Genomic DNA, 55,940 nt, shown 5'->3' with positions numbered 1-55,940 from the left:
ATCCCGTCGGCCGGATCCCGCCCCTACGGCCCACGTAGCTTGCGCACATGGACCCAGACATGGAGGCACTGCTGGCGAAGCAGCTCAAGCTCACGGGGATCATGATTGCCGTGGGCGTACACCCGATCAAGGTGGTGCACAGCCTCGCCACAAGCCTGAAGGAGCACTGTCAGCGCGGCTCCATGTCACTTGAGGAGATGACCCACGTGGTCGCCGTCCTGGCGAAGTGGACCGACGAGTACGCCGACGGATGGGCCAGGGGGTACGCCGAGGGCTGGGCCGCGGCCGTCCTGCGGATCCTGGAGCAGCGCGACGTCCCCATCTCCGACGAAATCCACGGCTACATCAGCTCCCGTACCGATCTGAAGGCCCTGGCCGACTGGCTGGACCTGGCCCCCACGGTCAGCCATGCGAAGGAGCTTGTCCCCACCAATCCACGCGATGTCGGATAGCGATTCACGTGGGCCGAGGTGTGTCGCAAAAGGGCCCGGAACCTGGGAGTGGTTCCGGGCCCTTCCTGGATGGACGAGGATCAGCCGGCCGAAGCCGACGCGCTCGGCTGCGTGTCCGTGCTGTCGTGCGTCTCGTCCGGAGCGACGCCCATCGTCAGGTGGGCCAGCACCCCCTTGGCGATGTGCTTCTTGTTGTACTTGAGGTACAGGAGGCCGCCCTCGTGCCCGTTGTCCGGGTAGATGGTGTCCTCGTCCAGCGTGGTGCGGGTGGTCGTGTTGGTGGAGTAGGGCTCCACCTCCGCCGAGGCCAGCACCGACTTCTCGTCGAAGAACAGCTGGCCCGTGTGGCAGGTGTGTCCGCCCTCGTAGCCCGCGTCGGTCCAGGTGCCGTCCACGTGGACCTTCACGTGGATGTGCACGCAGCGGCCCTGGTACCAGCCCGGGAAGATCGTCTTGAAGGTGACGTACCCGTGCTTGTCGGTCTTCCAGGTGCCGCGCAGATACCGCTCGTCGTCGGTCGGCTCGGAGTGGCCGCCGCCCGTGCCGCCGGAGGGCGCGCCGGTCGGCGTGCCCGAGGGGGTGCCGGACGGGGCGTCCGTGGGCGCGCCGGACGGAGCGCCGCCGCCACCCCCACCGCCGCTGCCCATCGCTTCGTAGCCGGAGTACACGCCGAGCGCCGTGCAGTGCCAGATGTCGACCGCCGCGTTCTGGACGGGCTTGCAGGTCTCCGCGTCGATCACCTTGAGCTTGAGGGTCATGGGGATGCCCTCTTGGTCCTCGGTGATGTCCTGGCGGATCTTGTCCGCGTCGATGTAGTACGGTCCCTCGGTGGTCTCCGTGGTGAGCTTGTAACACGTCTCGGCGCTCGACGACGATGACGAGGTGTCGGTGGTCGTCTCGCCCGCGAACGCGTTCACGGCGATGCCGCCGCCCACGCCCACGGCCGCGACGGCCGCTCCACCCGCGACGACGACCTTGCGTCGCGTCATCTTCCGTTTGTGCGCCGGTCCTTGGGTCTCAGTCATGCGCCGGACGCTAGGGACGGAACCTGTCAATGACGTGGGTAAGGACTGTGGTTTCCCGTACGCACGCAAAAGTGGCTCGGAACCGGTTCGGTTCCGAGCCACCCCTCACACGAAGAACTACTTCGGCTGCGGCTTCCGTACGGAGAGGTGCAGCTCCCGCAGACGCGTCTCGTCCAGCTCCGTCGGCGCGCCCATCATCAGGTCCTGCGCGTTGCCGTTGAGCGGGAACGCGATCGTCTCGCGGATGTTCGGCTCGTCCGCGAGCAGCATGACGATGCGGTCGACGCCCGGCGCGATGCCGCCGTGCGGCGGGGCGCCGAAGCGGAAGGCGCGCAGCATGCCCGCGAACTGCTCCTCGACGGTCTCGCGCTCGTAGCCCGCGATCTCGAAGGCCTTGAGCATGATCTCGGGCTCGTGGTTCCGGATCGCGCCGGAGGACAGCTCGACGCCGTTGCAGACGATGTCGTACTGCCAGCCCAGGATGTCCAGCGGGTCCTGGGTCTCCAGGGCCTCCAGGCCACCCTGCGGCATCGAGAACGGGTTGTGCGAGAAGTCGATCTTGCCGTCGTCGTCCTTCTCGTACATCGGGAAGTCGACGACCCAGCAGAACCGGAAGACGTTCTCCTCGAAGTGGCCGGCACGCTTCGCGGCTTCCACCCGCACCGCGCCCATGATCTTCGAGACCTCTTCGAAGTCGCCCGCGCCGAAGAAGACCGCGTGGCCGGCCGACAGCGACAGGCGCTTCGTCAGCTCCGCCACGTTCTCCTCGGTCAGGAACTTCGCGATCGGGCCCGTCAGGGAGCCGTCCTCGGCGACACGGACCCACGCCAGGCCCTTCGCGCCGAGCGAGACCGCGAAGTCACCGAGCTGGTCGAAGAACTTCCGGGGCTGCGCGGACACGTCCGGCACCGGCAGGGCGCGTACGTGCTTGCCCGCGAAGGCCTTGAACTCCGAGCCCTCGAAGATGTCGGTGATGTCGACGAGCTCCAGCAGGGCCCGCAGGTCCGGCTTGTCGGAGCCGTACTTCAGCATCGCCTCGCGGAACGGGATCCGCGGGAAGGGGGAGGTGACGTGACGGCCGTTGCCGAACTCCTCGAACAGCTCCGTCATGAGCTTCTCGATGGGCTGGAAGACGTCTTCCTGCTCGACGAAGCTCATCTCGACGTCGAGCTGGTAGAACTCGCCCGGCGAGCGGTCCGCGCGCGCGTCCTCGTCGCGGAAGCAGGGCGCGATCTGGAAGTAGCGGTCGAAGCCGGAGATCATCAGCAGCTGCTTGAACTGCTGCGGGGCCTGGGGGAGGGCATAGAACTTGCCCGGGTTCAGGCGGGAGGGGACGACGAAGTCGCGGGCGCCCTCGGGAGAGGTCGCGGACAGGATCGGCGTCGCCATCTCGTTGAAGCCCAGCGCCGTCATCTTGTGACGGATCGCCGAGATCACGGCCGTACGCAGCAGGATGTTGCGGTGCATGCGCTCGCGGCGCAGGTCGAGGAAGCGGTACTCCAGGCGCCGCTCCTCGTTGACCCCGTCCTCCGCGTTGATCGTGAACGGGAGCGGGGCGGCGGCGCCGAGCAGCTCGACCTCGGTGACCTCGACCTCGATCTCGCCGGTGGGCAGGTCCGTGTTCACGTTCTCCGTGCCGCGCGAGACGACCTTGCCGTCGATGCGGACCGTCGACTCCTTGGAGAGCTTGTCGAGGGCCTCGTAGGCGGGCGTGCCGGGGCGGGCGACGAGCTGCGTGATGCCGTAGTGGTCGCGCAGATCGATGAAGAGGATGCCACCCAGGTCTCGGCGATTGTGCAGCCAGCCGCTCAGCCGGACGTCGCTTTCGACGTCAGAGGCGCGGAGCTCGCCGCAGGTGTGGGACCTGTACCGATGCATCGTCGTTCATCCAGTCTTCGCGGATTGGGGGCTGGTGATCCGGATCTGCTCACCCGGGTCTGTTTCACGTGAAACGTCGGGGCCGAGGCCCGGACCTCCCAAGGGTACCGGGCACCCCAAGATCGCCCACCCCAATACTCTCGGTGGCAGGTATCGATCACCTCTTCATACAGTGGGGCAATGCGCACTGGTGAGCCCCTGCCCGCCATGGGGGACGTCCTGGCCGCCCTCGCGACCGGCCTGTGGCGCTGGGACAACGCCGCGGGGCTGGTCACCTTCGACGCCGAAGCCGCCCGGCTCCTCGGTCTGCCCGCGGAGCCGACGACGCTCACCGAGGCGGGCACGCGCTCCCGTTTCCATCCCGTCGACTGGAACGAGATCGACGGAATCGTGCAGCTCGCCGTCGCCGAGGGCACCCTCGCCGAGGCCCGGCTGCGGATCATGGACGGGCACGGCCGGGTGATCCGCACCGTACGCAGCCGCTCCAAGCCGATCGTCGACCCGACGACCGGGGAGTACGAGCTGATCGGCACCCTCCAGGAAGTCACCGAGCCGTCGCCGGGCGCCGCCGCGCGCACCCCTGTCACCGGCGACTGGCGCCGCTCGCGCGAGGCGTTCCTGCTGGACGCGGGGCGGGCGCTGGCCGAGGCGCGGTCCACGGCGGAGGTGCTGCGGGTCGCGGCCGGCCTGTCGATGCCCGGATTCTCGCCGGACGGGCTGGCCGTCTTCGGCGCGGAGGGCGACCGGCTGACCGTCATCGGGCACCACGGACAGCAGCCCGGTGACGAGAGACCCTTCACCCATATGCCTCTGGCCACGGACTACCCGGCCGCCGAGGTCGTCCGTACCGGCCGAGCGGTGTATCTCTCCTCTCCGGAGGACTACAAGGACCGCTATCCCGTCTCCTGGCCGCTCGCCCAGCACTTCGGCCGCCAGTCCTGGGCGTTCCTGCCGCTCACCGTCGCGGGCCGCACCATGGGCGCGTGGATGGCGGCCTTCACGTACCCCGTCTCCTTCACGCCCGACGAGCGCTCGGTCCTCACGACCGTCGCCCGCATGCTCGCGCAGGCCCTCTCTCGCGCCGGAGCCGCCGAGACCGAGCGCGAGCTGACCGACGGCCTCCAGCGCTCGATGATGCCCACGCTGGGCCCCGAGATACCGGGCATGAACGTCGCCGCCCGCTATGTCCCCACCGGCGGCGGCCTCCAGGTCGGCGGCGACTGGTACGACATGATCCCGCTCCCGACCGGCCGCTTCGCCCTGGTCATCGGCGACGTCCAGGGCCACGACGTCCGCGCGGCCGGCCTGATGGGCCAGCTCCGCATCGCCCTGCGCGCCTACGCCTCCGAGGGCCACCGCCCGGACGCGGTGCTCTCCCGGGCCTCACGCTTCCTGTACGGAGTCACCGACTCGGTGACGTACGGGTCGAGCGGCGGCGCGGGCGACGGCGACGGAGACCCCGGCGATCTGCGCTTCGCGACCTGTCTGTACGTCGAGGTCGACCCGGCGACCGGGACGCTCGACATCGCCCGCGCCGGACACCCGGACCCCGCGATACGCATGGCCGACGGCACGGTGCTGATGCGACCCACCGCCGGCGGCCTGCCCCTCGGCGTCGACCCGGACGCCGACTACCCGACGACCCGGCTCGTCCTGGAGCCCGGCGAGACCATGCTGATCTGCACCGACGGGCTCATCGAGACCGGGGGCCACGACCTCGACACCGGCTGGCGTCGCATCCGCCGGACCCTCGAATCGCACGACGGCGACATGGAGTCCCTCGCCGACGCCCTGGTCCAGGCCGTGCACGGGCCCTCCTCGCACCACACCACCGGGCCGCTGGTCGACCGGCGCGAGGACGACATCGCCGTCCTGCTGCTGTGTCGGCTGGGGCCGGGCTGCGGCTGCGGCGACCCGGACAAGGCCGCACTGCCGCCGGTGCGGCGCACGATGCTGACGGTCGCGCAGGCCGAGCCCGAGCGGATCGCGGGCGCGCGCCAGCAGCTGCGGGAGCTGCTGCACGACTGGGCGTCCGAGGACCAGCTCGACTCCGCGGTCCTCCTCGTCTCCGAGATACTCACCAACGTCCTCGTGCACACCGACGCCGACGCGCTGCTCATCGCCGAGGTGACCGGCGATCGGGGCAAGCGGCGGATGCGGGTGGAGGTCACCGACGCCAGCGACGACCTGCCGCACCGGCGCCATCCGGGCGAACTGGCGTCCTCCGGGCGGGGATTGGTGCTCGTGGAGCTCCTCGCGGAGTCGTGGGGCGTGGACCCGCGGGGCGAGGGCAAGAGCATCTGGTTCGAGTTCTACGAGTCGGACGGTTCCGGCACGTCCGGCGCTCCAGGTGCTCCAGGCGAACCGGGCGATCCAGGTGCTCCGGGCTCTCCTGATGCTCCCGGCGGGTAGCGCGTACGCAGCTCGGAGACCACCCCGAACGCGGCGGCCGTCAGCGGGACGGCGAGCAGCATGCCCAGGATCCCCGCGACGGACGCGCCCGCCGTGAGCGCCAGCAGCACCACCGCCGGATACATCTGGACGGTCCGGCTCTGGATCATCGGCTGCAGCACATGCCCGTCCAGGACCTGCACGGCGACGACGACCCCGAGCACCCACAGCGCGATGACGAACCCCCGGTCGGCGAGCGCGACCAGCACCGCCACCGCGCCGGAGATGAACGCACCGAGATACGGGATGTACGCCCCCACGAAGACCAGCGCGCCGAGCCCCACCGCCCCCGGCACCCGCAGGATCAGCAGCCCAACCGTGATCAAGAGGGCGTCGATGAGGGCGATGACCGTCGTCCCGCGCATGAACCCCTCGACGGCCTTGTAGGCGCGCCGGGCCATGGCCTCGACCGTGTCGGCGGTCCCCCGCGGCGCGAGCGACCGGAGCACGCCCGCCGCCCGGTGCGAGTCCCGCAGGAAGAAGAAGACGAGCAGCAGGGCCAGTACGGCCATGGCGATGCTCTCGCCGACGACGCTCACGCCACTGATGACGTTGGAGGCGGCGGTCCCGCCGAACTTGGTCAGCAGGTCCTTGGAATTGGAGGCGACGTCGTCGAGGGAGGTACCCGCCGCCCCGAAGTACTCGGCGAGCGACTTCGCCGCCTGCTTGAGCGAGGCGACGATCTGGTCGCCGGTGTCGATGAGCGCGGCGACGACGATGTACACGGCGCCGCCGACGACCACGACCACGGCGACACAGGTGAGCCCGGCGGCGAGCGACCGGCTGACCCCCACCTTCACCAGCCGCCGGTGCAGCGGCCCGAGCAGCGCGGTTCCAAGGAGCGCGAGCAGCACCGGCACCACCGCCGTACGGAACTCCCCGCACAGCCGGATCCCGACCCACGCCACACCGGCGATGAGCAGGATCACGACACACCAGGCGGCCAACCGCCGGGCGCCTTCGGGGAGTAGCTGCACGCTTCCACCCGAACACGCGCCGGGCGGGCCGTCCTGTGGAGAGGCCCGCCCGGGTGACGCGGTGTCAGCGCATCGCGTTGCGCAGCCCGGTTCAGGGCGTGGCGCTCGTGATGACGGCGAACGGCGCCCCGAACGGGTCGAGGAGCATGGCCAGGCGTCCGACACCCTCGGCGTCGACGGCGGGGATGATGACCGTCGCGCCCAGCTCCTGGGCCCGGGCCACCACGGTGTCGCAGTCCTCGACCTCGAAGTACGGGTGCCATTCGGAGGTCGAGCCGCGCTGCATGTGCTCCGCCGGGAGCTGCATGATGCCGCCGTGCATGGTCGACTCCCCGCCGCCCGCGGGCCCGGCGATGGTGTAGACGATGTCGGGGCCCATGGGCATGTCGCGCATGTCCCACGACAGGACCGAGCGGTAGAAGTCCTTCGCCGCCGCGGCGTCCGTGGTGTAGAGCTCGATCCAGCTGAGGGTGCGGGGCTCGTTGACGACCTCCAGGCCGTCCGTGTCCTGGGGTTCCCACACGGCGAACTCGGCGCCCGTCGGGTCGGTGAAGCCGGCCATCCGCCCGGCGGTGAAGACCTGCATGGGCGGGAGGCGGACCGTGCCGCCGGCCTGCTCCACCGCCTTGGCGGTGGCGTCGGCGTCCAGGGTGCGGAAGTAGACCGTCCAGGCGGACGACGCCCCCTCCTCGGTCAGCGGGCCGAGGGCGGCCAGGGTCTTGCCGTCCTTCTGCAGGAAGCCGTAGCCGCCGGCCTCCGGTCCCGCGGACCGGAACTGCCAGCCGAACGTGCCCTCGTAGAAAGCCACGGCCGCGTCGATGTCCGGTGTCCCCAGGTCGAGCCAGTTCGGCCCGCCCGGTACGTTCGTCGAGGTGAGCATGAGGCGCTCCTAGCAGGTGAGTTGCGGTGGCCCAAAGAGCCGGGATTCAGTGACCCCGCCCACATGTCTGCCCGACAAGCTACCCGCCGAGCCCCGCCCAGGCATGCCGAGCAGCACACGCGCACGGGAAAGCCCCGTCCGTTCTGCCGGACCCTGTTGATCCGTTCTCCCGGACGGGGCTTTCCCGTACTCAGTCACCCAGCGAAGCCGGCTGTGTTCACAGTCCGCCCTCGGACATCCCGTGCACGGCGGGGATCGTGCCGAGCCGGCCCTTCTGGAAGTCCTCGAAGGCCTGCTGGAGCTCATCGCGGGTGTTCATCACGAAGGGGCCGTAGTGGGCCATGGGCTCACGGATCGGCTGCCCGCCGAGGAGGACGACCTCCAGGTCCGGGGTGTTCGCGTCCTGCTTCTCGTCCGCGCGGACGGTCAGCGAGCTGCCGGCACCGAACACGGCGGTCTGGCCGGTGTGGACCGGACGGCGCTCCGTGCCGACGCTGCCGCGCCCGGCGAGGACGTACGCGAGGCCGTTGAAGTCCTCGCGCCACGGGAGCGTGATCTCGGCACCGGGCGCCAGGGTCGCGTGGACCATGGTGATCGGCGTGTGCGTGACGCCCGGGCCCTGGTGACCGTCGAGCTCTCCGGCGATGACGCGCAGCAGCGCGCCGCCGTCCGGGGTGCTCAGCAGCTGGACCGAGCCACCGCGGATGTCCTGGTACCTCGGGGCCATCATCTTGTCCTTGGCCGGGAGGTTCACCCACAGCTGGAGCCCGTGGAAGAGGCCGCCGGACATGACGAGCGACTCCGGCGGGGCCTCTATGTGCAGGAGGCCCGAGCCCGCGGTCATCCACTGGGTGTCACCGTTGGTGATGGTGCCGCCGCCACCGTTGGAGTCCTGGTGGTCGAAGATCCCGTCGATGATGTAGGTGACGGTCTCGAAGCCGCGGTGCGGGTGCCAGGGGGTGCCCTTGGGCTCGCCCGGCGCGTACTCCACCTCTCCCATCTGGTCCATCATGATGAACGGGTCGAGGTGGCGGTAGTTGATCCCGGCGAACGCGCGACGGACCGGGAAGCCCTCGCCCTCGAAGCCACTGGGCGCGGTCGTCACCGTGAGCACGGGACGAGACACGGCGTCGGTCGGCGCAACCACACGGGGCAGGGTCAGCGGGTTCTCGACGGTCACTGCAGGCATGTCGGTACCTCCTTGTGCTTCGAGTTTAGTTGAGCATTGAACTTTCTGCCACCCCTAACGAAAGACGCCCGGAGGGCATTCCCTCCGGGCGTCCCGGGATGTCGTACGAGAGCGGGGCCTGACCGCGCGTGCGGGGCCGACCGCCGCGCGTGCGGCACCTGGCCGCGTGCGCGCGCGTCAGCCGTACATGTGGCGCGTCAGCTCAGCCATACATGCGGCACATCAGCCGTACATACGGCGCATCGCGAAGTCCACCATCTGCTCCACGGCCTTGGCGTCGAAGACCATGCGGTGCTCGCCCTCCATGTCGAGCACGAAGCCGTAGCCGGTCGGCAGCAGGTCGATCACCTCGGCGCCGGTGATCACGAAGTACTTGGACTCCTTGCCGGCGTACCGGCGCAGCTCCTTGAGCGAGGTGAACATGGGGATGACCGGCTGCTGGGTGTTGTGCAGCGCGAGGAAGCCGGGGTTGTCGCCGCGCGGGCAGTACACCTTCGACGTCGCGAAGACCTGCTGGAAGTCCTCGGCGGACATCGACCCCGTGGTGAAGGCGCGGACCGCGTCCGCGAGGGACGGTGGAGACGGCTCCGGGTACAGCGGCGGCTGCTGGCCGTACCCGCCGGGCATCTGCCCGCCCGGCATCTGCCCGGGCATCTGCTGCTGCGGCGGGACGTACCCCTGCTGGGCGCCTGCGCTCTGGTCGTAGCCGTACATGCGTCAAAGAGTAGTGGGCCACATATGGACCATCAGGGGTTGATTCTTATTACTGACGGGTAGCATCATCGTAGCTACTTGTTGGTACGTGAACTACGCGAGGAGTCAGTGCCTCGCCGATCCCTTAACGGAGCCGTCGCCATGGGGCACTACAAGTCGAATCTCCGCGACATCGAGTTCAACCTCTTCGAGGTGCTCGGGCGCGACAAGCTGTACGGCACCGGCCCGTTCGCGGAGATGGACACGGACACCGCCAAGAGCATCCTGGAGGAGCTGACGCGCCTTTCGGAGAACGAGCTCGCCGAGTCCTTCGCGGACGCCGACCGCAACCCGCCGGTCTTCGACCCGGAGACCAACACCGCGCCCGTACCCGCGACCTTCAAGAAGTCGTACAAGGCCTTCATGGACTCCGAGTACTGGCGTCTGGGCCTGCCCGAGGAGATCGGCGGCACGACTGCCCCGCCGTCCCTGATCTGGGCGTACGCGGAGCTGATCCTCGGCTCGAACCCGGCGGTCTGGATGTACTCGTCCGGCCCGGCCTTCGCCGGCATCCTCTTCGACGAGGGCAACGAGGTCCAGAAGAAGATCGCCCAGATCGCGGTCGAGAAGACCTGGGGTTCGACCATGGTCCTCACCGAGCCCGACGCGGGCTCGGACGTGGGCGCCGGCCGCACCAAGGCGATCCAGCAGGAGGACGGCTCCTGGCACATCGAGGGCGTGAAGCGGTTCATCACGTCCGGTGAGCACGACATGGAGGAGAACATCCTCCACTACGTCCTCGCCCGCCCCGAGGGCCACGGCCCCGGCACCAAGGGCCTGTCCCTCTTCCTCGTCCCGAAGTACCTCTTCGACTTCGAGACCGGCGAGCTGGGCGAGCGCAACGGCGTGTACGCGACGAACGTCGAGCACAAGATGGGCCTCAAGGCCTCCAACACCTGCGAGATGACCTTCGGCGACCGTCACCCCGCCAAGGGCTGGCTGATCGGCGACAAGCACGACGGCATCCGCCAGATGTTCCGCATCATCGAGTTCGCCCGCATGATGGTCGGCACGAAGGCGATCTCCACGCTCTCGACGGGCTACCTGAACGCCCTCGAGTACGCCAAGGAGCGCGTCCAGGGCCCGGACCTCGCGAACTTCATGGACAAGACCGCGCCCAAGGTCACCATCACGCACCACCCGGACGTGCGCCGCTCGCTCATGACGCAGAAGGCGTACGCGGAGGGCATGCGCGCGCTGGTGCTGCACACCGCGGCCGTCCAGGACGAGATCGCGCTCAAGGAAGCGGCCGGTGAGGACACCGCCGCCCTGGAGGCGCTCAACGACCTGCTCCTGCCGATCGTGAAGGGCTACGGCTCCGAGAAGGGCTACGAGCAGCTCGCCCAGTCGCTGCAGACCTTCGGCGGCTCCGGCTTCCTGCAGGAGTACCCGATCGAGCAGTACATCCGCGACGCCAAGATCGACACCCTGTACGAGGGCACCACCGCGATCCAGGGCCAGGACTACTTCTTCCGGAAGATCGTCCGCAACCAGGGCGCCGCGCTGAACTCCCTCGCCGAGGACATCAAGAAGTTCCTGGCGCTCGGCACCGGCGGCGAGGAGCTCTCCACCGCCCGTGAGCAGCTCGCCAAGGCGGCCGTCGAGCTGGAGGCCATCGTCGGCCTGATGCTCACCGACCTCGCGGCCACCGAGCAGGACGTCAAGAACATCTACAAGGTGGGCCTGAACACCACCCGCCTGCTCATGGCCTCCGGTGACGTGGTCGTCGGCTATCTGCTGCTGCGCGGTGCCGCCGTCGCCGCCGAGAAGCTGGAGACCGCCTCCGCCAAGGACAAGCCCTTCTACACCGGCAAGATCGCCGCCGCGAAGTTCTTCGCCGCGAACGTCCTGCCGGGCGTCACCGGCGCCCGCAAGCTCGCCGAGGGCGTGGACCTGGACCTGATGGAACTGGACGAGGCGGCGTTCTGACCACCCGCCCTAGCTGCGTGCAGGCATGCCGCAAGGGGCGGCACGGGTGGGCGCTTGGGGTACCCCCACGTCGTTAAGGCGGTGGGGGAGGCACCCTGCAAGCGCCGGTAAGCGCACCACCCCGACGGTCACCCTCGCGCCGGGTACCGGGTACGCCCGGATCACCCCACCCCGGTCCGGGTTGGGCGGCGATCGGACCCTGTCCGTCCGGTCAGCCGCCCAACCCTCCACATCCCCCTTACGAGGGCCCGCTCCCAACCTTGGGAAGCGGGCCTTTGTGCGTCGTTAAGGTGAACCCATGAGAGCACCCTCCCGCTTCGATCGCGGCCACACTGACGACCTGATGTCCTTCCTGGCGGCGAGCCCGACGCCGTACCACGCGGTGGCGAACGCCGCCGAGCGGCTGGAGAAGGCCGGATTCCGTCAGGTGGCCGAGACCGACGCGTGGGAGGGCACCAGCGGCGGCAAGTACGTGCTGCGCGGCGGCGCGATCGTCGCCTGGTACGTCCCGGAGGGCGCCGAGCCGCACACCCCGTTCCGGATCGTGGGCGCGCACACCGACTCCCCGAACCTGCGGGTGAAGCCGCTGCCGGACAGCGGCGCGCACGGCTGGCGGCAGGTGGCCGTGGAGATCTACGGCGGACCGCTGCTGAACTCCTGGCTGGACCGCGACCTGGGCCTCGCGGGACGCCTGTCGCTGCGCGACGGCTCGACACGCCTGGTCAACATCGACCGCGCCCTGCTGCGCGTGCCCCAACTCGCCGTCCACCTGGACCGTTCCGTCACCACCGACGGGCTCAAGCTCGACAAGCAGCGGCATCTGCAGCCCATCTGGGGGCTCGGCGAGCCCGGCGAGGGCGACCTGATCGCCTTCCTGGAGGAGGAGCTGGGGCTGGCCGCGGGCGAGGTCACCGGGTGGGACCTGATGACCCACTCCATCGAGCGGCCCTCGTACCTGGGCCGCGACAATGAGCTGGTGGCGGGCCCGCGCATGGACAACCTGCTCTCCCTGCACGCGGGCACGGCCGCGCTGGTCGCGGTGGCGGCGAGCGACTCCGGCCTCCCGCACATTCCCGTGCTCGCGGGCTTCGACCACGAGGAGAACGGCTCGCAGAGCGACACCGGTGCCGACGGGCCGCTGCTCGGCAGCGTGCTGGAGCGCTCGGTGTTCGCGCGCGGCGGCTCGTACGAGGACCGGGCGCGCGCCTTCGCGGCCACGGTCTGTCTGTCCTCCGACACCGGCCACGCCGTCCACCCCAACTACGCCGAACGGCACGACCCGACGCACCACCCGCGCGCCAACGGCGGCCCCATCCTCAAAGTGAACGTCAACAACCGCTACGCCACGGACGGTTCGGGCCGGGCCGTCTTCGCCGCCGCCTGCGAGAAGGCCGACGTCCCCTTCCAGTCCTTCGTCTCGAACAACTCGATGCCCTGCGGCACCACCATCGGCCCCATCACCGCGGCCCGCCACGGCATCAAGACCGTCGACATCGGCGTGGCCATCCTCTCCATGCACAGCGCCCGCGAACTCTGCGGCGCCGACGACCCGTTCCTGCTGGCCAATGCGCTGGTGGCGTTCCTGGAGGGATAGTCCGCCGCATGGTTCGCCGGGGCACGGGTACCCGGCACCGGCCCGGAACACCTGAGCCGGGCAGGGAGGCGAGACTCATGGGCCTGGGCGGATGCATCATCCTGATCGCCGCGGGAGCGATCCTCACGTTCGCGACCGACTGGAACATGCAGGGAGTCAACCTCGACCTCGTCGGGGTCATCTTCATGATCGTCGGGCTGATCGGCGTGTCGACGTTCAGCAGCATCGCCCGGCGCAGGCGGGTGATCGTGCCGCCGACCACCTCGGTGGTCGAGGAGGATCGACACCACCGGGGCGGCTACAGCGACGGGTACGGCGCGTAGACCCTCAACGCCGGCCGTACGTCACTCGTCCATGCCCGCCAGGACGAGCGGCAGTCGGTCCGCGCCGCCCTCGGTGAGGCGGACCGGTACGCCCCAGTCCTGCTGGTGGACATGGCAGGCCGGGTACTCGTTGGCGGGATCGTCATCGCAGGACGCGGCCATCGCGGAGACGTGCAGGACTCCCTCCGTGACGGCCGGGTTCAGCTCCAGGGCACGAGAGAGATCGGTTCCCGCGCCTTCGCCCTTGAGCAGCAGCTCGGGCGGGGTCGAGGAGACGAGGAGCCGGGTGGAGGGGCCGTAGCGGGTGTCCAGCTTCTGGCCCGCCGGAGCCTGGAAGATGACGTCCAACCGCAGGCCGCCCGGGGCGACTTCGGTGGCCGCGCGCTGCGTACGGTGGGCGACCGACTCGACCCGTACGGCCTCCTCGGGGAGGCGCAGTCGGGTCAGCCGATGCCGGGCGGATTCCACCACCACGATGTCGTCGCCGACGAGGACCGCGTCGCTCGGCTCCCGCACGTCCGTGGCCAGCGTGGTCACTTCACCGGTCGCCGGGTCGTAGCGGCGCAGGGCGTGGTTGTACGTGTCGCTGACCGCGACCGAGCCGTCGGGAAGGGCCGTGACGCCCAACGGGTGCTGGAGCAGCGCCTGTTCGGCCGCACCGTCGCGGTGCCCGAAGTCGAAGAGTCCAGTGCCGACGGCGGTGTGCACGGCGCCGTCGAGGTCCACCCAGCGCAGCGCGGACGTCTCGGAGTCGGCCAGCCAGAGCCGGTCGGCGGTGGCGGCGAGCCCGGACGGCTGCGCGAACCACGCCTCGGCGCCGGGCCCGTCGACGAGCCCCTCGTTCGTCGTCCCGGCGGCGACCCCGACGGTCCCCTCCGCCGGGTCGTACGCCCACAGCTGGTGCACCCCGGCCATGGCGATCCACACACCCCCGTTGAACACCGCCACATCCCACGGCGAGGACAGGTCGACCTCGCGCGCGGGCCCGGACGTCGGCGAGCCCTGCCACCACTGGCGGCCCGTCCCCGCGAGGGTCGTGACCTCGCCGGTCGCGAGATCGAGGCGGCGCAGGGCGTGGTTCACGGTGTCCGCGACGACGACCGAGCCGTCGTCGAGCAGGGCGAGCCCCTGCGGCTCACTGAACGCGGCCGCCTCGGCCGCGCCGTCCGCGAAGCCCCGTACGCCGGATCCGATCCGCCGTACGACCGACTCCCCGTCGGCCTCCAGCTCCACCAGCTGATGCCGGGTCGTGTCGCTGACCAGCAGGTTCCCGTTCGGCAGAGCGAGCGCCTTGCCCGGGAAGCGGAGCACGGTCGGCTCGGGCTCGGGCGCCACGTACGGACCGTCGCCGCGCCGCAGGGTCCCCTTCTCCGCGTGCTCGGCCTCCAGCTCCTCCACCAGCCGGGCGATCGCGTGCGCGTGCCCCTCGCCGGCGTGCTGGGCGACGACGTACCCCTCGGGGTCGATCACGACGAGCGTCGGCCAGGCACGTACGGCGTACTGCTTCCAGGTCGCGAGCTCGGGGTCGTCCAGGACCGGGTGCTCGACCTCGTACCGCTCGACGGCGTCGACGACCGCCTGGTGCTCGGCCTCGTGCACGAACTTCGGCGAGTGCACCCCGATGATCACCACCGTGTCCCGGTGCTTCTCCTCCAGCTCCCGCAGCTCGTCCAGGACGTGCAGACAGTTGATGCAGCAAAACGTCCAGAAATCGAGGATGACGATACGTCCTCGCAGGTCGGCGAGGGTGTACTGCTCATCTCCCGTGTTCAGCCAGCCGCCCTTGCCGATCAGCTCGGGGGCGCGGACACGGGCGCGGCGGGGTGCGGGGGCCGGGGCGGAATCGTTCATGGAACAAGGGTGCCACCGCGGGCCGCGTCCCCCGCCACGGAGCAGCACTCAGCACGGTCACTCTGCGTACTCCTACCGGATGCGCACAGTCCGTGGCGGAGAGATGCTCTACGCACGCAGGGGGGCCACTGCGAAGGAGCAGTTTCCATGGCACGCAAGCCCAAGAATCCCGGGATGCGCGACTCCGAAGTGCGCGACACCGGCATGCCCGAGTCCCAGATGCGCGACTCCGGCATGAGCGACGCCGACATGCGGGACCGCGGCAGCAAGCGGATGCGGGACGACGACCGGACAGAGCGGCGCGGACCGGGCTCCGGCATGCGGGACGACGACATGCGCGACTCGGACATGCATGACCCCGACCGGCGCCACCGGGCCGTCGGCGACGACTACGCCGCCGAGGACGAGGACGAGATGCGGGACCGCTTCTAGGAGCGGGCGCCGCGGATCGCGTCGAGTCCCCCGCGGCTGTGGCCGCGGGGGACTCGACCACGTCGGCCCTCGCCCGCCCTCAGGCCAGCGCGTGCCCCGTCGTCGCGTCCACGTGGTGCGGGACCTCGTCGTGGCGGTCGCCGACCGTGAGGGTGCCGGTGGGTTCGAACATCAGGATCGAGGCGCCGTTCGGGGCGTATGGCTTGTGCTCGGTGCCGCGCGGGACGGTGAAGACCGAGCCCCTGGGAAGGATGACGGTGCGCTCGCTGTCCGTCTCCCGGAGTGCGATGGTCAACTCGCCCTCCAGGACCAGGAAGAACTCGTCCGTGTGGTCGTGGACGTGCCAGACGTGCTCGCCCTCGACCTTGGCGATCCGTACGTCGTAGTCGTTGACGGCGGTGACGATGCGGGGGCTCCACAGGTCGGTGAAGGAGGCCAGGGCGGTGGAGAGGGAGACGGGTTCGCTGCGCGGGGTGGATTCGCTGCGCGGGGTGGATTCGCTGCTCATACGGCGATCCTCGGCGGTGGCCGGGCGACCCCGCGAGTGCTAGAAATCGCACATGCCGCAAGGATCCTCTCAGCTGCCGTCCAGAGGTGCCGCTCAGCCGACGCGCAGAGGTGCCGCTCAGCCGCCGTTCAAAAGTGCCGCGCATCGCGTCGTCCTCGTCGTCGACGAGAACTCGAACCCCTTCGAGATGAGCTGCGCCATGGAGATCTTCGGGCTGCGCAGGCCCGAACTCGGCCGGGAGCTGTACGACTTCCGACTGTGCGCCGCGACCCCACGGACCCGGATGCGGGACGGGTTCTTCACGCTCACCGGTGTCGCCGGTCTCGACGCGGCGGACAGCGCGGACACACTGATCGTGCCGAACCGGCCCGACACCGACGCCCCGCGCTCCCCGCAGGTCCTGGACGCCGTACGCCGGGCGCACGAGCGGGGCGCCCGGCTCATCGGCTTCTGCTCCGGCGCGTTCACGATCGCGGAAGCCGGGCTGCTGGACGGGAGGCGGGCGGCTTGCCACTGGATGTGGGCGGAGTCGTTCCGGACGAGGTTCCCGCAGGTGCGCCTCGAACCGGACGTCCTCTTCGTCGATGACGGGGACATCCTCACCGCGTCCGGCAGCGCGTCCGCGCTCGACCTCGGGTTGTACGTCGTCCGGCGCGACCACGGCGCGGAGATCGCCAACGCGGTGTCCCGCCGACTGGTCTTCGCCGCGCACCGGGACGGCGGTCAGCGCCAGTTCGTGGAGCGGCCCGTGCCCGACGTACCGGACGAGTCCCTCGCACCGCTGCTGGCCTGGGCGCAGCAGCGGCTCGGCGAACCGCTGACCGTCGCGGACCTGGCGGCGCGCGCGGCGGTCAGCCCGGCGACGCTGCACCGGCGTTTCCGCGCCCAGCTGGGCACCACCCCCCTCGCATGGCTCACGGGGGAGCGGGTCGCGCTCGCCTGCCGGCTCATCGAGCGCGGGGAGGAGCGGCTGGAGGTGGTGGCGGAACGCAGCGGTCTGGGAACCGCCGCGAACCTGCGCGCGCGACTGCGCGCGGTGACCGGACTCAGCCCGTCGGCCTACCGTCGGCGTTTCGGACCGCCCACCGGGGAACCGGTGATGGCATGAAACGCCTCGAAACGGGCGATGGCATGAGACACCTCGAAGCGGTGATGGCATGAGATACCTCGTACGCGACCGGCTCCTCGGCTTCGGCGACGACTACTGGATCGAGGACGACCGTGGCAACAAGGTCTTCTTCGTCGACGGCAAGGCCATGCGACTGCGGGACACCTTCGAGCTGAAGGACACCCAGGGCCGGGTCCTGATCGACATCCACCAGAAGATGTTGGCCCTGCGCGACACGATGATCATCGAGCGGGACGGCGACCCGCTGGCGACCATCAAGCGCAAACGCCTGTCCCTACTTCGCAACCACTACCGCGTGTCCCTCGTCGACGGCACCGAACTCGACGTCAGCGGCAAGATCCTCGACCGCGAGTTCGCCGTCGACTACGACAACGAACTCCTCGCCCAGATCTCCCGCCGCTGGCTCCACATCCGCGACACCTACGGCGTCGACGTCGTCCGCGACGACGCCGACCCAGCACTCCTGATCGCGGTGGCGGTGTGCGTGATCCACTTGGCGGAGAAAGAAAGGGCTGAGGAATGAAGCCGTTCCAGCTGCGGGCAATCGTGCCTCCCCCACTGCCTTGACGGCGTGGGGGGACCCCCACGCGGCACGGGTGGCGCTGGGGGTACCCCCTACTCGAAGAGCTTGGGGGAGGCACCCTGTCAGCGCAGGCAAGCGCGCCCACCCCGAGCTCAGCCCCCGCCCCGGGTGACCAATCAGCGGCGGCGAGGCACCGCGAGCCCCAGCACCCGGTCCTTCAGCGCCGGGAACTGCTCACGCGTAGCCGCCACCTTCGCGGGATCGAACTCCACGGTGAGCACCTCCTCACCGGCCCCCGCCTCCGCGAGAACCTCCCCCCACGGGTCGACCACGATCGAGTGCCCGGCCTGGGGAACTCCCGCATGCGTACCAGCCGTTCCACACGCGAGCACGAACGCCTGGTTCTCCACAGCCCGAGCCTGCGCCAGCAGCGTCCAGTGCGACCGCCTCCGCTCGGGCCACCCGGCGGGGATCACCAGCGTCTCCGCCCCCGCGTCGACGAGCCCCCGGAAGAGCTCGGGAAAGCGGAGGTCGTAGCAGGTGGCCACGCCGATCACGGTCTCCGGCAACCGCACCGTCACCAGCTCCGCCCCGGCCCCCATCAACACGGCCTCGCCCTTGTCGAAGCCGAAGCGATGGATCTTCCGGTAGGCGGCGGCGAGTTCACCGGAGGGAGAGAAGACGAGCGAGGTGTTGTACAGCGGCCCCTCGCCCGCGGCGGAGCCGCTGTCGGATGCAGCCCGCTCGGGAATCGAGCCCGCGTGCAGCCACACCCCCGCATCGCTCGCCGCCTTGGCCATCACCTCGTACGTGGGCCCCTCCAGCGGCTCGGCCTCCGCCCCGAACCTCTCGTACGCGAACGCACCGGTCGTCCACAGCTCGGGCAGCACCACGAGATCGGCACCGGCTTGTTCTCGTACGAGAGCCGCCACACGCTGCCGGCGCGAATCGACCGATTCGGTGTCGTTTACGTCGATCTGGAGCAGAGAGGCGCGCACACTACCACCGTCCTGGCATTCGAGCCGTCCATACGGGCCTACGATCGTCACACGAAAGCACTGCCGGGGTGCCTCACAGCAGCGTAACTTAGCGTCCCAAGACACCCGCTGCCTGTGCACTGCCCGCGTCCAACCGCCCGAGGGGTCCCGTTCCGTGAGTCTGCATCCCAGCCTTCAGTCCTACGCCGACGCCTGGACCCACTCGATCGACGCGATAGCCGAGCTGGTGCAGCCCCTTGTGGAAGGCGAGTGGAATCGGCGGACACCGTGCCCGGGCTGGTCCGTGCGCGACGTCGTCTCGCATGTCATCGGCCTCGACTGCGAGATGCTCGGCGACCCGCGGCCGATCCACACGCTCCCCCGCGACCTGTACCACGTGACGAACGAGCATCAGCGGTACATGGAGATGCAGGTCGACGTACGCCGCCACCACACCGCTCCGGAGATGACCTCCGAGCTGGAGTACACGATCATCCGCCGCAACCGGCAGCTGCGGAACGAGTCCCGGCAGCCCGACACCAAGGTGCGCGGCCCGCTCGGTACCGAGGTCACCCTCGAACAGGCCATGCGGAACCACGCGTTCGACGTCTGGGTGCACGAGCAGGACCTGCGCGCCGCCCTCGGCCGGCCGGGCAACCTCGACTCCCCGGGCGCGTACGTCGCCCGTGACGTCCTCCTCGCCGCCCTCCCGAAGGTCGTCGCCAAGGACGCGGGCGCCCCGGCGAACTCGGCGGTCGTCTTCGACGTCCACGGGCCCGTCGAGTTCCTCCGCACGGTCCGCGTCGACGCCGACGGGCACGGCTCGATAGACGGCGCCCCCTCCCTGGGCCCGGCCGCCACTCTCGCCCTCGACTGGGAAACCTTCGTCCGCCTGGCCTGCGGCCGCGTCCACCCCGACACCGTGGCAGACCGCATCAAGACAGAGGGCGACCCGGACCTGACGGCAGCGATCCTGCGACACCTCGCGGTGACGCCGTAGAAGTCTTCAGCCCCGGCCACCAAGCCCCAGCCCGTCCACCGCTCGAGGGCGAGCCGCCGCCAAGACCGCATCCCACCCACGCCGCCACACCCCTGCCCCCGCCGCACCCCTGCCCCCGCCGCACCCTCCACCCCGGTCGGCACCATCCAGCCCGTCCGGCGTTTGAGGACGAGGCCGTTCAGGCCGAAGCGGGGGTCTGGGGGGCGGCAGCCCCCCAGGTACGGGACGGGTAGGGGCGGAGGGGGCGAAAAACTACAAACCGCCCCACGCACCGCTACGCAGGCACGTGCACCGTCTCCACCCGGCTCGCCACCAACCGCTCGCGCTCCCTGCGAGCCGCCTGCTTCCGCAACCGGAAGATCTGGCTCAGGCCCACCGCCTGGAGCACGAACACGGCGGCGAAGGCGACACGGTAGTTGTCGCCGGTCGCGTCGAGGAGCACGCCGATCGCCAGCAGCGTCGTCATGGAGGCGACGAAACCACCCATGTTGGTGATGCCGGACGCGGTGCCCTGACGCTCGGGCGGGTTGGCGGGCCGGGCGAAGTCGAAGCCGATCATCGAGGCCGGGCCGCACGCCCCCAGCACCACGCACAGCAGCACCAACAGCCACATGGGGTCGTGCTCGGCGGGGTACGCCAGCGCCGCCGCCCAGACGACCGCGGTCGCCGTCACCGTACCGAGCGCCAGCGGAAGCCGCGCCGCGTGATGCCGGGCTACGATCTGCCCGTACACCAGGCCGACCACCATGTTGGAGAGGACGACGAGCGTCAGCAGCTCACCGGCCGCCGCCCGGCTGAGCCCCTGCGCCTCGACCAGGAACGGCAGGCCCCACAACAGCAGGAACACCATCGCCGGGAACTGCGTCGTGAAGTGCACCCACAGACCGAGCCGAGTGCCGGGCTCCCGCCAGGACGCCACGATCTGACGGCGGACGTACGCCGCCCCCTGGTGCGGGAACGGCTCCGGCTCGTGCCCCTCGGGGTGGTCCTTCAGGAACAGCAGCAGGAGTACGAGGACCACGACACCGGCGAACGCGCTGCCGGCGAACGCCGTCGTCCAGCCCACCCCGTGCAGCAGCCGCGCGATGACGAGGGTCGAGACCAGGTTGCCCGCCATGCCGGCCAGCCCGGCGAGCTGCGCGACCAGCGGACCGCGCCGGGCCGGGAACCACCGGGTGCCGAGCCGCAGCACGCTGATGAACGTCATCGCGTCGCCACAGCCCAGCAGCGCCCGCGAGGCGAGCGCCATGCCGTACGAGGGGGAGAACGCGAAGCCCAGCTGCCCCGCCGTGAACAGCACGACGCCGATGGTCAGCACCTTCTTGGTGCCGAGCCGGTCGACCAGCAGGCCGACGGGTATCTGCATGCCCGCGTAGACGAGGAGTTGGAGGATGGAGAAGGTGGACAGCGCGGAGGCGCCCACGTGGAAGCGGTCGGCGGCGTCGAGTCCGGCCACCCCCAGCGACGTACGGAAGATGACGGCGACGAAGTAGACCGAGACGCCTATGCCCCACACGGCGATGGCGCGCCGTCCGCCGGGCGGATCCCCGGGAAGCGTGGCCGAGGAGTTCATCGGACCTCGCCCCGCGCCAGGTTGGAGAACCAGCTGACGTGCCCGTGGATGAGCCCGACGACCGCCTCCGCGTCGCCGGAGCGCAGCGCTTCGAGGATCTGCTCGTGCTCGGTGAGCGTCTTGGTGATCCGGTCGGGGTGGGCATGCATCACGGCGACTCCCATCCTCAACTGACGGTCGCGGAGCTGGTCGTAGAGCCGGGAGAGGATCTCGTTGCCGCCGCTGCGCACGATCTCGGCGTGGAAGCAGCGGTCGGTGACGGCGGCTGCCGCCAGATCTCCGGCGGCGGCCTGCTCCTTCTGCTGGGCCAGCAACTCCTCCAGGCGTGCGATGAGCTGCGGTGAAGCCGGTACTGCCTTGCGCGCGGCGTGCTCTTCGACGAGCTGCCGGGTCTCGACCACGTCCGCGATCTCCTGCGCGGAGACGGGCAGGACGAGCGCGCCCTTCTTCGGGTAGAGCTTGATCAGCCCCTCGACCTCGAGCCGGAGCAGCGCCTCGCGCACCGGCGTGCGCGAGACCCCCACGGCCTCGGCGAGCTCGCCCTCGGTGAGCAGCGTCCCGCCCTCGTAGCGGCGTTCCAGGACACCCTGCTTGACGTGCGCGTAGACGCGGTCGGCGGCGGGGGGTTGCTTCATGGGCTGCTTCAGTGACGGGTTCGCGGGCACGGGTGGGGCTGAGGGCATGCGCACATCATAGATACAACACGTACGCATGGCCGCTCCCATTTCAGCATGCAGACCCCGGGCATCTCTCCACGTAACCCGTGTCACATATTTCTCACCCCTTCGCCGTACATCCCTTTGCGCGTCTCAAGAGTCCGTACGTGAGACGGCACTCCCATGTGTCGTTCTCCCAGGGGCATTTCGCGCATTCGGAGCGTTCATTTTGAATATCGGCATCAAGGGCACGCGTTTCCGCAGGGCCGCCGCTGTGACCTTCACGACCGGCGCCGTACTGGCGGCCGCAGCCTTCGGCGCGGCACCCGCGGGTGCCGTGACCACGCCCACAATCGCCGCCGCGGGCGGCTACGTGATGAACAGCGGCACCGGCACGACCCTCTACAAGAAGGCCGCGGACACCCGCCGTTCCACCGGCTCCACCACCAAGATCATGACCGCCAAGGTGGTGCTGGCCCAGTCGAACCTCAACCTGGACGCCACGGTCACCATCCGGTCGGCGTACAGCGACTACATCGTCGACAACAACTACGCCTCCTCGGCACACCTCATCGTGGGCGACAAGGTCACCGTCCGTCAGCTTCTGTACGGGCTGATGCTGCCGTCCGGCTGCGACGCCGCGTACGCGCTCGCCGACAAGTTCGGTTCGGGCACGACGCGCGCCGAGCGCGTGAAGTCGTTCATCGGCAAGATGAACACCACCGCGCAGAGCCTCGGCCTGACGAACACGCACTTCGACTCGTTCGACGGTATCGGCCACGGCGCCAACTACTCGACGCCGCGCGACCTGACGAAGCTCGCCCGCAGCGCGATGAACAACTCCACCTTCAAGTCGATCGTGAAGACGGTCAAAACGACGCAGAAGGTCACCACCCAGAGCGGCGGCTACCGCTACTACACCTGGGAGAACACCAACAAGCCGCTGCTGACCGGCTACACCGGCACGATCGGCGTCAAGACCGGCTCCGGCCCCGAGGCCAAGTACTGCCTCGTCTTCGCCGCCACCCGCGACGGCAAGACGGTCATCGGCACGGTCCTCGCCTCCACGTCGATCGACGCCCGCACGGCGGACGCGAAGAAGCTGCTGAACTACGGCTTCGCCTTGTAGGGCACACACACGGCGAAGGGGGCCTGCCGCGCACCGCGCGGCAGGCCCCCTTACGTGCCTCTGCGAGGATCAGCCGTGCATGAGCGGCGAGCCGTACAGCTCCTTGGTGATCGCGCCCTTGCCGTCACCCTCGATGTCGTACACGACCGTCGAGTCCGAGGACCAGTACAGGTCCTTGTTGTACGTCACCGACGGCGCGGTGCAGGTGCTCGCGGGGCCGGGCTCACCGGGGCCCGAGTAGTTGGCGTTGAACAGGGTCGTCCAGTCACACGTCTTCGAGGCCACGATCTTGTCGTCGCCACCCGAGTCGGTACGCGACTCGACACGTGTCGTGATCTTGAACGAGGTGAATCTCTTGCTGTTGTCGATCACCTGGTCGTCGACGATGTTCCAGGTGACGTTGCTCGACGCGGTCACCTTCCCCGAGGTGACGTCGGCGCAGTTCTCTATGTAGTACGTCGTCTCGGGCTTCTGGCCCGGGAAAATGATGTTGAACTGGTGCGCGAACGAGTCCGAACACGAGCTGACCGCAGCCGCCGGAGAGGCGAACGCGATACCGCCGGCGAGCGCGCCGCCCACGAGAGCGAACGTGGCGAGGGACTTGCCCACCGTCAAGGACTTGCCCACCGTCAAGGACTTTCCAACCGTCAAGGGATTTCCTTTCGAGAAGGGCCCACGTCCGAAAAAGTGGGCCCGCCGAACCACTTCCGAGTCGGCGGGCTCGTGCGCTGTTTCCCCCCGCCAGCTGCCGAATGGCTGGTCGAACCACCCGACGGTGGTGATCTTAGGCAGGCAAAGATCAAGGACAGCCGGTAATTCGAAACTTGGCTTGTTCCATTCGCTCAGAACACTCGGGGCCCCATGCAAAGGGCGCCCCCTCTCGAACGAGAAGAGGCGCCCACTGACGGAGTGCGGGCTTATGCCCAGGTGATCAACCGCTTCGGCTGCTCCAGGATCGCCGCCACATCGGCGAGCACCTTGGAGCCCAACTCGCCGTCGACCAGGCGGTGGTCGAAGGACAGCGCCAGCGTGGTGACCTGACGGGGCTTGACCTTGCCCTTGTGGACCCAGGGCTGCAGCTTGATCGCGCCGACCGCGAGGATGGCGGACTCGCCCGGGTTGAGGATCGGCGTGCCCGTGTCGATGCCGAAGACGCCGACGTTCGTGATGGTGACCGTGCCGCCCTGCATCGCGGCGGGCGAGGTCTTGCCCTCACGCGCCGTGGCCACCAACTCGCCGAGCGACTCGGCCAGTTGGGGCAGGGTCTTGGCGTGGGCGTCCTTGATGTTCGGCACGATCAGACCACGGGGTGTGGCGGCGGCGATGCCCAGGTTCACATAGTGCTTCTGGACGATCTCCTGGTTGGCCTCGTCCCAGGACGCGTTGACCTCGGGGTTGCGCTTGATCGCGACCAGCAGGGCCTTGGCGATGAGCAGCAGCGGGTTCACCCTCAGCCCCTGCATCTCCTTGTCCTGCTTCAGCTCCTCGACGAGCCTCATCGTGCGCGTCACGTCGACCGTCACGAACTCGGTGACATGCGGCGCGGTGAACGCCGAGCCGACCATCGCGGCGGCCGTGGCCTTGCGGACACCCTTGACCGGGATACGGGTCTCGCGCGCCGAGTCGTAGGTGACGACCGGGGCGGGTGCCTGGACGCGGGCGGGAGCCGGGGCCTCCTGAACGGCAGGGGGCGCGGCGGATGCCGGAGTCGCCGCCGCGTGCACGTCCTCGCGCGTGATGATGCCGTCCGGGCCCGACGGCGTGATCGTCGTCAGGTCGACGCCGAGGTCCTTGGCGAGCTTGCGGACCGGTGGCTTGGCGAGGGGGCGCTGCTTGGCGTGTCCGTGGCCGTTGAGCTCGCCCTGGATCGCGGTGGCCGCGTAGTACGTGCCCGGGGCCTCGGACTGCTGGGCCGGGGCCTCGACGCCCTTGCGGGGGCGCCGCTTGGTGGAGGACTCGGCGACGCCGTACCCGACGAGGACCGGCTTGCGGCCCTCGGACTTGGGCTCCTCGGCGGCGGGAGCGGCAGGAGCGGGGGCGGGTGCCGCGGCGGCCTGGGGCTCGGCGGGGGCCTCCTCGGCGGGAGCACCACCGGCCACGTCCACCGCGATGATCACCTGGCCGACGTCCACCGTCGTCCCCTCGGGGAAGCGGAGTTCGCGCACCACACCGTCGTACGGGATGGGCAGCTCCACCGCGGCCTTGGCCGTCTCGACCTCGCAGACGACCTGGCCGTCGGTGACGTGGTCACCAATCTGGACGTACCACTTGAGGATCTCCGCCTCGGTGAGTCCCTCGCCCACGTCGGGCATCTTGAACTCGCGGAGCCCCGACGCGTTCTCAGTCATCGTCGTCACGACCCTCTCCTCAGTACGCCAGCGAGCGGTCGACGGCGTCGAGCACCCGGTCCAGGCCCGGAAGGTACTCCTCCTCCAGGCGCGCCGGCGGGTACGGGGCGTGGTAGCCGCCGACCCGCAGGACGGGTGCCTCCAGGTGGTAGAAGCACCGCTCCGTGATGCGGGCGGCGATCTCCGCGCCCGTACCGAGGAACACCGGGGCCTCGTGCACCACGACCAGGCGGCGGGTCTTCTCGACCGAGGCCTGGAGGGAGTCGAAGTCGATGGGGGACATCGAGCGCAGGTCCAGGACCTCGACCGACTTGCCCTCCTCCTGGGCGGCCGCGGCGGCCTCCAGGCAGACCTTCACCATGGGGCCGTACGCGGCGAGCGTCAGGTCGCCGCCCTCGCGCACCACGCGTGCCTTGTGCAGGGGTGAGGGGATCGCGTCCGTGTTGACCTCGGACTTGTCCCAGTAGCGCCGCTTCGGCTCGAAGAAGATCACCGGGTCGTCGCTCTGGATGGCCTGCTGCATCATCCAGTAGGCATCGCTCGCGTTCGACGGGGAGACCACCTTCAGGCCCGCCACATGCGCGAAGAGCGCCTCGGGGGACTCGGAGTGGTGCTCGACGGCGCCGATGCCGCCGCCGTACGGAATGCGGATGACGACGGGGAGCTTGATCTTGCCGAGCGCCCGCGCGTGCATCTTCGCGAGCTGCGTGACGATCTGGTCGTACGCCGGGAAGACGAAACCGTCGAACTGGATCTCCACCACCGGGCGGTAGCCGCGCAGGGCGAGGCCGATCGCCGTGCCGACGATGCCCGACTCGGCGAGCGGGGTGTCGATGACCCGCTCCTCGCCGAAGTCCTTCTGGAGCCCGTCGGTGACCCGGAAGACACCGCCGAGCTTGCCGACGTCCTCGCCCATGATGAGGACCTTGGGGTCGGCGTCGAGGGCCGTGCGCAGCGACTCGTTGATCGCCTTGGCCAGCGCCATCTTTTCCGCAGCCATCGCTACTTGCCCTCCCCTTCATCCGCGAACGACGCCTGGTAGGCGGCGAACTGGGCCCGCTCCTCGTCGACGAGCGCGTGCCCGTCCGCGTACACGTTCTCGAAGATGGCGAAGTGGTCCGGGTCCGGCATGGCCCGTACGACTTCGCGTACTCGTTTGCCCAACGCCTCGCTCTCGGCTTCGAGTTCCGCGAAGAATCCCTCGTCCGCGTGGTTTGAGGCCTCCAGGTACGTGCGCAGGCGCAGGATCGGGTCCTTCGCCTCCCAGGACTCGCGCTCCTCGTCGGCCCGGTACTTGGTCGGGTCGTCGGAGGTGGTGTGCGCGCCCATGCGGTAGGTGTACGCCTCGACGAGCGTGGGGCCCTCGCCGCGGCGGGCCCGCTCCAGCGCCCACTTGGTGACGGCCAGGCAGGCGAGAACGTCATTGCCGTCGACGCGGACGCCCGGGAAGCCGAAGCCCTGCGCGCGCTGGTAGAGCGGGACGCGGGTCTGCTTCTCGGTCGGCTCGGAGATGGCCCACTGGTTGTTCTGGCAGAAGAACACGACGGGGGCGTTGTAGACCGCGGAGAAGGTGAAGGACTCGGCGACGTCGCCCTGGCTGGAGGCGCCGTCTCCGAAGTACGCGATCACGGCCGAGTCGGCGCCGTCCTTGGCGACGCCCATGGCGTAGCCGGTGGCGTGCAGCGTCTGCGAGCCGATGACGATCGTGTACAGGTGGAAGTTGTTGCTGTTCGGGTCCCAGCCGCCGTTGTTCACGCCACGGAACATGCCGAGCAGGTTCGTCGGGTCGACCCCGCGGCACCAGGCGACGCCGTGCTCGCGGTAGGTCGGGAAGACGTAGTCGTCCTCGCGGGTGGCCCGTCCCGAGCCGATCTGGGCGGCCTCCTGGCCGAGCAGCGAGGCCCACAGGCCCAGCTCGCCCTGGCGCTGCAGGGAGGTGGCCTCGGCGTCGAAGCGACGGGTCAGCACCATGTCCCGGTACAGACCGCGCAGCTCGTCGGGGGTGATGTCGGCGACGTACGGGTCGTACGTGGCGTCCTTGACCCGCTTGCCTTCCGGGGTCAGCAGCTGAACGAGCTCGGGCCCGTCGCCCGTCGTACCCTTCTTGGCGGCCGCGCTGGTGCGCTTGCTCGCGGCGCTTTTCGTACCGGTCGTACTGGCGCTGCTCTTCGCACCGGTCGTCCCGGCGCTGCGTCGCGGCTTGCGCGCGGCAGTGCTCTCCACGGTCACGTGTGCTCCTCCGTCGGTCCGGCCCCCGGGGTTGCCGGGTAGCCAGTGCGGCTCGCCTATTCCAGGTACCCGTGCACGGGGTGGGTGCCACTCGGTCGGGAACAGGCGTGACAGGTGCCCCGGCGAGCGCCCTGCAACTGCCACGTTACCCAGTGCTTCACAATTCTGTGAAACCCCTCCTGACCTGCGATTTTGATAGGAAATCCAAGTACTTTCAAACGTGGATTTCCTACTAAATCAAGTCGGTCGGGAACAGCCGCTGGTCACAGCACTGGTTACAGCCTTGCAGGGGGCCGGAACACCGGCACGTTATCCCGGTGACCCCGGGCACGGGAAGAGTTCACCTGGGGCAATGCCCATGATCGCGCGTGACACCGACAGTATGCGCGAAAACGGGAAAATCACCGTATTTCTCATCGACAATCACGAAGTGCTGCCCCGCGGTGGCCTGGAACGGCAGTTCCAGCACGTCCTGTGACTGCCCCGTGATCAAAGACGACTGTCTGTGACAAACGCGAGGTCAGGGCATCAGCTCGTGCCCTAGCATCTGGCGCGTGCCGCGCTCATCTGTACCACCCCCTGTGTCTCACGCGCCCCCTCTGGGCGCCCTCCTCCGCCAGTACGCCGCCGGGTCCGCGCTGACCTGCGAACCCGTCGACCAGGGGCTGCTCAACCGCGGCTACCGGCTGTGCACCACCCGCGGCCGGTACTTCCTCAAGCACCACTTCGACCCGGAGACCGCCGACCCCGCCGCCATCGCCCGCCAGCACCGGGCGACCCAGCGCCTCGCGGACCTCGGCGTCCCGGTCGCCCCACCGCTGACCGGCACCGACGGGCGCACGGTCGCCGTCATCGGGGGCCACGCGTACGCGCTGCACCCCTGGATCGACGGACGCCACCGGCACGGCGGCCAGCTCACCACGGAGCAGTGCACGCGCCTGGGGGCGCTCCTGGGCGTCGTACACGCGAGCCTGGAACGCGTCATGCCGCCGGAGGGGCGGACGGTGGCGAATCCGGCCGACGGCTCCGGGGCGGCCAACGCCGAGTCCACGGAAGACGCCGAGGCGGCCAACGCCGAGCCCCCAGAAAGCGCCGCGCCCGCCGACGCCGAGTCCCCGGAAGGCGCCGATCCCGCCCGAGGCGCCGACCCCTCCGACACCTTCGCGCTCATCGACCGCCTGCTCGCCCAGGTGCGCCGCCACCGCCCCACCGACGCCTTCGACGAACTGGCCCGGCACCGGCTCCTGGAGCGGCGCGCCCTGCTGGAGCGGCACGCCGACCGGCGGCCTCCGCAGGGCGGCTCGGTGGGCTGGGTGCACGGCGACTTCCACCCGTTCAACCTGCTCTACCGCGACGGCGAGCCGGCCGCGATCGTCGACTGGGACCGGCTGGGCGTCCAGCCGCGCGCCGAGGAGGCCGTCCGCGCCGCGGTGATCTTCTTCGTACGGCCCGTCGGCACGCTCGACCTGACGAAAGTGCGGGCCTACGCGCGCGCGTACCGGCGTACGGCGGGCGCCACCCCCTCCGAACTCACGGCCGCCGTGCACCGCGTGTGGTGGGAGCGCCTGAACGACTTCTGGATACTGCGCTGGCACTACGAGCGCGGCGACACCCGCGCCGATCCGCAGTTCCCGGCCGCCTCGGCGCTGGCGGTGTGGTGGACGCGGGAGTACGAGTCGGTGTGCGAGGCTTTCGTGGGGTGAGCGTCGGCCCGGTGGCAGTCACAGCGACCTGATCGTCGGCCCAGTGGCCGTCACCAACGGCACGCGCGCGTGGAGCCCGTTTTCGGGCCGCACGCGCGCGTGGAGGGTGTTTTGATCAGCGGGCCAGTGGCCCGGCGCGGGTCAGGGGCCCTCGCCACCGCCCGCCACCGTGCCGGCGTCGGTACCGCCGTCCGCCGGATCCGTCGGCGTAGTCGGCTCCACCGTGGGAGTCGTCGGCTCGTCCGTCGGCTCCGCGGTGGTCGGCGTCGTCTCGGTCGGCTCCTCGGTCGGCTCGTCGGTCGGCTGACTGGTGTCGCTCGGGGAGGGGGTGTACGACGGCGTGTAGTCCTGGCCGCCGCCCGTGCTGGTCGAGTCGTCCGTGGTCTCGTCCGTGGGCTCGCCGGTCGCCTCGTCGCTCGGCGTCTCGCTGGACTGGTCGTCCGTGCGGGAGTGGGTGGCCGTCGGTGACTGCGTCGTACCGGTGTCGTCGCCCGTGCTGCTCCCGGTGTTGTGGAGCGCGAGCGCGACACCCGCCGCGATCGCGATCACCGCGAGGACGGCGAGGATCCACAGCTTGCCGCGGCCGCTGCCCTTGTTGCCGTGCCCTTCGAAGCCGCCGTCGTCCCCGCCCCCATAGCCGCCGCCGTACCCGCTGGGCAGGATCGGCTGCGGGATCTGCGTGGTGCCGGAGTCACCGGGGTGCGGCAGCGCGGTCGTGCCCGCGAAACCGCCCGCAGGGGTGTGCACACCCTCGTGCATGGTGACCGGGCCGGTGTTCCAGGTGCCGGTGTGGCTGCCCTGGTCGTACAGCATCTGCAGCCCGTACTGGACGAGCCCGCGCATCTCCTCGGCGGTCTGGAACCGGTCGTCCGGCTCCTTCGCGAGCGAGCGCATGACGAGCCCGTCCAGCTCCGGCGGCGCCGCGTCCGAGGCCTCGGACGGGGGCACCGGAATGTCCTGAACGTGTTGGTAGACCACCGACAGCGGCGTCTCACCGGTGAACGGGGGCCGCAGCGCGAGGAGTTCGTAGAGCAGGCAGCCGGTCGCGTACAGGTCGGAGCGGTGGTCGACGGCCTTGCCGAGCGCCTGCTCCGGGGAGAGGTACTGCGGTGTGCCCATGACCATGCCGGTCTGCGTCATCGTCGACTGCGCGCCGTGCAGGGCGCGCGCGATGCCGAAGTCCATCACCTTGACCGCGCCGGTCTGCGTGATGATCACGTTCGCCGGCTTGATGTCGCGGTGCACGATGCCGTGCTGGTGCGAGTAGGCGAGCGCCTCCAGGACACCGGAGACGATGATCAGCGCCTGCTCGGGCCCGGGGGCCTCGGCGTTGATCAGGAGATCGCGGATCGTGCGGCCCTCGACGAGCTCCATCACGATGTACGGGACGACGCCGTGGCCGACCACGTCCTCGCCGGAGTCGTACACGGCGACGACGGCGTGGTGGTTGAGCCCGGCGACCGACTGGGCCTCGCGCGTGAAGCGGGCCTTGGACACGGGGTCCTCGGCCAGGTCGGAACGGAGCAGCTTGACCGCGACCGTGCGTCCGAGGCGTACGTCCTCGGCCGCGAACACCTCGGCCATGCCGCCCCGGCCGAGTCTGCGGGTCAGCCGATATCGGCCGTCGCCGACCAGCCCGCCGTTACCCCACATCTCCGGCGCATCTGACATACCGCCGCCAGTCGCCTCGGGGTCGGACGGGCCCTGAGCGCGCTGCTGCTGTGCCATCAGTCCTCGCCGTCGTTTCTGCCCGCGGTCTGCGCGGTGGTTGTTACGGTCTCCGTCGGGCCACGCTACAGGCTCGGCGCAAGGCGCCGAGCCGAGATGGACGTGAGATGGACCGGCCATCAAACCCGCCACAGGGGCCCGCGTGCAAATTCTGTGTACCGGCCGCACGGCACCTGTAACGCTTCCGCGACGCTTCTTTCGCAGACGGTCACGGAACGGGCACCGAGCTTGACGTGTCAGTGCCCTGGGGCAGACTTGGCCGGGAATAAGCCAATGGATCACCGAAGACCGGCCGCGCACCGCAGAGTTGCGCGCCGCACAATAGATCACGGACCGCGGGAGCAACCAGCCGCTGCCGCCGCGCCGATGGGGGACGCAGAACATGAGCCAGGACGGCGCACAGGGCCGGTACGCGGGGCGTGCGGTCGCCGGCGGCCGCTACCAGCTGCGCGATCTGCTCGGCGAGGGCGGCATGGCCTCGGTGCATCTCGCGTACGACTCGGTGCTCGACCGCCAGGTGGCGATCAAGACGCTGCACACCGAGCTCGGCCGTGAGCAGGCGTTCCGCGAGCGGTTCCGCCGCGAGGCCCAGTCGGTGGCGAAGCTCACGCACACGAACATCGTCTCGGTCTTCGACACCGGCGAGGACGACCTCGACGGCATGACCACTCCGTACATCGTCATGGAGTACGTCGAGGGCCGCCCGCTCGGCTCCGTGCTCGACCAGGACATCGCGCAGTACGGCGCCATGCCCGCCGACAAGGCTCTCAAGATCACCGCGGATGTGCTGGCGGCCCTGGAGATCAGCCACGAGATGGGCCTGGTCCACCGCGACATCAAGCCGGGCAACGTGATGATGACGAAGCGCAACGTCGTCAAGGTGATGGACTTCGGCATCGCCCGCGCCATGCAGTCCGGTGTCACCTCGATGACGCAGACCGGCATGGTCGTCGGCACCCCGCAGTACCTCTCCCCCGAGCAGGCGCTCGGCAGAGGCGTGGACGCGAGATCCGACCTGTACTCGGTCGGCATCATGCTGTTCCAACTGGTCACCGGGCGGCTGCCGTTCGAGGCGGACTCCCCGCTGGCCATCGCCTACGCGCATGTCCAGGAGGAGCCGGTCGCGCCCTCCTCGATCAACCGCTCACTGCCCCCGGCCGTGGACGCGCTGGTCGCCCGCGCGCTGAAGAAGAACCCGAACGAGCGTTTCCCCAGCGCCGAGACCATGCGCGACGAGTGCCTGCGCGTGGCCCAGTCGTTCCAGGCCGCCGCGCCGAGCATCGTGCCGGGCGCCCAGACGTCGAGCGGCGCGGGCGTCGGCTCCGCCGTCTTCCCGCCCGTCGAACAGGGCACTCCGGCACCGGGCCCCGTACAGACGCCGTACCAGCCGGGCCCGTACGGCACGCCGGCCCCGGCGCCGTCCCCCGCCCCTTCCCCGGCGTACGGCTATCCGCAGCACGGCGGCTACCAGACTCCGCCGCAGACCGCGGCGTACTCCCCGCAGCAGGCATCGTCCACTCCGCCGCCGTACAACATCACGCCCCAGCCCATGACGCCCGTCTCGGGCGGTTCGGGGGGTCGCAAGACCAACAAGGGCGTCATCGTCGGGTCGATCGTGGTCGCGCTCGTCGCGATCGGCGGCCTGATCACGGCGCTCACGCTGAACGGCGGCAGCGACGACGACAAGAAGGGCGGCGACGCCAGCAAGTCGCCGACCGTGGTGGCGGGGCACAAGGACCCGGACACCTCGAAGACGATCGAGACGGAGAAGTGCACGGATCCGGTCGAGTCGTACGACGACCCGGACAAGATCCAGGTCCCGGACTTCTCCTTCAAGAACCTCACCTCGGTGAAGTCCTGCTTCCAGGCCGCCGGCTGGCAGATGAAGGTCTCCCGCGTCGACGAGAACACGTACGGCGAGGACACGATCATGGACCAGTTCCCCTCCGCGGGAACGGACGTCAACCCCAAGGACATGCCCGAGATCGAGCTCAAGGTCTCGACGGGCGACCCGTCCTGAGACATGGGCATGAGAACGGGCCCGGCACTTTGGTGCCGGGCCCGTTTCGTCCGGGGTGAGCTGAAGTCGTCCGGGGTGCCCCGGGGCTACAGGTACGGTCCGCCCGAGCGGCCGGCCGAGCGGTGGTCGTCGTCGCCGTCCGGGCCGCCGACGCCCGGCGGAAGGGCGCGGCGCATCTGCTCCAGCTGCGCCCTGGCCGCCATCTGCTGGGCGAACAGGGTCGTCTGGATACCGTGGAAGAGTCCCTCGAGCCAACCGACCAACTGAGCCTGCGCGATCCGCAGTTCGGCGTCACTGGGCGTCGCCTCGTCCGTGAAGGGCAGGGAGAGCCGCTCCAGTTCCTCGACGAGCTCGGGGGCCAGGCCGTCCTCCAGCTCCTTCACGGAGCTCGCGTGGATCTCCTTGAGCCGGACGCGGCTGGCTTCGTCCAGAGGCGCGGCGCGCACTTCCTCCAGCAGCTGTTTGATCATGCTGCCGATGCGCATCACCTTGGCGGGCTGTTCCACCATCTCCGTCACCGGGACCTCGCGGGAGTCCTCGTCTCCGGTGCCGCCAAGAGCCATTCCGTCCTGGCCTACGACCAGGATCTGAGGGTTCTCCGGCGACCTTTCGTTCCTCGGCATCTCCATGCCGCCCATTCTCTCGCACCCGTACACCACACCACGGTGGTGCCCCCGGTACTGGGTGATCCACCACGTACGCGGGCACCGTTTACGCCGGCGCGCACGAGGTGACGGTCACGCTCCGTCGAGATGCCGGATGCGCAGCGTCATGTGAGTCTGGTGATGTGACTCGACGGCTTCGCGCACTGCGAGCGACCGGACTGCTGCTGGTCCTACTGACCGGCGGCGGCGGACCCGCGTACGCCATTGGCCATTCCGCGTACGCCGCCGAGCCCGCCCCCAGCGCCGACGCCTCCCGCGCGGGGAGCCTCGCGGGCGAGGGCCGCATGCGGCCGGGGCGCCAGGACCCGGTGCCCGACCCCGAGGACAACGGGGACACGGAGCCCGACCCCGACCGCTCGGAGGCGGGCGACGCCCCCGAGCCGTCGCGCAATGACGCCGTGCCCGTCGAGCAGGGTGTCGTACGCCCCGGTCCCGCCCCCGAGCCCGTACTCGAAATCCTGCCGCTCGGCAGCGGCCTGATCCTCATCGGCCTGGGGCTGGGGCTGGCGTTCCTGGCACTGCGGGTACGGCGCGGCTGAACACCGCGGCGCCGGAACGCTCGCCGGGAAAAACCTAAGGAGCGCCGGGAAACCTAAGGAGCGACGAGCAGCACCTTTCCGATGTGGCCGCTCTCCTCCAGCACCCGGTGTGCCGCCCCCGCGTCGCTCATCGGCAGCTCGCGGTCGATGATCGGGCGTACATGGCCGGAGTCGATCAGCGGCCACACGTGCTCGCGTACGGCCGCGACGATCGCCGCCTTCTCGCCGAGCGGGCGGGCGCGCAGCGAGGTCGCGCTGATGGCGGCGCGCTTGTTGAGAAGGGCGGCGATGTTCAGCTCGCCCTTGATTCCGCCCTGCATACCGATGATCGCGAGCCGTCCGTTGACGGCGAGGGCCCGCACATTCGGGTCCAGATACTTGGCGCCCATGTTGTCGAGGATGACGTCGGCACCCCCGCCGTCCGTGGCCTGCTTGATCTCCTCGACGAAGTCCTGCTCGCGATAGTTGATCAGGATGTCCGCGCCCAGCTCGGCGCAGAAGTCGAGCTTCTCCTTGGTGCCCGCCGTCACCGCGACCTTCGCGCCGACGGCCTTCGCGAGCTGGATCGCCATGGTGCCGATGCCGCTGGAGCCTCCGTGCACGAGCAGGGTCTCGCCGGGGCGCAGGTGGGCCACCATGAAGACGTTCGACCAGACGGTGCAGGTCACCTCGGGCAGGGCGGCCGCCTGCCTGACGTCCAGGCCCGTGGGCACGGGCAGCAGCTGCCCGGCCGGAACGGCGACCTTCTGGGCGTATCCGCCGCCCGCGAGCAGCGCGCACACCTCGTCGCCGACCGCCCACCCCGAGACACCGGGTCCGATCTCGACGATCCGCCCCGAGCATTCGAGACCGGGGTACGGGGACGCGCCGGGCGGCGGGTTGTACAGGCCCTGCCGCTGCAGCAGGTCGGCGCGGTTGACGGCGCTGGCCACCACCTCGACCAGCACTTCGCCCTCGGCGGGCACCGGATCCGGGACCTCGTCCCACACCAGCGCCTCGGGCCCACCAGGTTCTGGAATCGTGATCGCGTACATGAGGGGGACGCTACTCCTGAGGCGCGCGGCCCCCTTCTGTGGGTGACCGTGTCATCGCCCTCAGCCGTTCTGCCAAAGGAGCAACCCCCGGTCCGGAGTTCGGGCGGAGGTGGGATCGACTCGCCGTCGGCCTGGGCGTCGCCGCGCGCAGGAGAAAGTTCACCCGAGGGACGACCCGATTCCGGCCATCACCCAGGGCAGATCGAGGAGTTCGAGTTCTTGGCCCGGGCGGGCCCCGCCGGGAGGTACGACCGCGAGGGCGTCGGACGCCGCGATGCCCCGCAGCATCGCCGGACCGTTGTAGTGCAGCGGCACGGCGAGGTCCGCGCGCAGTGCGACGGGGATGAGCCGGGTGTCGTACGGGTGGCCGTGCACGGCGTCCTTGAGGGGCAGCGTGTACGGCTCCGGGGCCGCGCGTCCGGCGAGGGTGCGCAGGAGGGGCTCGGCGAGCGTGAGCAGGCCGGAGACGGCGGCCAGGGGGTTGCCGGGCAGGCCGACGAGGTGCTGGTTCTCCTTGGTGCGGGCCAGCAGCATCGGGTGCCCGGGGCGCACCTTCACGCCGTCCACGAGGAGTTCGGCCCCGATGCGGGCCAGCGTGGGGTGGACATGGTCGACGGGGCCCGCCGCGGTACCGCCGGTGGTGACGATCAGGTCGGCGTCGGAACCGGTGATCGCCTTGTGCAGCGCCTTGGCGTCGTCGCCGAGCCTGCGCATCGCGACGACCTCGGCGCCAAGCGCACGCAGCCACGGCGGCAGCATCGGACCGAGCGCGTCCCGGATGAGCCCCTCCTGGGGCAGCCCCTCGGTGAGCAACTCATCACCGAGCACGAGGACTTCGACGCGCGGGCGCGGAACGGCGGCGAGCGTGTCGTACCCGGCGGCCGCGGCGAGACCCAGCACGGCGGGGGTGACCAGCACGCCGACCGGCAGCAGCTGATCGCCGCTGCGGCACTCCTGGCCGCGCGGGCGGATGTCCTGCCCGTGCACGACCTCCCTGGTCGCGTGCAGCCGCCCCTTGTCGTCGATCCGCCCGTGCTCGCTGCGCAGTACGGCGGTGACGTCCTGCGGGATGCGCGCCCCGGTGGCGATCCGCACCGCCTCGCCGTCGGTGAGCGCTTCCGGCTCCGCGTGCCCGGCGAGCACCCCTTCCTCCCGTACCTCCCAGGGCCCGGGTCCCGCGACCGCCCAGCCGTCCATCGCGGAGGTGTCGAAGGAGGGGAGATCCGTGAGCGCGGTGAGGGGGGCGGCGAGGACGAGGCCGAGGGAGGCGTCGAGGGGTACGGAGACGGGGGACCGGCGGGGCACGGAGCGGGCGGCTCGCTCGGCGACGACGCGGGCCTCGGGCCAGGGGGTGGCCTTGTGACGGGCGTGCGCGGCCCGCCGTCCGTGCTGCTCGGCCTCGGGGGCGGGCGCGGGCACCGAACGGCCCTCGGGGGCGGACGTGCCGTCTTCCTTCACCAAGGCGAGCGCCTCCTCGACGTCGAAGTCCTCGGCGTCCTGACTGTCCCAGGTGGAGCGGGCGGGGGTCATCCGGCGTCCGGCTTGGCTTCGGGGGTGGCGGTGGTGTCCGGCTTGGCCTCGGAGGTGGCTCCGGCGTCCGGCCTGGCGTCGGAGGCGGCGTCGGTGTCCGGCCTGGCCTCGGCGGTGGCTCCGGCGTCCGGCTTCGCGTCGGAGGCGTCCTCGTCGGCCCAGCGGAGCGCCAGCGCCGCGGCCTTGCGGGCGGCCTCGGCGACGGCTTCCGGGCCGCCGCCGGCCCGCGCGGCCGCGTACCCGACGAGGAACGTGGTCAGCGGCGCGGCAGGCCGGGCGACCCCGTGCGCGGCGTCACGGGCCAGGTCGAGCAGGACGCCGGTGTCGACGTCGAGGTCGATGCCCAGCTCGTCCTTGACTGCGGAAATCCATTCATCCAACACGTGCCCATGCTCCCTGATACGTGCCCGGGCGGCGGCGATGTCGTCCCAGGTGTCGCAGTCGAAGGACGCGACGGGGTCGGAGATGCGGGTGAGGTCGAGCGCGGCGGTGAGCCGGCGCAGCGGCAGCCCGGTGAGTTCGCCGTGGGCGGCGGCGAGCGCGGCCAGCTCGCGGCGCAGGGCCCCCGCCCGGTAGGCGGCGACCAGGGGTTGGTCGCGGCCGCTGGGGTCGGTGAGCAGCACACCGTCGGGTTTCGCCGGTCCCTCCGGGGCGCGGCTCTCCTGAAGGGGGGCCAGCAGGCGCCGTACCGTCCCTTCGTCCAGGAACGGCAGATCGGCCGAGAGTACGACGACGTACTGCGCGGTGGTGTGCCGCAGCCCGGCGTCGAGCGCGGCGAGCGGTCCCCCGCCGGGCGGGTCCTCGCGGGCCCACTCCACGGGGCGTGCGGTCGCCCTGGGCTCGGCCACGACGACCGTGTGGACGGCATCGGCGCAGGCGGCCAGCACCCGGTCGAGCAGCGCCCGGCCGCCCACGCGCACGCCGGGCTTGTCCACGCCGCCCAGCCGCCGCGCGGCGCCGCCCGCGAGCACGACGGCGTCGTACGGGACTTCCGCGCCGGGAGTGCGCGGGGGCTCGGGGCTGCCCGAGGGCTCGGGCGCGCCCGGTGGCTCGGGTGTACCTGGCGACTCGGGCATACCCGGTGGCTCGGGTGTACCCGGTGGCTCGTACGCGGTCATCCCCCGAGTATGGGCGCCCGAAGGATCATTGCCACCCCCGTGCACAGCATGTGGACGGGGGTGGCGCTGCCGGGGCTACAGCGTGCGCAGCAGCACCGCCGGATGTTCCACGCAGTCCGCCACATACCGAAGGAAGCCACCCGCCGTGCCGCCGTCGCACACCCGGTGGTCGAAGGTGAGCGAGAGCTGGACGACCTGCCGCACCGCCAGCTCGCCCTCGTGCACCCAGGGCTTGGGGACGATGCGGCCGACGCCGAGCATGGCCGCCTCGGGGTGGTTGATGATCGGCGTGGAGCCGTCGACGCCGAACACTCCGTAGTTGTTCAACGTGAAGGTGCCGCCCGTGAGTTCCGCGGGCGTCAGCGTCCCGGTCCGCGCCGCCTCGGTCAGCCGGGCGAACTCCGCGCTCAACCCCTCGGCGTCGCGCGCGTGCGCGTCCCGTACGACCGGTACGACGAGCCCCCGCTTCGTCTGCGCCGCGAAGCCCAGGTGCACCTGGTCGAGCTGGACGACCTCGCGGGCCTCCATGTCGACCGTCGAGTTGAGCTCGGGGAAGCGCGCCAGCGCGGCGGTGCAGATCCGGGCCAGCAGCGCGAGGAGGGAGATCTTCGGGCCGCCGGTGGAGTTCATCGCCACGCGCGCCTGCATGAGCTCCGTCGCGTCCGCGTCCACCCAGCAGGTCGCGTCGGGTATCTCGCGCCGGCTGCGGGAGAGCTTGTCGGCGACGGCACCGCGGACGCCCCGGAGGGGGACCCGCATGCCGTGCGCCGGAGCCCCCGTGAGCCCGGGTGCGGCGGGCGCTCCCGCACCGTGGGCGACGGGCTGCGCCTGGGGCGGCGCCGCCGAAGCCGGCGTCGGCATGGGTGCGGGCGCGGGTGTCCGCACCTGCCGGGCCGCCGCACGCAACGCGTACTCGACGTCCGCCCGCAGGATCAGACCGTCGGGCCCTGAGCCCTCCAACTCCCGCAGATCCACTCCGTTTTCCCGGGCGAGCCTGCGCACCAGCGGGGAAATGACGGGTACAGGGCCGTCGGCATGCGTCCGCGTGGAGTTCCTGGCGCCGTCGCCGGGCACGGCGGCGCGCTGCCCGGACTGCCCCGAATCGTGCGCCGCGGGCACGGTGGCCGCGTGACGGTCCGCGCCCGCGGGCGGATCCGCCGGCCGTCGTACCGGAACCGCCCCGGTGGACGGCCGGACCCGCCTGCGCCGCGCCGGAGGCGCCCCCGTGCCGTACCCCACCAGCACGTTGCCGGAGCCCTCGTCGCCCGCGTCGCCCTCGACGGAGGACGTCGGCGCGCCCACCGCGACGGTCAGCAGCGGGGCGCCCACGGGCAGTTCCGTGCCCTCCTCGCCGAAGCGGGCGGTGACCACGCCCCCGTAGGGGCAGGGGACCTCGACCATCGCCTTGGCGGTCTCGACCTCGACGACGGGCTGGTCGATGGCGACGACGTCACCGACCTCCACCAGCCAGCGGACGATCTCCGCCTCGGTGAGCCCCTCCCCGAGGTCGGGGAGCTTGAACTCCAACACCTGGGCCATCAGCTGTCCGCCTCCCACTGCAGACGCCCCACGGCGTCCAGGATCCGGTCGACACCGGGCAGATGGTGCCGCTCAAGCATCGGCGGCGGATACGGGATGTCGAACCCGGCCACGCGCAGCACCGGCGCCTCCAGGTAGTGGAAGCAGCGCTCGGTGACGCGGGCCGCGATCTCCCCGCCCGGGCCGCCGAATCCGCCCGACTCATGCACGACGACCGCACGCCCGGTCCGCCGCACCGACGCCGACACCGTCTCGTCGTCGAACGGCACCAGGGAGCGCAGGTCGACGACTTCGAGGTCCCAGCCCTCGGCCCGCGCCGCCTCGGCGGCTTCGAGGCAGACGGGCACGGACGGCCCGTACGTGATGAGCGTGGCGCTCCGGCCGGAGCGCCGCACCACCGCGCGGCCTATCGGTTCAACGGCCGGCGGCTCGTCCGGGTTCCAGGAATCCTTCGACCAGTACAGCCGCTTGGGCTCCAGGAAGACGACCGGGTCGTCGGAGGCGATGGCGGCGCGCAGCAGCCCGTAGGCGTCGGCGACCGTCGCGGGCGTGACGACATGGAGCCCCGGAGTCGCCATGTAGTACGCCTCGGAGGAGTCGCTGTGGTGCTCGACGCCGCCGATGCCGCCGCCGTACGGGACACGGATGGTGATCGGCAGCGGCATGGCGCCGCGCGTGCGGTTGCGCATGCGGGCGACGTGGGAGATCAGTTGCTCGAAGGCCGGGTAGGCGAAGGCGTCGAACTGCATCTCCACGACCGGCCTGAGGCCGTACATGGCCATGCCGACGGCCGTCCCGAGGATGCCCGCCTCGGCGAGCGGCGTGTCCGTGCAACGGTCCTCGCCGAACTCCTTGGCGAGCCCGTCGGTGACCCGGAAGACGCCGCCGAGGGTGCCGACGTCCTCGCCCATGACGTGGACGGTCGGGTCGGCGGCCATGGCGTCGCGCATCGCGCGCGTGAGGGCCTGCGCCATGGTGGCGGGCTTGAGGGCAACGGTGGTCATCGCCCGGCTCCTTCCGAACCATGGTGATGCGGGCCGTCCGCCTCGGCGTCCAACTCCGCCCTCAACTGGGTCTCCTGCTCCAGCAGTTGAGTGGTGGGCTGGTCATACACATGGGCGAACAGGTCCATGGGGTCGAGCACCGGGTCCTGGTTCATGCGCTCGCGCAGATCCGCGGCCATCGTCTCGGCGTCCTCGCGCGCGGCCCGTATGACTTCGTCGTCGAGCAGCCCGCGCTCGGTCAACTCGTGCTCCAGGAGCGCGATCGGGTCGTGCGCGCGCCAGGTCTCGACCTCGGCGTCGCCCCGGTAGCGGGTGGCGTCGTCGGCGTTGGTGTGGGCGTCGATGCGGTACGTGACGGCTTCGACGAGCGTCGGACCGCCTCCCGCGCGCGCGTGGGCGATGGCCTCGCTGAGCACCTCGTGCACGGCGGCGGCGTCGTTGCCGTCCACCAGGCGCCCGGGCATGCCGTAGCCGACGGCCTTGTGGGCCAGCGACGGGGCGGCGGTCTGCTTGGCGAGCGGGACGGAGATGGCGAAGCCGTTGTTCTGGACGAGGAAGACGACCGGGGCCTGCCATACGGCGGCGAAGTTCAGTGCCTCGTGGAAGTCGCCCTCGCTGGTGCCGCCGTCGCCGACCAGGGCGAGCGCGACCACGTCGTCGCCCTTGAGGCGGGCGGCGTGCGCGAGGCCCACGGCGTGCGGGAGCTGGGTCGCGAGGGGCGTGCACAGCGGCGCGATGCGGTGCTCACGGGGGTCGTACCCGGTGTGCCAGTCGCCGCGCAGCAGGGTGAGCGCCTGGACGGGGTCGAGGCCGCGGGCGACGGCCGCGAGGGTGTCGCGGTAGCTGGGAAAGAGCCAGTCGCGCTCCTGCAGGACCAGCGCGGCGGCGACCTCGCAGGCCTCCTGGCCGGTGCTGGAGGGATAGACGGCGAGACGGCCCTGCTTGGTGAGGGCCGTGGCCTGCGCGTTGTAGCGCCGGCCGCGCACCAGCTCCGCGTACAGACGACGCAGCAGACCCGGGTCGACCTGCGCGGCTGCCTCGGTGCCGAGGACGCGGTACGGCAGCGCGTCGGGGAGCAGCGGCGCGGGGTCGGTGCGGGGCTGCCAGGCGGGCGGCGGCGTTGGCCGGTAAGCGCCTCGCTGCTCCATGACCGTCATGACGGCACCTCCTCGTGGGAGCGGCTTCGGGCACGACACGGGTGTGAGGCGCCTCACCTACCGATTGTTCGGTCGTCGGCACATTTTGGCTACAGGCACCACCAGGCTGTGGACAAACGGTTCTGCACAGCTTGAAATGAACGCAGTACGTCCATGGTAGAGAGGCGGGGGGACATGGCACCTGAACAAATGGCCGAGCCAACGGAGGCCGGCCCCGTGCTTCCGCCCGCCCGCCCCCTCGACGCCATAGATCAAGACATCCTGCAGATGCTCCAGGCGGACGGCCGCGCCTCGATCCGCTCCGTGGCCGAACGCGTCCATGTGTCGCGGGCCAACGCCTACGCGCGGATCAACCGTCTCATCGAGGACGGAGTGATCCGCGGCTTCGGGGCGCGCGTCGACCACGAGCGCGCCGGGCAGGGCACCTCGGCGTACATCACCCTCAAGATCGTGCAGAACTCCTGGCGCACGGTGCGCGAGCAGCTGAGGGTGCTCCCAGGGGCCTCCCACATCGCGCTGGTGGGCGGCGACTTCGACGTACTGCTCCTGGTGCACACGCCGGACAACAGGGCACTGCGCGAGCTGGTGCTCACGCGTCTCCAGGCCATCCCCGAAGTACTCAGCACGCGGACGCTGCTGGTGTTCGAGGAGGAGGACCTGGAGCCGGAGGGGTGATCCTCAGCGCTCGTTGCGCAGCCCCGCGAAGACCAACTGCACCACCGCGTCGGCCACTTCGCGCTCGCCCATACCGCGCCCGTCCGGCCGGTACCACTCCACGATCGAGTTGATCATCCCGAAAACCAGCCGGGTCGCGAGCCGGACCTCCACATCGCCGCGTACGTCACCGTCGGCGGCCGCCGCCTTCAGGAGCTCGGCCACCTGGTGGTCGAAGTCGCGGCGCTTCTCCAGGGCCCAGCGCTCGGTGTCCGTGTTGCCGCGCACGCGCAGCAGCAGCGTCACGTACGGCAGCTCGGCGGTGAGCACCTCGACCATGCGCCGTACGACGTACTCCAGGCGCTCCACGGCACGCCCCACGCGCGCGTGTTCCTCGTCGAGGATCCCGAAGAGGCCGTCGAGCGCCCGGCTGACGGCCCGGCGCAGCAGCTCCTCCTTGCCCGCGACGTGGTGGTATATCGACGACTTGGAGATGCCGGCCGCCTTGGAGAGGTGCTCCATGGACGTGCCGTCGTAGCCGCGCTCGTTGAAGACCTGGACGGCGACGGAGAGCAGGGTCTCCGGGGTGTAGGTGTCGCGCTTGACGGTGGTCATGGGGTGCCCTCCCGCTTCTCGGAGGCGTTCGCGTGGCGGTAGAGCGCGAGGGACGGTGCGAAGCGCCCGGAGGGTTCACGCAGGTGCAGTTCGTCCAGGACGTCGTACGACCAGTCCTTGCCGAGCCTGCGGCTCCATTCGAAGGGGCCAAGGGGGTAGTTGACGCCGAGGCGCATCGCGGTGTCGATGTCCTCCTCGGTGGCCACGCCCTTGGCGACGGCGTCGTGCGCCAGGTCGACGATCCGGGCCACCGTCCGGGCGACGATCATGCCGGGGACGTCCCCGATGACGCTGACGTCCTTGCCGAGCGCCTGGAAGAGGCCGATCGCCTCGGAGAGCGTCTGGGGAACGGTGTCCTGGGAGGCCGACAGGGCGATCCGGGTCGCCTTGCGGTAGTCCAGCGCCAGGTCGAAGTAGACGACGTCGCGGAACTCGACCGAGGTCTGCCCGTCGGCGAGGACCAGCTGGCCGCCGCTGGGCAGCACAAAGCGCGTGCCGTGGTCCTCCTCGTCCTCACGGACCTGGATGCCCGCCTCGCGGATCAGGGGGAGCAGTTCGGAGGCCGGGCCCAGATCGCCCTCGGCGACGACGTACGCGGGCGCCTGTGCCTTCTCCGCGGTGTGCGGCTCCGGGCGCTCGGCGTCGTCTCCGTAGTCGTACCAGCCGTGTCCCGTCTTGCGGCCGAGCCGGCCCGACTCGACGAGCCGCCGCTGGGCGAGCGAGGGCGTGAAGCGCACGTCCTGGAAGAAGGACTGCCACACGGAGTGCGTCACGGACTCGTTGACGTCCTGGCCGATCAGGTCGGTCAGCTCGAAGGCGCCCATCCGGAAGCCGCCGGACTCGCGCAGGATCGCGTCGATGGTGGCCGGATCGGCGGCCTGGGCCTCGTAGACCGCGAAGGCCTCGGCGTAGAAGGGCCGCGCGATGCGGTTGACGATGAAGCCGGGGGTGTCGGCACAGGCGACCGGGGTCTTCCCCCAGGCGCGTGCCGTCTCATACGCGCGCGTGGCCGACGTGACGTCGGTGGCGAACCCGGAGACGACCTCCACGAGGGGCAGCAGCGGCGCCGGGTTGAAGAAGTGCAGTCCGACCAGGCGGCCGGGGTTGCGCAGGGCGCCGCCGATGGCCGTGACGGACAGGGAGGAGGTGTTGGTGGCGAGCAGGCAGTCCTCGTGGACGATGTCCTCGAGATCGCGGAACAGCTGCTGTTTCACGTCGAGTTGTTCGAGCACCGCCTCGACGACGAGCACGCAGTCCGCGAGGTCGGTGAGGCTCCCGGCCGCGTGGAGCCGCGCGCGGGCGGCGTCCCGGTCGGCGCCGGTGAGCCGGTCCTTCTCGACGAGCCGGTCGAGACGGGCGCCGATCGCTTCGGCCGCCGCGTCGGCGCGCCCGGGTACCGCGTCGTAGAGCCGCACGGGGTGGCCCGCTACCAGCGCGACCTGGGCGATGCCCTGGCCCATGGTGCCGGTGCCGACGACGGCCACGGGGCTGCTGAGGTCGAGTGCTGTCATGTGCGCGATCCTCCCGCACGGGGTTTTCCACAGATGCGGCGGACCCCCTTGTACCGACCGATCGTTCGGTTACTCTAACTCTGTCCGGCTGTTTCTGCCCAGGTCATGAGTTCAAAGAAGAGCTCTTGAGACGAGGAGATGGTCCCGCATGGCCGCCGAACTGTCCGCGCACCAGCTGATCGCCCAGCACCGGCCCACCCTCGACCAGGCGCTGGAAGCGATCCGCACGCGCGCGTACTGGTCCCCCCACCCCGAGCACCCCAAGGCGTACGGCGAGAACGGCAGCCTGGGAATGGCCGAGGGCAAGGCCGCCTTCGACACCCTCCTGGGCACCCGCCTCGACCTCGGCCAGCCCGGCACGGACGACTGGGTGGGCGGCGAGCAGTCGCCGTACGGGATCGATCTGGGCGTCACGTACCCGCACGCGGACATCGACGTGCTGCTGCCCGCCATGCGCGCGGGCCAGCGCGCGTGGCGCGACGCGGGCGCGGAGATCCGCGCCGTGGTCTGTCTGGAGATCCTCAAGCGCATCAGCGACCGCACGCACGAGTTCGCGCACGCGGTCATGCACACCAGCGGCCAGGCCTTCATGATGGCCTTCCAGGCGGGCGGCCCACACGCGCAGGACCGCGGCATGGAGGCGGTGGCGTACGCGTATGTGGAGCAGGTCCGCACCCCGGACAACGCCGAGTGGACCAAGCCCCAGGGCAAGCGCGACCCGCTCGCGCTGGCCAAGCAGTTCACACCCGTCCCGCGCGGCATCGCCCTGGTGATCGGCTGCAACACCTTCCCGACGTGGAACGGCTATCCGGGCCTGTTCGCCTCCCTCGCCACCGGCAACGCGGTGCTGGTGAAGCCCCACCCGCGCGCGGTGCTGCCGCTCGCGCTCACCGTCCAGGTCGCGCGCGAAGTCCTCGCCGAGGCCGGCTTCGACCCGAACCTGGTGGCGCTGGCCGCCGAGCGCCCGGGAGAGGGCATCGCCAAGACCCTGGCCGTCCGGCCCGAGATCCGGATCATCGACTACACGGGCTCGACGGCGTTCGGCGACTGGCTGGAGACCAACGCCCGCCAGGCGCAGGTCTTCACGGAGAAGGCCGGCGTCAACACGGTGCTCGTGGAGTCGACCGACGACTACAAGGGGATGCTGTCCAACCTGGCCTTCTCCCTGTCCCTGTACAGCGGCCAGATGTGCACGACCCCACAGAACCTGCTGATCCCCCGCGACGGCATCCGTACGGAGGAGGGCCCCAAGTCGTACGACGAGGTGGTCGCCGACCTCGCGAAGTCCGTCGGTGGACTCCTCGGCGACGACGCCCGCGCCAACGCCCTGCTCGGCGCCATCGTGAACCCGGACGTGAAGGCCCGCCTGGAGGCCGCCACCGGACTCGGCGAAGTCGCCCTCCCTTCACGGGAGATCAGCAACCCCGAATTCCCGAACGCGGTCGTACGCACCCCGTTGATCGTCAAGCTCGACGGCGCCAAGCCGGACGACGAAGCCGCCTACATGAGCGAGTGCTTCGGGCCCGTCTCCTTCGCCGTCGCGGTCGACTCGGCCACGGACGCCGTGGAGCTGCTGCGCCGCACCATCAGGGACAAGGGTGCGATGACGGTCGGCGCGTACACCACCGACGAGGAGGTCGAGCAGGCCGTGCAGGAGGCCTGCCTGGAGGAGTGCGCCCAGCTCTCCCTGAACCTCACGGGCGGGGTCTACGTCAACCAGACGGCGGCCTTCTCGGACTTCCACGGCTCGGGCGGCAACCCTGCCGCCAACGCGGCGCTGTGCGACGGAGCCTTCGTCGCGAACCGCTTCCGGGTGGTCGAGGTGCGCCGGGAGGCGTAAGCGTGTACGCCGCCACGGCGCCCACACCGGTGCCGTGCCGCGGCTACGCCGACGCGCTCCCGGTCGCGCTCCAGTGGAACAGCGTCATGGCCACACTGGTCGCGAGGTTGTAGCTGGAGACCTGGGGGCGCATCGGCAGCGACACCAAGTGGTCGGCGCGGGCGCGGAGTTCGGGGGACAGGCCGCTGCGCTCGGAGCCGAAGGCGAGCACGGCGTCGTCGGGGAGCTTCAGCCCGCGGATGTCCTCGCCCTCGGGGTCGAGGGCGAACACCGGGCCCGGCGGCAGCTCGTCCACCGCCAGCCGCTCCACGGCGGTCGCGAAGTGCAGTCCCGCGCCGCCGCGTACGACCGTGGGGTGCCAGGGGTCGAGCGTGCCCGTCGTGACCACACCGGTCGCCCCGAAACCCGCCGCGAGCCGGATCACGGCACCGGCGTTGCCGAGGTTGCGGGGGTTGTCGAGGACGACGACGGGCGCGGTGCGGGGTGTGCGGGCCAGCGTCTCCAGGTTCGCCGCCCTGGACGGCCGTACCGCGAGAGCGGCCACTGCGGTGGGGTGCGGGCGCGCCACGAGGGTCTGGAACGTCGCCTCCGGGACCTCCACCAGCAGCGCGTCGACGGCCTCGCGTACGTCCGGGGCCAGCTCGTCGGCCAGCGCGAGCGCCGCCTGCCGGTCGGTGGTGATGGCCACCGGGATGTGCGCCTGGAAGCGCACCGCGTGCTTGAGGGCGTGGAAACCGTCGAGCAGGACGGAGCCGTCGGCGAGCCGCCGCCAGGCGCGTACGGCGGACGCGCTGTCCGAGCTGTCCGGCGTACGGGCGCCACTCTCGTCGTCCGACGTACGGGCGCCGCTCTCGTCATCCGACGTACGGGTGTGGCTCTCGTCGTCCGACGTGTGGGCGTCCGTCTCGTTCATGCCGTGAAGCCTACGTGGGTGTCCTCGGCCTGCTCCGGGATGCGCGCCTGCTGCTCGCGCGGCCCCGGCACCGTACGGCCGCTGCGCCGAATCAGCACTCCACGCGCGCGTGCCGCCCATCCGCCGAGTCGCCGCAGGAAGGACGTCGGAAGGAACACCGCGTCGGCGGCGATCATCGCGAGCGAGAAGAACGGCAGCCCGAGGACCACGGCGATCACGGCGTGCTCGGTCATCATGGCCGCCAGCAGGACGTTCTTGACCCGCCGGTTGAACAGGGTGAAGGGGAAGGCGACCTGCGCGACGACCGTCCCGTACGTCACCAGCATCACGATCGTGCCGTGCGCGGACATCAGGTCGGACAGCGCGGGCCAGGGGGAGAAGTAGTCCAGGTGGAGCGGGTAGTAGACGGCGGTGCCGTCCTGCCAGCGCGAGCCCTGGATCTTGTACCAGCCGGCGGTCGCGTAGATCAGACACGCCTCGGCCATGATCACGAGCAGGGCCGCGTTGTGCACGAGGTTCGTGACGACGTCCAGCAGGATGCGCGGCTCCGCGGTGCGCGCGCGGTGGCCGACGACCCACCACAGGGCCTGCACCGCCCACAGTCCCCAGAAGATCACCAGCCAGCCGGCGCTGAGCCACCCCGCGAGTGTCACCGCGGCCAGCGCCAGGCCGAGCACTCCCCACAGGGCGGGCCCGACCCGGTCGGGCCCCGTCCGTTCGCCACGCGCGCGTGCCTCCCGCGCGAGCCGGGCCCGCCGCGCGTCCAGCGACCACACCTGGCCGCAGCGCGTGAACACCAGATAGATCGCCATCAGGTGAATGACGTTGTCGCCGCCGTCCCCCATGAAGACGCTGCGGTTCTGCAGGGACAGCACGCCGACCATGAAGAGCACGGACATCGCGCGGGTCCGCCAGCCCACGAGCAGCAGGGCGCTGGAGAGGACGGCGAGGGCGTAGACGATCTCGAACCAGACCTGGCTGTCGGACCACATCAGGGCTGTGAACGAGTGATTGATCGCGATGAGCTGCTGGGCGAGATCCCAGCTCCACGGTCCGTCGGGCCCGTACATCTCCTGGCGGTGCGGGTATTCGCGCAGCAGGAACAGCAGCCAGGTGGCGGCGAAGCCGATGCGGATCACGGCGCTCTGGTACGGGCCGAGGGCGGTCTCGGTGACGCGGGTGATGCCGCGCGAGACCGACAGGGCGAATCGGCTCATCGGGCGCTCGCCTCCGTCAGCCCGTCCTTGCGGTCGCCTTCGGGGACGGACCACCAGGGCAACTCGCGGACGATGGGCTTGTCGGACACCTTCTCCACGCTCCACTCGGGGGCCGGCACGTTGGTGGTGCGGGAGCGGACCTGGAGGCGTTCGACGACGGCGCCCTCGCCGCCCGCGTGCTCACGGTCGAGGCGCAGTACGGCTATCCGGCGCAGATAGCGTTCGGAGAGGTCGCCGCGCAGGCCCGCGGGACGGTTCTGGCTGTCGTGCGTACTGACGTAGAAGTCCCAGGCGCGACGCAGTTCGTTCTGCTGGGTGTGGCTCGGCAGCAGATTGCCGTCGATGGCCCGGCCGTCGAGCGCGGAGAGGTCGTACCAACCGGTCTCGCGGCTGGTGCCGTCCTTGGCGCGGACCAGGGCGCGGACCTGGACCGCGATGTTCTGCTGCAGCGGGTTGGGAGCGAAGAGCTTCCAGTTCTGCTCGAACTCGGGGTAGATCCATTCGTCGATCGCCCGGCCGTGCTGCTTGGTGGCCGTGTTCGAGGGCGCGACGTGCAGGAACACCATGCCGAGGTGCACACAGGCGGTGACCGCGACGACCGCGAGGGCGAGGGCGGCGGCGATCTGGGAGCGGAGGGGGAGGGCGGCTATGCCGGTGGGGGCGGAGCCCTCCGGGACGGGGGGATCGGCGCCGGGCTCCGTCTGCGGGCGGGCGGGGCCCCTGGGTGCGGGGCTTTCGGGTGCGGGGCCTTCGGGTGCGGGGCCTTCGGATACGGGGCCATCGGATACGGGGGGCTGGGACGTGGGGGGCTCGGACACCAAGGTGTCGGGCACGGAACTGCCCTGAGCAGATCCGTCACGCCCAGACCCGTCACGCGCAGACCTGTCCGACGGGGAACCGTCAGGCGTGGAGCCGTCCGGCCCTGGCCCGGTCTTCGCGTTCTCGTCGTACGCGTCCATTCCGCCCCGATTCACGATCCCGAATCCGATGCCGGCCGCCGGGCCGCGGGCACCGTACCGCCACGCCGCACCGCACCGCGACGTTCGCACGGGCACCGTACTCAGACCCGGCCACCCGGCACAGCCCCATGGGACACAGTGGCCACAGCGGTGGCCATGAGGTTATCCACAGCGGTGGACACCTTACGGCGCTCGACCGACCACGGATTCGAACGACCGAACGACCGAACGATCGGGTGATTGGGCGTGGGGAGATGCGGAGACGGTGAAGTTGGACTTACGTCCGGTAGGCGGTGAGCCGTTCCCTTCTCGTAGAACCTGTTCTATCTTGACGCTCCGTCAGATCAGGCGCTGCCTGTTCGGTGGGCCGGCGCACGCGTGGGAGGACAGGACCGTGGACTTCACCTTCACCGAGGAGCAGCAGGCGGCGGTCGAGGCGGCGAAGGCGGTGTTCGGCGGGGTCGCGCCGGACGGGGTGCCCAGCCCCGCGCTCACCGCGGGCGCCGTCGCCGAGGACTTCGACCGGGCACTGTGGGCGAGGCTTGCCGTCGCGGACCTGCTGAGTCTGATGCTCGACGCGGAGTACGGCGGGGCGGGCCTCGACGCGGTCGCGCTGTGCCTGGTGCTGCGCGAGTCGGCGAAGGTGCTCGCGCGGGTGCCGTTGCTGGAGAGCAGTGCGGCGGCGGTAGCCGTGCAGAGGTTCGGCGGTGCGGAGGTGAAGGCGGAGCTACTGGCCCGGACGGGCCGGGGCGAGCTCGTGCTGACCGTGGCCGCCAATGGCCGGACCGGCCACGACCCGGCCGAACTCGCCGTGACCGCGCGCCGGGACGGAGACGGGTGGTGGGTGCTGGACGGCGTGCAGACGGCGGTTCCCTGGGCGCACAATGCCGACTTCACCGTCGTACCGGCCCACACGGACGCCGACCGCACCGTCCTCGCCCTTGTCCCCCGCGTCCACGAAGGGGTCGTACTCGCCGAGCAGATCTCCACCACCGGTGAGCGGCTCGGGCAGCTGAGTCTGGAGTCCGCGCGGATCGCCGCCCGCGATGTCGTCGACGCGGAGGGGGCGTGGGAGTGGCTGCGTGAGCTGCTGGCCACCGGGACGTGTGCGCTGGCGCTCGGGCTGGGGGAGCGCGTACTCGGGATGACGAGCGAGTACACCAGCAAGCGGGAGCAGTTCGGGTTCCCGGTCGCCACGTTCCAGGCGGTCGCCGTGCAGGCCGCCGACCGCTATATCGACCTGCGCGCCATGGAGGCGACGCTGTGGCAGGCCGCGTGGCGGATCAGTACGGGGGCGGGGGGTGCGCTGCCGGCGTCCGGGGACGTGGCCGTCGCCAAGATCTGGGCTTCGGAAGGGGTACGGCGGGTCGTGCAGACGGCGCAACATCTGCATGGGGGGTTCGGCGCCGACACTGACTATCCGCTGCACCGGTACCACGCCTGGGCCAAGCACCTGGAGCTGTCGCTCGGACCGGCGGCGGCGCACGAGGAGACGCTGGGGGATCTGCTCGCGGCGCACCCTCTGGGCTGATCACCGGGCACGGCGCGGGCAGGACAGTGGCGGATCCACCGGGCTGAGCACGACGCAACGGTTCACTCGCCGCGCTGAGCACCACGCCCCAGCCCACGCGCCCGGACTGAGCAGCACCCCACCGCGCACTCGCCCGGGTGATCGCCGGGCGGCAGCACCAAGCCCACGTCAATGCGTGGGCTCGCGCTCGCCGAAACCTGCGGCCGACACCCCGGCCACCCAGGACTACAGCACGAAGCCCGGCTGACCCTTGTCGTCCACGACCGGGCGGCCGACGGCTGCCCAAACCTGCATACCGCCGTCAACGTTCACAGCGTCGATACCCTGCTGGACCAGGTACATCGTGACCTGGGCCGAACGGCCACCAGAGCGGCAGATCACGTGCACCCGGCCGTCCTGCGGGGCCGCCTCGGTCAATTCGCCGTAGCGGGCGACGAACTCACTGATGGGGATGTGCAGCGCCCCCGCCGCATGGCCTGCCTCCCACTCGTCGTCCTCCCGGACGTCCAGCAGGAAGTCTCCGTCCGCGAGATCCCCGACCTCGACCGTGGGCACACCAGCTCCGAAACTCATGCCTCCGACGCTACCCGACCGCACGGACAGCCCGATCCCCCAGAGACCTCAGAGCTCCCCGGGGTCTCAGAGACCCGAAGAGACATCGGGGAGCCCAGGGGCCTCAGAGACCCGAACGACCTCAGAGGCCCCAAAGACTTCGGAGACCCCAAAGACTCAGGGAGCCTGGCCGATCAGCTCCGCCAGCTCCGCCTCGCGCTCGTCGACCTGGGCCAGCAGCTGTTCGGCGATCTCCTCAAGGAGGCGGTCCGGGTCGTCCGGGGCCAGCTTGAGCATCGCGCCGATGGCGCTCTCCTCCAGTTCGTGGGCGACGAACGTGAGCATTTCCTTGCGCTGGGTGAGCCATTCGAGGCGGGCGTAGAGCTCCTCGCTGCGGCTCGGCTTCCACTCCTCGGGCACGGGACCGGCGGCCCACTCTGCGGCGAGCTCCCGCAGCAGCGCCTCGTCGCCCCGGCCGTACGCGGCGTTCACCCGGGCGATGAACTCGTCGCGCCGCTTGCGCTCGTCCTCGTCCTGCGCCAGGTCGGGGTGGGCCTTGCGGGCCAGCTCGCGGTAGAGCTTGCGGGCCTCCTCGCTGGGGCGCACGCGCTGCGGGGGCCGTACGGGCTGGTCGGTGAGCATCGCCACGGCCTCCGGGAACAGGCCCTCCGAGTCCATCCAGCCGTGGAACAGCTCCTCGACGCCGGGCATGGGCATGACCCGGGCCCGTGCCTCGTGCGCTTTGCGTATGTCCTCCGGGTCGCCGGTGCGCGCGGCCCGCGCCTCGGCGATCTGGGCCTCCAGTTCGTCGAGCCGGGAGTACATCGGCCCGAGCTTCTGGTGGTGCAGCCGCGAGAAATTGTCGACCTCGACCCGGAAGGTCTCCACAGCGATCTCGAACTCGATCAACGCCTGCTCGGCCGCCCGCACGGCCCGCTCCAACCGCTCTTCGGGCCGCGCCCCACCCTCAGCATCCGCGGACTGGGGCGCCTCCCCCTCGACCGCCGCCTCCGAGGACGTCTGCCCCTCGGACACCGCGTCCGAGGACGTCTGCCCCTCAGGCGCCGCCTCCGAGGACGTCTGCCCCTCAGGCGCCGCCTCCGAGGACGTCTGCCCCTCAGGCGCCGCATGCGAGGACGTCTCCGCCTCGGGCGCCGCATGCGAGGAGTCCGCCGCGGTGGAATCGTCCGCTTCGCCCCTCAGGGCGCCGGACGGCTCCCGCACCCCCTCATCGGTGGGCTCGGACTGGCTCTGCTCGGCTTCCGGCGTCGTCACCCGACCAGCGTAGGCCACGGTGCTCCGGCCCCACGCCGAACCACCGCTTGGGGGCCCTCCCTTTCATTCGCCCCTCAAACCCCCAACTCCGCCGCGATCCGCCCCTCCCTCACCGCCGCCACCAGCTCCGCGTGGTCGGCCTCCGTCCGGTCCGCGTACGTCACGGCGAACGTCGCGACGGCCTCGTCCAGCTCCTCGTTCTTGCCGCAGTAGCCGGCGATGAGGCGCGGGTCGGCGCTGTGGGCGTGGGCGCGGGCGAGGAGGGCGCCGGTCATGCGGGCGTAGTCGTCCACCTGGTCGGCGGCGAGGGCGGCGGGGTCGACGCTGCCCTTGCGGTTGCGGAACTGGCGTACCTGGAAGGGCCGGCCGTCGACCGTGGTCCAGCCGAGCAGGATGTCGCTGACGACCTGCATGCGCTTCTGGCCGAGCACCACGCGGCGGCCCTCGTGCGGCACGTCGGGAATCGCGTGGCCGACGGTCGCCAGGTGCGGGAGCAGCGCCGAGGCGCGGGCCTCCTTCACCTGGAGGACGAGGGCCTCGCCTCGGTGATCCAGCAGCAGCACGACGTACGAGCGGGTGCCCACGCTGCCGGTGCCGACGACGCGGAAGGCGACGTCGTGCACCGCGTACCGGGCGAGGAGCGGGAGGCGGTCCTCCGAGAGGGTCGTCAGATAGTGCTCCAGCGACGCCACGACCGCGGCCGCCTCCGCGTCGGGTATCCGGCGCAGCACCGGTGGCGCGTCCACGAAGCGTCGGCCGCCGCCCTCCACCGCCTCCGTCGACTTCGCGGCGAACCGGCCGCTGGTGTTGGCCCGCGCCTTCTCCGAGACCCGTTCCAGCGTGCCGAGCAGATCATGGGCATCGGTGTGCGAGACGAGTTCCTCGTCGGCGATCGCGTTCCACGCGTCCAGCACCGGCAGCCTGGCCAGCAGGCGCATGGTGCGGCGGTACGCGCCCGCCGTGTCGTGCGCGGCGGCCCGGCACGTGTCCTCGTCCGCCCCGGCCTCTCGGCCCGCGAGCACGAGCGAGGTGGCGAGCCGCTTGAGGTCCCATTCCCAGGGGCCGTGCACCGTCTCGTCGAAGTCGTTCAGATCGATGACGAGGCCGCCGCGCGCGTCCCCGTACAGGCCGAAGTTCGCCGCGTGCGCGTCACCGCAGATCTGGGCGCCGATGCCAGTCGTGGGGGTGCGCGCGAGGTCGTACGCCATGAGGCCCGCCGAACCGCGCAGGAAGGCGAAGGGGGTGGCCGCCATCCTGCCGACCCGTATCGGCGTGAGCTCGGGGATGCGGCCGCGGTTGGACTCCTCGACCGCGGTCACGGCGTCGGGCCGGCCGGCGTCCACGGTCAACTCTGCGTGCGTGCCGCGCGGCACCTGCCCACGCAGGGCCTTCCCCTCTTCTTTGGGTGACCCCTGCACGGGCCATGCGGCGAATCCGCGCACCGCGAACCCCCGTACCCCCAAAGCCCCGAAAGCCCCGGGCGCCTGCTGCGCCTGAACCGCTGTCCCGAGCTCGGTCATGCCGACCGCCTCCCCCGTGCACGAACATCAACTCGTGCTGACCGTACAGCCGGGCGTCGAGACGCGTCAGACCCTGTGGACAACTCCACACGGACCCACCACGGCTGGGCCGGACTACTTCCGGAGCTCCCCCGGACACGGCCCGGTCTCCGGCAGATACCTCTCCGCCCAGGAGCCCAGTTCCTTGAGCGCGGGTTCCAGCGCGGCGCCCCCCTCCGTCAGGCGGTACGCCACCCGCAGCGGAGGACCTTCGTCGACCTCACGCACGACCAGTCCCGCCGCGCCGAGCTCGGTGAGCCGGTCCGAGAGCATCCGTTCGCTGATGCCGGGGATCGCCCTGCGCAGCTCCGCGAAGTGGACAGGGCGTTGCAGCAGGACGGCCACGACGAGGCCCGTCCAGCGCTTTCCCAGCAGCTGGAACACCCGGGCCATGCCGTCGTCGACCTGTTGGCACGCCCCTACGTCGTGGCTTCCCCGATCCGGCATGGGTCCAGAGTACTGCGTCCCCGTACGGGGGTGAAAAAAAGTAAGTAGCTGTGTAATCTCTAGCTGAGTACGAAACGGAAGTCCTCCCCGGGCCCGTTTCACGACCCCGCTCATCAACCCCGCTCATTTGGAGAACCCCATGGCCACCCTCCTCCACATCGACTCGTCCGTGTTCCCCAGCGCCGCCTCCGCCTCCCGCGCCGTGACGGACGCCTTCCGCAAGACCTGGGAGGAGCAGCACCCGGAGGGCACGGTGATCTACCGCGACCTCGCCGCGAACCCCGTGCCGCACATCACCGCCGACGCCCACACCGCCGGTTTCGCCACCCCGGACACCCACACCCCGGAGCAGGCCGCCGCCTTCGCCGAGCGCGTAGGGCTCATCGAGGAGCTGGAGCGGGCGGACGCGATCCTGATCGGCGCGCCCATGTACAACTTCGCGATCCCGTCGACGCTCAAGGCGTGGCTGGACAACGTGGTCCTCATCGGCCGCACCGCCATGACCGAGGAGTCGAAGGTGAAGGGCACCCCGGTCACCGTCGTCGCCAGCCGCGGTGGCTCCTACGCGCCGGGCACCCCGCGCGAGGGTTACGAGCACGTGCAGAACTACCTGGAGGCCGTCCTGCGCGACATGCTCGCCCTGGACCTCGACTTCATCGTTCCGGAGCTGACGATGGCGCCGCACAACCCGGCGATGTCCGAGCTGATCCCCCTCTTCGAGGCCTCCCGCACCAAGGCCCTCGACGACGCGGCCGCCAAGGCCAAGGAGCTCGCCGAGCGCCTCGCCGCGTAATCCCTCCGGGGTCCGTCACCACCCCACGCGCGCCGTGCGATTGTCCTCACCCCGGATGATCACACGGCGCACCCGCGCAGTCCCTGGACAACGCAAAAGCCCCGCAGGTCCGAAGACCTGCGGGGCTTCCAGCTGTGGGGTCGGGTGGCCCGGGGGAATCGCACCCCCGGGCTCCCACAGAACGGAGCGTGACAGTCTCCCGTCACTCCGCTCTTGTCATCCTGGTCACCA

Annotated in this window: 49 protein-coding genes; 17 read left to right on the top strand and 32 right to left on the bottom strand. The window is 70.6% G+C overall.

Going from position 1 to position 55,940, the window contains the following annotated elements:
• Window positions 1-47: 47 nt before the first annotated feature.
• Window positions 48-452: a hypothetical protein gene (locus ACFY0T_RS08190; protein WP_388865866.1), complete on the top strand. Its 405-nt coding sequence runs from the start codon at window positions 48-50 to the stop codon at window positions 450-452.
• An 80-nt stretch (window positions 453-532) separates the two neighbouring features.
• Here the strand turns inward: ACFY0T_RS08190 and ACFY0T_RS08185 are convergent, their stop codons facing one another.
• Window positions 533-1,477, bottom strand: a complete 945-nt coding sequence (locus ACFY0T_RS08185) for an intradiol ring-cleavage dioxygenase (RefSeq protein WP_388865863.1) — start codon at window positions 1,475-1,477, stop codon at window positions 533-535.
• A gap of 117 nt (window positions 1,478-1,594) precedes the next feature.
• Entirely contained in the window at window positions 1,595-3,355 is a 1,761-nt protein-coding gene (aspS, locus tag ACFY0T_RS08180; protein WP_388865860.1) for an aspartate--tRNA ligase, read from the bottom strand.
• A gap of 180 nt (window positions 3,356-3,535) precedes the next feature.
• Here aspS and ACFY0T_RS08175 point away from each other — a divergent pair, with 180 nt between their 5' ends.
• Window positions 3,536-5,767: a SpoIIE family protein phosphatase gene (locus ACFY0T_RS08175; RefSeq protein ID WP_388865857.1), complete on the top strand. Its 2,232-nt coding sequence runs from the start codon at window positions 3,536-3,538 to the stop codon at window positions 5,765-5,767.
• Here ACFY0T_RS08175 and ACFY0T_RS08170 read toward each other — a convergent pair.
• The 4 genes from ACFY0T_RS08170 to ACFY0T_RS08155 all read right to left on the bottom strand — a co-directional run bounded on the left by ACFY0T_RS08170 (window position 5,668) and on the right by ACFY0T_RS08155 (window position 9,566).
• Window positions 5,668-6,783 (bottom strand): AI-2E family transporter, encoded by a 1,116-nt coding sequence (locus ACFY0T_RS08170; protein ID WP_388865854.1) that lies wholly within the window; start codon window positions 6,781-6,783, stop codon window positions 5,668-5,670. The genes ACFY0T_RS08175 and ACFY0T_RS08170 overlap by 100 nt on opposite strands.
• A 91-nt stretch (window positions 6,784-6,874) precedes the next feature.
• Entirely contained in the window at window positions 6,875-7,663 is a 789-nt protein-coding gene (locus tag ACFY0T_RS08165) for a VOC family protein (protein ID WP_388865851.1), read from the bottom strand.
• A 217-nt stretch (window positions 7,664-7,880) separates the two neighbouring features.
• Complete coding sequence (locus ACFY0T_RS08160; RefSeq protein ID WP_388865849.1) at window positions 7,881-8,852, bottom strand: pirin family protein; 972 nt, start codon at window positions 8,850-8,852, stop codon at window positions 7,881-7,883.
• Window positions 8,853-9,074: 222 nt separating this feature from the next.
• Window positions 9,075-9,566: an SseB family protein gene (locus tag ACFY0T_RS08155; protein WP_388865846.1), complete on the bottom strand. Its 492-nt coding sequence runs from the start codon at window positions 9,564-9,566 to the stop codon at window positions 9,075-9,077.
• A 141-nt stretch (window positions 9,567-9,707) separates the two neighbouring features.
• On the opposite strand from ACFY0T_RS08155, the gene ACFY0T_RS08150 reads away from it, so the two are divergent.
• The 3 genes from ACFY0T_RS08150 to ACFY0T_RS08140 all read left to right on the top strand — a co-directional run bounded on the left by ACFY0T_RS08150 (window position 9,708) and on the right by ACFY0T_RS08140 (window position 13,451).
• Complete coding sequence (locus ACFY0T_RS08150; protein ID WP_388865843.1) at window positions 9,708-11,534, top strand: acyl-CoA dehydrogenase; 1,827 nt, start codon at window positions 9,708-9,710, stop codon at window positions 11,532-11,534.
• Between the two features lie 298 nt (window positions 11,535-11,832).
• Window positions 11,833-13,128 (top strand): M18 family aminopeptidase, encoded by a 1,296-nt coding sequence (locus ACFY0T_RS08145; RefSeq protein WP_388865841.1) that lies wholly within the window; start codon window positions 11,833-11,835, stop codon window positions 13,126-13,128.
• A gap of 77 nt (window positions 13,129-13,205) precedes the next feature.
• Window positions 13,206-13,451, top strand: a complete 246-nt coding sequence (locus ACFY0T_RS08140) for a DUF6458 family protein (protein WP_388865838.1) — start codon at window positions 13,206-13,208, stop codon at window positions 13,449-13,451.
• Window positions 13,452-13,472: 21 nt separating this feature from the next.
• Here ACFY0T_RS08140 and ACFY0T_RS08135 read toward each other — a convergent pair whose 3' ends face one another.
• Window positions 13,473-15,302, bottom strand: a complete 1,830-nt coding sequence (locus tag ACFY0T_RS08135) for a thioredoxin-like domain-containing protein (protein ID WP_388865835.1) — start codon at window positions 15,300-15,302, stop codon at window positions 13,473-13,475.
• Window positions 15,303-15,449: 147 nt separating this feature from the next.
• Here ACFY0T_RS08135 and ACFY0T_RS08130 point away from each other — a divergent pair, with 147 nt between their 5' ends.
• The gene (locus ACFY0T_RS08130) at window positions 15,450-15,734 is read left to right on the top strand and encodes a hypothetical protein (protein ID WP_388865832.1); all 285 of its coding nucleotides are present in this window, start codon (window positions 15,450-15,452) and stop codon (window positions 15,732-15,734) included.
• Between the two features lie 79 nt (window positions 15,735-15,813).
• Here ACFY0T_RS08130 and ACFY0T_RS08125 read toward each other — a convergent pair whose 3' ends face one another.
• Complete coding sequence (locus tag ACFY0T_RS08125; protein WP_388865829.1) at window positions 15,814-16,242, bottom strand: cupin domain-containing protein; 429 nt, start codon at window positions 16,240-16,242, stop codon at window positions 15,814-15,816.
• Between the two features lie 52 nt (window positions 16,243-16,294).
• Here ACFY0T_RS08125 and ACFY0T_RS08120 point away from each other — a divergent pair, with 52 nt between their 5' ends.
• Both ACFY0T_RS08120 and ACFY0T_RS08115 read left to right on the top strand, forming a co-directional pair.
• On the top strand, window positions 16,295-17,350 hold the full coding sequence (locus tag ACFY0T_RS08120) for a GlxA family transcriptional regulator (protein WP_388865826.1): 1,056 nt from the start codon (window positions 16,295-16,297) through the stop codon (window positions 17,348-17,350).
• Between the two features lie 49 nt (window positions 17,351-17,399).
• Entirely contained in the window at window positions 17,400-17,894 is a 495-nt protein-coding gene (locus ACFY0T_RS08115; protein ID WP_388865823.1) for an LURP-one-related/scramblase family protein, read from the top strand.
• Between the two features lie 176 nt (window positions 17,895-18,070).
• On the opposite strand, the gene ACFY0T_RS08110 is transcribed toward ACFY0T_RS08115, so the two are convergent.
• The gene (locus ACFY0T_RS08110; RefSeq protein ID WP_388865820.1) at window positions 18,071-18,892 is read right to left on the bottom strand and encodes a carbon-nitrogen family hydrolase; all 822 of its coding nucleotides are present in this window, start codon (window positions 18,890-18,892) and stop codon (window positions 18,071-18,073) included.
• Between the two features lie 154 nt (window positions 18,893-19,046).
• Here ACFY0T_RS08110 and ACFY0T_RS08105 point away from each other — a divergent pair, with 154 nt between their 5' ends.
• Window positions 19,047-19,871 (top strand): maleylpyruvate isomerase family mycothiol-dependent enzyme, encoded by an 825-nt coding sequence (locus ACFY0T_RS08105; RefSeq protein WP_388865818.1) that lies wholly within the window; start codon window positions 19,047-19,049, stop codon window positions 19,869-19,871.
• Window positions 19,872-20,145: 274 nt separating this feature from the next.
• Here ACFY0T_RS08105 and ACFY0T_RS08100 read toward each other — a convergent pair whose 3' ends face one another.
• Complete coding sequence (locus ACFY0T_RS08100; protein ID WP_388865815.1) at window positions 20,146-21,444, bottom strand: nitrate/nitrite transporter; 1,299 nt, start codon at window positions 21,442-21,444, stop codon at window positions 20,146-20,148.
• Window positions 21,441-22,127, bottom strand: coding sequence for a GntR family transcriptional regulator (locus tag ACFY0T_RS08095; protein WP_388865812.1), 687 nt, complete (start codon window positions 22,125-22,127; stop codon window positions 21,441-21,443). Before ACFY0T_RS08095 ends, ACFY0T_RS08100 begins: the two co-directional genes overlap by 4 nt.
• 202 nt (window positions 22,128-22,329) lie before the next feature.
• On the opposite strand from ACFY0T_RS08095, the gene ACFY0T_RS08090 reads away from it, so the two are divergent.
• On the top strand, window positions 22,330-23,229 hold the full coding sequence (locus ACFY0T_RS08090) for a D-alanyl-D-alanine carboxypeptidase family protein (RefSeq protein WP_388865809.1): 900 nt from the start codon (window positions 22,330-22,332) through the stop codon (window positions 23,227-23,229).
• Window positions 23,230-23,298: 69 nt separating this feature from the next.
• Here the strand turns inward: ACFY0T_RS08090 and ACFY0T_RS08085 are convergent, their stop codons facing one another.
• The 4 genes from ACFY0T_RS08085 to pdhA (ACFY0T_RS08070) all read right to left on the bottom strand — a co-directional run bounded on the left by ACFY0T_RS08085 (window position 23,299) and on the right by pdhA (ACFY0T_RS08070) (window position 27,806).
• The gene (locus tag ACFY0T_RS08085; RefSeq protein WP_388865807.1) at window positions 23,299-23,880 is read right to left on the bottom strand and encodes a hypothetical protein; all 582 of its coding nucleotides are present in this window, start codon (window positions 23,878-23,880) and stop codon (window positions 23,299-23,301) included.
• A gap of 266 nt (window positions 23,881-24,146) precedes the next feature.
• Window positions 24,147-25,586 (bottom strand): dihydrolipoamide acetyltransferase family protein, encoded by a 1,440-nt coding sequence (locus tag ACFY0T_RS08080; protein ID WP_388865805.1) that lies wholly within the window; start codon window positions 25,584-25,586, stop codon window positions 24,147-24,149.
• A 10-nt stretch (window positions 25,587-25,596) separates the two neighbouring features.
• Window positions 25,597-26,577 carry an alpha-ketoacid dehydrogenase subunit beta gene (locus ACFY0T_RS08075; protein ID WP_388865802.1) on the bottom strand — a complete coding sequence of 327 codons (981 nt, stop codon included), beginning with the start codon at window positions 26,575-26,577 and terminating at the stop codon, window positions 25,597-25,599.
• Between the two features lie 2 nt (window positions 26,578-26,579).
• Window positions 26,580-27,806 (bottom strand): pyruvate dehydrogenase (acetyl-transferring) E1 component subunit alpha, encoded by a 1,227-nt coding sequence (pdhA, locus tag ACFY0T_RS08070; RefSeq protein WP_388865799.1) that lies wholly within the window; start codon window positions 27,804-27,806, stop codon window positions 26,580-26,582.
• Window positions 27,807-28,387: 581 nt separating this feature from the next.
• Between pdhA (ACFY0T_RS08070) and ACFY0T_RS08065 the strand changes: the two genes are divergently transcribed.
• The gene (locus ACFY0T_RS08065) at window positions 28,388-29,509 is read left to right on the top strand and encodes a phosphotransferase (RefSeq protein WP_388865796.1); all 1,122 of its coding nucleotides are present in this window, start codon (window positions 28,388-28,390) and stop codon (window positions 29,507-29,509) included.
• A gap of 141 nt (window positions 29,510-29,650) precedes the next feature.
• On the opposite strand, the gene ACFY0T_RS08060 is transcribed toward ACFY0T_RS08065, so the two are convergent.
• A complete protein-coding gene (locus ACFY0T_RS08060; protein WP_388865793.1) occupies window positions 29,651-31,237 on the bottom strand; it encodes a protein kinase in 1,587 nt (528 codons plus the stop codon).
• A 382-nt stretch (window positions 31,238-31,619) separates the two neighbouring features.
• On the opposite strand from ACFY0T_RS08060, the gene ACFY0T_RS08055 reads away from it, so the two are divergent.
• A complete protein-coding gene (locus ACFY0T_RS08055; protein WP_388865786.1) occupies window positions 31,620-33,257 on the top strand; it encodes a protein kinase in 1,638 nt (545 codons plus the stop codon).
• Between the two features lie 86 nt (window positions 33,258-33,343).
• Here ACFY0T_RS08055 and ACFY0T_RS08050 read toward each other — a convergent pair whose 3' ends face one another.
• Window positions 33,344-33,886 (bottom strand): bacterial proteasome activator family protein, encoded by a 543-nt coding sequence (locus ACFY0T_RS08050; RefSeq protein ID WP_388865783.1) that lies wholly within the window; start codon window positions 33,884-33,886, stop codon window positions 33,344-33,346.
• 158 nt (window positions 33,887-34,044) lie between these two features.
• Here ACFY0T_RS08050 and ACFY0T_RS08045 point away from each other — a divergent pair, with 158 nt between their 5' ends.
• The gene (locus ACFY0T_RS08045) at window positions 34,045-34,461 is read left to right on the top strand and encodes a hypothetical protein (RefSeq protein WP_388865780.1); all 417 of its coding nucleotides are present in this window, start codon (window positions 34,045-34,047) and stop codon (window positions 34,459-34,461) included.
• A 53-nt stretch (window positions 34,462-34,514) separates the two neighbouring features.
• On the opposite strand, the gene ACFY0T_RS08040 is transcribed toward ACFY0T_RS08045, so the two are convergent.
• The 6 genes from ACFY0T_RS08040 to pdhA (ACFY0T_RS08015) form a co-directional block, all read right to left on the bottom strand.
• A complete protein-coding gene (locus ACFY0T_RS08040) occupies window positions 34,515-35,495 on the bottom strand; it encodes an NAD(P)H-quinone oxidoreductase (protein WP_388865777.1) in 981 nt (326 codons plus the stop codon).
• Window positions 35,496-35,654: 159 nt separating this feature from the next.
• A complete protein-coding gene (locus ACFY0T_RS08035; protein WP_388865774.1) occupies window positions 35,655-37,025 on the bottom strand; it encodes a molybdopterin molybdotransferase MoeA in 1,371 nt (456 codons plus the stop codon).
• Window positions 37,022-38,101, bottom strand: a complete 1,080-nt coding sequence (locus ACFY0T_RS08030; RefSeq protein WP_388867004.1) for an NTP transferase domain-containing protein — start codon at window positions 38,099-38,101, stop codon at window positions 37,022-37,024. The genes ACFY0T_RS08035 and ACFY0T_RS08030 overlap by 4 nt, the downstream gene beginning before the upstream one ends.
• Window positions 38,102-38,218: 117 nt before the next feature.
• Window positions 38,219-39,682: a dihydrolipoamide acetyltransferase family protein gene (locus ACFY0T_RS08025; RefSeq protein WP_388865772.1), complete on the bottom strand. Its 1,464-nt coding sequence runs from the start codon at window positions 39,680-39,682 to the stop codon at window positions 38,219-38,221.
• Window positions 39,682-40,686, bottom strand: coding sequence for an alpha-ketoacid dehydrogenase subunit beta (locus ACFY0T_RS08020; RefSeq protein WP_388865769.1), 1,005 nt, complete (start codon window positions 40,684-40,686; stop codon window positions 39,682-39,684). The genes ACFY0T_RS08025 and ACFY0T_RS08020 overlap by 1 nt, the downstream gene beginning before the upstream one ends.
• On the bottom strand, window positions 40,683-41,843 hold the full coding sequence (pdhA, locus tag ACFY0T_RS08015) for a pyruvate dehydrogenase (acetyl-transferring) E1 component subunit alpha (protein ID WP_388865766.1): 1,161 nt from the start codon (window positions 41,841-41,843) through the stop codon (window positions 40,683-40,685). Before pdhA (ACFY0T_RS08015) ends, ACFY0T_RS08020 begins: the two co-directional genes overlap by 4 nt.
• Window positions 41,844-42,017: 174 nt before the next feature.
• Here pdhA (ACFY0T_RS08015) and ACFY0T_RS08010 point away from each other — a divergent pair, with 174 nt between their 5' ends.
• On the top strand, window positions 42,018-42,518 hold the full coding sequence (locus ACFY0T_RS08010) for an Lrp/AsnC family transcriptional regulator (protein WP_388865763.1): 501 nt from the start codon (window positions 42,018-42,020) through the stop codon (window positions 42,516-42,518).
• Between the two features lie 3 nt (window positions 42,519-42,521).
• Here the strand turns inward: ACFY0T_RS08010 and ACFY0T_RS08005 are convergent, their stop codons facing one another.
• Entirely contained in the window at window positions 42,522-43,112 is a 591-nt protein-coding gene (locus ACFY0T_RS08005; protein ID WP_388865760.1) for a TetR/AcrR family transcriptional regulator, read from the bottom strand.
• The gene (locus ACFY0T_RS08000) at window positions 43,109-44,623 is read right to left on the bottom strand and encodes a 3-hydroxyacyl-CoA dehydrogenase (protein ID WP_388865757.1); all 1,515 of its coding nucleotides are present in this window, start codon (window positions 44,621-44,623) and stop codon (window positions 43,109-43,111) included. Before ACFY0T_RS08000 ends, ACFY0T_RS08005 begins: the two co-directional genes overlap by 4 nt.
• A gap of 148 nt (window positions 44,624-44,771) precedes the next feature.
• Here ACFY0T_RS08000 and paaN point away from each other — a divergent pair, with 148 nt between their 5' ends.
• Entirely contained in the window at window positions 44,772-46,463 is a 1,692-nt protein-coding gene (gene paaN, locus ACFY0T_RS07995; RefSeq protein ID WP_388865754.1) for a phenylacetic acid degradation protein PaaN, read from the top strand.
• Window positions 46,464-46,506: 43 nt separating this feature from the next.
• Here paaN and ACFY0T_RS07990 read toward each other — a convergent pair whose 3' ends face one another.
• Genes ACFY0T_RS07990 through ACFY0T_RS07980 form a run of 3 tightly spaced genes read right to left on the bottom strand, consistent with a single transcriptional unit; the run spans window position 46,507 to window position 49,552 of the window.
• Window positions 46,507-47,376: a TrmH family RNA methyltransferase gene (locus tag ACFY0T_RS07990; protein WP_388865751.1), complete on the bottom strand. Its 870-nt coding sequence runs from the start codon at window positions 47,374-47,376 to the stop codon at window positions 46,507-46,509.
• Complete coding sequence (locus ACFY0T_RS07985; RefSeq protein ID WP_388865748.1) at window positions 47,373-48,593, bottom strand: HTTM domain-containing protein; 1,221 nt, start codon at window positions 48,591-48,593, stop codon at window positions 47,373-47,375. The genes ACFY0T_RS07990 and ACFY0T_RS07985 overlap by 4 nt, the downstream gene beginning before the upstream one ends.
• Window positions 48,590-49,552, bottom strand: coding sequence for a DUF5819 family protein (locus ACFY0T_RS07980; RefSeq protein ID WP_388867001.1), 963 nt, complete (start codon window positions 49,550-49,552; stop codon window positions 48,590-48,592). The genes ACFY0T_RS07985 and ACFY0T_RS07980 overlap by 4 nt, the downstream gene beginning before the upstream one ends.
• A 394-nt stretch (window positions 49,553-49,946) precedes the next feature.
• On the opposite strand from ACFY0T_RS07980, the gene ACFY0T_RS07975 reads away from it, so the two are divergent.
• Window positions 49,947-51,083 carry an acyl-CoA dehydrogenase family protein gene (locus ACFY0T_RS07975; protein WP_388865745.1) on the top strand — a complete coding sequence of 379 codons (1,137 nt, stop codon included), beginning with the start codon at window positions 49,947-49,949 and terminating at the stop codon, window positions 51,081-51,083.
• 225 nt (window positions 51,084-51,308) lie between these two features.
• On the opposite strand, the gene ACFY0T_RS07970 is transcribed toward ACFY0T_RS07975, so the two are convergent.
• The 4 genes from ACFY0T_RS07970 to ACFY0T_RS07955 form a co-directional block, all read right to left on the bottom strand.
• Entirely contained in the window at window positions 51,309-51,638 is a 330-nt protein-coding gene (locus tag ACFY0T_RS07970) for a rhodanese-like domain-containing protein (protein WP_388866998.1), read from the bottom strand.
• Window positions 51,639-51,812: 174 nt separating this feature from the next.
• Entirely contained in the window at window positions 51,813-52,910 is a 1,098-nt protein-coding gene (locus ACFY0T_RS07965) for a hypothetical protein (RefSeq protein ID WP_388865742.1), read from the bottom strand.
• Between the two features lie 74 nt (window positions 52,911-52,984).
• The gene (locus ACFY0T_RS07960; protein ID WP_388865739.1) at window positions 52,985-54,430 is read right to left on the bottom strand and encodes a DUF2252 domain-containing protein; all 1,446 of its coding nucleotides are present in this window, start codon (window positions 54,428-54,430) and stop codon (window positions 52,985-52,987) included.
• A gap of 114 nt (window positions 54,431-54,544) precedes the next feature.
• On the bottom strand, window positions 54,545-54,916 hold the full coding sequence (locus ACFY0T_RS07955) for a winged helix-turn-helix transcriptional regulator (RefSeq protein WP_388865736.1): 372 nt from the start codon (window positions 54,914-54,916) through the stop codon (window positions 54,545-54,547).
• Window positions 54,917-55,055: 139 nt separating this feature from the next.
• Between ACFY0T_RS07955 and ACFY0T_RS07950 the strand changes: the two genes are divergently transcribed.
• On the top strand, window positions 55,056-55,709 hold the full coding sequence (locus ACFY0T_RS07950; protein ID WP_388865733.1) for an FMN-dependent NADH-azoreductase: 654 nt from the start codon (window positions 55,056-55,058) through the stop codon (window positions 55,707-55,709).
• The last annotated feature ends 231 nt before the right edge of the window (window positions 55,710-55,940 follow it).

The sequence above is a fragment of the Streptomyces sp. NPDC001530 genome (assembly GCF_042894545.1).
In the GTDB taxonomy this organism is placed as follows: Bacteria; Actinomycetota; Actinomycetes; order Streptomycetales; family Streptomycetaceae; genus Streptomyces.
The sequence above is the reverse complement of the archived record's forward strand: the minus strand, read 5'-3'. Positions and strand labels throughout refer to the sequence as shown.

What these genes read in the sequence shown, in the direction of transcription:
- ACFY0T_RS08190 (WP_388865866.1), top strand. Translation starts at nt 48, where the DNA reads ATGGACCCAGACATGGAGGCACTGCTGGCGAAGCAGCTCAAGCTCACG.
- ACFY0T_RS08185 (WP_388865863.1), bottom strand. Translation starts at nt 1,477, where the DNA reads ATGACTGAGACCCAAGGACCGGCGCACAAACGGAAGATGACGCGACGC.
- aspS (WP_388865860.1), bottom strand. Translation starts at nt 3,355, where the DNA reads ATGCATCGGTACAGGTCCCACACCTGCGGCGAGCTCCGCGCCTCTGAC.
- ACFY0T_RS08175 (WP_388865857.1), top strand. Translation starts at nt 3,536, where the DNA reads ATGCGCACTGGTGAGCCCCTGCCCGCCATGGGGGACGTCCTGGCCGCC.
- ACFY0T_RS08165 (WP_388865851.1), bottom strand. Translation starts at nt 7,663, where the DNA reads ATGCTCACCTCGACGAACGTACCGGGCGGGCCGAACTGGCTCGACCTG.
- ACFY0T_RS08160 (WP_388865849.1), bottom strand. Translation starts at nt 8,852, where the DNA reads ATGCCTGCAGTGACCGTCGAGAACCCGCTGACCCTGCCCCGTGTGGTT.
- ACFY0T_RS08155 (WP_388865846.1), bottom strand. Translation starts at nt 9,566, where the DNA reads ATGTACGGCTACGACCAGAGCGCAGGCGCCCAGCAGGGGTACGTCCCG.
- ACFY0T_RS08150 (WP_388865843.1), top strand. Translation starts at nt 9,708, where the DNA reads ATGGGGCACTACAAGTCGAATCTCCGCGACATCGAGTTCAACCTCTTC.
- ACFY0T_RS08145 (WP_388865841.1), top strand. Translation starts at nt 11,833, where the DNA reads ATGAGAGCACCCTCCCGCTTCGATCGCGGCCACACTGACGACCTGATG.
- ACFY0T_RS08140 (WP_388865838.1), top strand. Translation starts at nt 13,206, where the DNA reads ATGGGCCTGGGCGGATGCATCATCCTGATCGCCGCGGGAGCGATCCTC.
- ACFY0T_RS08135 (WP_388865835.1), bottom strand. Translation starts at nt 15,302, where the DNA reads ATGAACGATTCCGCCCCGGCCCCCGCACCCCGCCGCGCCCGTGTCCGC.
- ACFY0T_RS08130 (WP_388865832.1), top strand. Translation starts at nt 15,450, where the DNA reads ATGGCACGCAAGCCCAAGAATCCCGGGATGCGCGACTCCGAAGTGCGC.
- ACFY0T_RS08125 (WP_388865829.1), bottom strand. Translation starts at nt 16,242, where the DNA reads ATGAGCAGCGAATCCACCCCGCGCAGCGAATCCACCCCGCGCAGCGAA.
- ACFY0T_RS08120 (WP_388865826.1), top strand. Translation starts at nt 16,295, where the DNA reads ATGCCGCAAGGATCCTCTCAGCTGCCGTCCAGAGGTGCCGCTCAGCCG.
- ACFY0T_RS08115 (WP_388865823.1), top strand. Translation starts at nt 17,400, where the DNA reads ATGAGATACCTCGTACGCGACCGGCTCCTCGGCTTCGGCGACGACTAC.
- ACFY0T_RS08100 (WP_388865815.1), bottom strand. Translation starts at nt 21,444, where the DNA reads ATGAACTCCTCGGCCACGCTTCCCGGGGATCCGCCCGGCGGACGGCGC.
- ACFY0T_RS08095 (WP_388865812.1), bottom strand. Translation starts at nt 22,127, where the DNA reads ATGCCCTCAGCCCCACCCGTGCCCGCGAACCCGTCACTGAAGCAGCCC.
- ACFY0T_RS08075 (WP_388865802.1), bottom strand. Translation starts at nt 26,577, where the DNA reads ATGGCTGCGGAAAAGATGGCGCTGGCCAAGGCGATCAACGAGTCGCTG.
- ACFY0T_RS08060 (WP_388865793.1), bottom strand. Translation starts at nt 31,237, where the DNA reads ATGGCACAGCAGCAGCGCGCTCAGGGCCCGTCCGACCCCGAGGCGACT.
- ACFY0T_RS08055 (WP_388865786.1), top strand. Translation starts at nt 31,620, where the DNA reads ATGAGCCAGGACGGCGCACAGGGCCGGTACGCGGGGCGTGCGGTCGCC.
- ACFY0T_RS08050 (WP_388865783.1), bottom strand. Translation starts at nt 33,886, where the DNA reads ATGGAGATGCCGAGGAACGAAAGGTCGCCGGAGAACCCTCAGATCCTG.
- ACFY0T_RS08040 (WP_388865777.1), bottom strand. Translation starts at nt 35,495, where the DNA reads ATGTACGCGATCACGATTCCAGAACCTGGTGGGCCCGAGGCGCTGGTG.
- ACFY0T_RS08035 (WP_388865774.1), bottom strand. Translation starts at nt 37,025, where the DNA reads ATGACCCCCGCCCGCTCCACCTGGGACAGTCAGGACGCCGAGGACTTC.
- ACFY0T_RS08030 (WP_388867004.1), bottom strand. Translation starts at nt 38,101, where the DNA reads ATGCCCGAGTCGCCAGGTACACCCGAGCCACCGGGCGCGCCCGAGCCC.
- ACFY0T_RS08025 (WP_388865772.1), bottom strand. Translation starts at nt 39,682, where the DNA reads ATGGCCCAGGTGTTGGAGTTCAAGCTCCCCGACCTCGGGGAGGGGCTC.
- ACFY0T_RS08020 (WP_388865769.1), bottom strand. Translation starts at nt 40,686, where the DNA reads ATGACCACCGTTGCCCTCAAGCCCGCCACCATGGCGCAGGCCCTCACG.
- pdhA (WP_388865766.1), bottom strand. Translation starts at nt 41,843, where the DNA reads ATGACGGTCATGGAGCAGCGAGGCGCTTACCGGCCAACGCCGCCGCCC.
- ACFY0T_RS08010 (WP_388865763.1), top strand. Translation starts at nt 42,018, where the DNA reads ATGGCACCTGAACAAATGGCCGAGCCAACGGAGGCCGGCCCCGTGCTT.
- ACFY0T_RS08005 (WP_388865760.1), bottom strand. Translation starts at nt 43,112, where the DNA reads ATGACCACCGTCAAGCGCGACACCTACACCCCGGAGACCCTGCTCTCC.
- ACFY0T_RS08000 (WP_388865757.1), bottom strand. Translation starts at nt 44,623, where the DNA reads ATGACAGCACTCGACCTCAGCAGCCCCGTGGCCGTCGTCGGCACCGGC.
- paaN (WP_388865754.1), top strand. Translation starts at nt 44,772, where the DNA reads ATGGCCGCCGAACTGTCCGCGCACCAGCTGATCGCCCAGCACCGGCCC.
- ACFY0T_RS07990 (WP_388865751.1), bottom strand. Translation starts at nt 47,376, where the DNA reads ATGAACGAGACGGACGCCCACACGTCGGACGACGAGAGCCACACCCGT.
- ACFY0T_RS07985 (WP_388865748.1), bottom strand. Translation starts at nt 48,593, where the DNA reads ATGAGCCGATTCGCCCTGTCGGTCTCGCGCGGCATCACCCGCGTCACC.
- ACFY0T_RS07980 (WP_388867001.1), bottom strand. Translation starts at nt 49,552, where the DNA reads ATGGACGCGTACGACGAGAACGCGAAGACCGGGCCAGGGCCGGACGGC.
- ACFY0T_RS07960 (WP_388865739.1), bottom strand. Translation starts at nt 54,430, where the DNA reads ATGACCGAGCTCGGGACAGCGGTTCAGGCGCAGCAGGCGCCCGGGGCT.
- ACFY0T_RS07955 (WP_388865736.1), bottom strand. Translation starts at nt 54,916, where the DNA reads ATGCCGGATCGGGGAAGCCACGACGTAGGGGCGTGCCAACAGGTCGAC.
- ACFY0T_RS07950 (WP_388865733.1), top strand. Translation starts at nt 55,056, where the DNA reads ATGGCCACCCTCCTCCACATCGACTCGTCCGTGTTCCCCAGCGCCGCC.